This is a genomic window from Photobacterium profundum (genome assembly GCF_003026285.1).
GTDB classification, from domain to species: Bacteria; Pseudomonadota; Gammaproteobacteria; order Enterobacterales; family Vibrionaceae; genus Photobacterium; species Photobacterium profundum.
Map to the genome: position 1 here is coordinate 1 of NZ_PYOD01000013.1, position 57,671 is coordinate 57,671.

Annotated in this window: 48 protein-coding genes, 14 tRNA genes, 1 rRNA gene and 1 other annotated feature; of the genes, 11 read left to right on the forward strand and 52 right to left on the reverse strand. The window is 42.4% G+C overall.

Going from position 1 to position 57,671, the window contains the following annotated elements:
* Nucleotides 1-120 (reverse strand): 16S ribosomal RNA (locus tag C9J48_RS20970); the annotation flags it as partial.
* Between the two features lie 266 nt (nucleotides 121-386).
* Between C9J48_RS20970 and C9J48_RS20975 the strand changes: the two genes are divergently transcribed.
* On the forward strand, nucleotides 387-575 hold the full coding sequence (locus C9J48_RS20975) for a hypothetical protein (RefSeq protein ID WP_181320831.1): 189 nt from the start codon (nucleotides 387-389) through the stop codon (nucleotides 573-575).
* A 2-nt stretch (nucleotides 576-577) separates the two neighbouring features.
* Here C9J48_RS20975 and clpB read toward each other — a convergent pair whose 3' ends face one another.
* The gene (clpB, locus tag C9J48_RS20980) at nucleotides 578-3,151 is read right to left on the reverse strand and encodes an ATP-dependent chaperone ClpB (RefSeq protein ID WP_107281235.1); all 2,574 of its coding nucleotides are present in this window, start codon (nucleotides 3,149-3,151) and stop codon (nucleotides 578-580) included.
* A gap of 288 nt (nucleotides 3,152-3,439) precedes the next feature.
* Here clpB and C9J48_RS20985 point away from each other — a divergent pair, with 288 nt between their 5' ends.
* Complete coding sequence (locus C9J48_RS20985) at nucleotides 3,440-3,817, forward strand: hypothetical protein (protein WP_107281236.1); 378 nt, start codon at nucleotides 3,440-3,442, stop codon at nucleotides 3,815-3,817.
* Between the two features lie 104 nt (nucleotides 3,818-3,921).
* Here the strand turns inward: C9J48_RS20985 and pgeF are convergent, their stop codons facing one another.
* Both pgeF and rluD read right to left on the reverse strand, forming a co-directional pair.
* Nucleotides 3,922-4,674, reverse strand: coding sequence for a peptidoglycan editing factor PgeF (gene pgeF, locus C9J48_RS20990; RefSeq protein ID WP_107281237.1), 753 nt, complete (start codon nucleotides 4,672-4,674; stop codon nucleotides 3,922-3,924).
* A gap of 1 nt (nucleotide 4,675) precedes the next feature.
* A complete protein-coding gene (gene rluD / locus C9J48_RS20995; protein ID WP_006232597.1) occupies nucleotides 4,676-5,650 on the reverse strand; it encodes a 23S rRNA pseudouridine(1911/1915/1917) synthase RluD in 975 nt (324 codons plus the stop codon).
* 167 nt (nucleotides 5,651-5,817) lie between these two features.
* Here rluD and bamD point away from each other — a divergent pair, with 167 nt between their 5' ends.
* From bamD to pheA, 3 genes are all read left to right on the forward strand, one after another.
* Nucleotides 5,818-6,546: an outer membrane protein assembly factor BamD gene (bamD, locus tag C9J48_RS21000; RefSeq protein ID WP_006232598.1), complete on the forward strand. Its 729-nt coding sequence runs from the start codon at nucleotides 5,818-5,820 to the stop codon at nucleotides 6,544-6,546.
* 414 nt (nucleotides 6,547-6,960) lie between these two features.
* The gene (hpf, locus tag C9J48_RS21005) at nucleotides 6,961-7,311 is read left to right on the forward strand and encodes a ribosome hibernation-promoting factor, HPF/YfiA family (protein WP_006232599.1); all 351 of its coding nucleotides are present in this window, start codon (nucleotides 6,961-6,963) and stop codon (nucleotides 7,309-7,311) included.
* Between the two features lie 169 nt (nucleotides 7,312-7,480).
* Nucleotides 7,481-7,604, forward strand: a sequence feature (Phe leader region).
* Nucleotides 7,605-7,637: 33 nt separating this feature from the next.
* Nucleotides 7,638-8,813 (forward strand): prephenate dehydratase, encoded by a 1,176-nt coding sequence (gene pheA, locus C9J48_RS21010; RefSeq protein ID WP_006232600.1) that lies wholly within the window; start codon nucleotides 7,638-7,640, stop codon nucleotides 8,811-8,813.
* Between the two features lie 63 nt (nucleotides 8,814-8,876).
* On the opposite strand, the gene tyrA is transcribed toward pheA, so the two are convergent.
* Together tyrA and C9J48_RS21020 are read right to left on the reverse strand one after the other, a co-directional pair.
* Entirely contained in the window at nucleotides 8,877-10,004 is a 1,128-nt protein-coding gene (tyrA, locus tag C9J48_RS21015; protein ID WP_006232601.1) for a bifunctional chorismate mutase/prephenate dehydrogenase, read from the reverse strand.
* Between the two features lie 162 nt (nucleotides 10,005-10,166).
* Nucleotides 10,167-11,240, reverse strand: a complete 1,074-nt coding sequence (locus C9J48_RS21020; protein WP_006232602.1) for a 3-deoxy-7-phosphoheptulonate synthase — start codon at nucleotides 11,238-11,240, stop codon at nucleotides 10,167-10,169.
* 244 nt (nucleotides 11,241-11,484) lie between these two features.
* Here C9J48_RS21020 and C9J48_RS21025 point away from each other — a divergent pair, with 244 nt between their 5' ends.
* Nucleotides 11,485-13,233: a sensor histidine kinase gene (locus tag C9J48_RS21025; protein WP_006232603.1), complete on the forward strand. Its 1,749-nt coding sequence runs from the start codon at nucleotides 11,485-11,487 to the stop codon at nucleotides 13,231-13,233.
* Complete coding sequence (gene btsR / locus C9J48_RS21030) at nucleotides 13,230-13,943, forward strand: two-component system response regulator BtsR (protein WP_006232604.1); 714 nt, start codon at nucleotides 13,230-13,232, stop codon at nucleotides 13,941-13,943. Before C9J48_RS21025 ends, btsR begins: the two co-directional genes overlap by 4 nt.
* A 320-nt stretch (nucleotides 13,944-14,263) precedes the next feature.
* On the opposite strand, the gene C9J48_RS21035 is transcribed toward btsR, so the two are convergent.
* Nucleotides 14,264-14,650, reverse strand: a complete 387-nt coding sequence (locus C9J48_RS21035) for a DUF2799 domain-containing protein (RefSeq protein WP_107281241.1) — start codon at nucleotides 14,648-14,650, stop codon at nucleotides 14,264-14,266.
* A 279-nt stretch (nucleotides 14,651-14,929) separates the two neighbouring features.
* Between C9J48_RS21035 and C9J48_RS21040 the strand changes: the two genes are divergently transcribed.
* Complete coding sequence (locus C9J48_RS21040) at nucleotides 14,930-16,408, forward strand: carbon starvation CstA family protein (RefSeq protein WP_006232606.1); 1,479 nt, start codon at nucleotides 14,930-14,932, stop codon at nucleotides 16,406-16,408.
* A 302-nt stretch (nucleotides 16,409-16,710) separates the two neighbouring features.
* On the opposite strand, the gene rplS is transcribed toward C9J48_RS21040, so the two are convergent.
* The 5 genes from rplS to ffh all read right to left on the reverse strand — a co-directional run bounded on the left by rplS (nucleotide 16,711) and on the right by ffh (nucleotide 20,233).
* Nucleotides 16,711-17,064 (reverse strand): 50S ribosomal protein L19, encoded by a 354-nt coding sequence (rplS, locus tag C9J48_RS21045; protein ID WP_006232607.1) that lies wholly within the window; start codon nucleotides 17,062-17,064, stop codon nucleotides 16,711-16,713.
* A 30-nt stretch (nucleotides 17,065-17,094) separates the two neighbouring features.
* Nucleotides 17,095-17,844: a tRNA (guanosine(37)-N1)-methyltransferase TrmD gene (gene trmD / locus C9J48_RS21050; protein ID WP_006232608.1), complete on the reverse strand. Its 750-nt coding sequence runs from the start codon at nucleotides 17,842-17,844 to the stop codon at nucleotides 17,095-17,097.
* 26 nt (nucleotides 17,845-17,870) lie between these two features.
* Nucleotides 17,871-18,404, reverse strand: coding sequence for a ribosome maturation factor RimM (gene rimM, locus C9J48_RS21055; RefSeq protein WP_006232609.1), 534 nt, complete (start codon nucleotides 18,402-18,404; stop codon nucleotides 17,871-17,873).
* 30 nt (nucleotides 18,405-18,434) lie between these two features.
* Nucleotides 18,435-18,686, reverse strand: coding sequence for a 30S ribosomal protein S16 (rpsP, locus tag C9J48_RS21060; RefSeq protein ID WP_006232610.1), 252 nt, complete (start codon nucleotides 18,684-18,686; stop codon nucleotides 18,435-18,437).
* Nucleotides 18,687-18,865: 179 nt separating this feature from the next.
* Nucleotides 18,866-20,233, reverse strand: a complete 1,368-nt coding sequence (ffh, locus tag C9J48_RS21065; protein ID WP_006232611.1) for a signal recognition particle protein — start codon at nucleotides 20,231-20,233, stop codon at nucleotides 18,866-18,868.
* A 149-nt stretch (nucleotides 20,234-20,382) separates the two neighbouring features.
* On the opposite strand from ffh, the gene C9J48_RS21070 reads away from it, so the two are divergent.
* Nucleotides 20,383-21,180, forward strand: a complete 798-nt coding sequence (locus C9J48_RS21070) for a cytochrome C assembly family protein (protein WP_006232612.1) — start codon at nucleotides 20,383-20,385, stop codon at nucleotides 21,178-21,180.
* A gap of 86 nt (nucleotides 21,181-21,266) precedes the next feature.
* Complete coding sequence (locus C9J48_RS21075; RefSeq protein WP_036803988.1) at nucleotides 21,267-22,544, forward strand: HlyC/CorC family transporter; 1,278 nt, start codon at nucleotides 21,267-21,269, stop codon at nucleotides 22,542-22,544.
* A gap of 76 nt (nucleotides 22,545-22,620) precedes the next feature.
* On the opposite strand, the gene luxS is transcribed toward C9J48_RS21075, so the two are convergent.
* The 28 genes from luxS to pncC form a co-directional block, all read right to left on the reverse strand.
* Complete coding sequence (gene luxS, locus C9J48_RS21080) at nucleotides 22,621-23,139, reverse strand: S-ribosylhomocysteine lyase (RefSeq protein ID WP_006232614.1); 519 nt, start codon at nucleotides 23,137-23,139, stop codon at nucleotides 22,621-22,623.
* A 69-nt stretch (nucleotides 23,140-23,208) separates the two neighbouring features.
* Nucleotides 23,209-23,820, reverse strand: coding sequence for a transglycosylase SLT domain-containing protein (locus C9J48_RS21085; protein ID WP_006232615.1), 612 nt, complete (start codon nucleotides 23,818-23,820; stop codon nucleotides 23,209-23,211).
* A 206-nt stretch (nucleotides 23,821-24,026) separates the two neighbouring features.
* Nucleotides 24,027-25,592: a glutamate--cysteine ligase gene (gene gshA / locus C9J48_RS21090; protein ID WP_006232616.1), complete on the reverse strand. Its 1,566-nt coding sequence runs from the start codon at nucleotides 25,590-25,592 to the stop codon at nucleotides 24,027-24,029.
* Nucleotides 25,593-25,745: 153 nt separating this feature from the next.
* On the reverse strand, nucleotides 25,746-28,592 hold the full coding sequence (locus C9J48_RS21095; protein ID WP_006232617.1) for a M16 family metallopeptidase: 2,847 nt from the start codon (nucleotides 28,590-28,592) through the stop codon (nucleotides 25,746-25,748).
* A gap of 11 nt (nucleotides 28,593-28,603) precedes the next feature.
* On the reverse strand, nucleotides 28,604-29,035 hold the full coding sequence (locus C9J48_RS21100; protein WP_006232618.1) for a YqaA family protein: 432 nt from the start codon (nucleotides 29,033-29,035) through the stop codon (nucleotides 28,604-28,606).
* A gap of 434 nt (nucleotides 29,036-29,469) precedes the next feature.
* Complete coding sequence (locus C9J48_RS21105; protein ID WP_006232619.1) at nucleotides 29,470-30,600, reverse strand: sodium ion-translocating decarboxylase subunit beta; 1,131 nt, start codon at nucleotides 30,598-30,600, stop codon at nucleotides 29,470-29,472.
* Nucleotides 30,601-30,609: 9 nt separating this feature from the next.
* Nucleotides 30,610-32,391, reverse strand: a complete 1,782-nt coding sequence (gene oadA / locus C9J48_RS21110) for a sodium-extruding oxaloacetate decarboxylase subunit alpha (RefSeq protein WP_006232620.1) — start codon at nucleotides 32,389-32,391, stop codon at nucleotides 30,610-30,612.
* A gap of 43 nt (nucleotides 32,392-32,434) precedes the next feature.
* A complete protein-coding gene (locus C9J48_RS21115; protein ID WP_006232621.1) occupies nucleotides 32,435-32,680 on the reverse strand; it encodes an oxaloacetate decarboxylase subunit gamma in 246 nt (81 codons plus the stop codon).
* A gap of 718 nt (nucleotides 32,681-33,398) precedes the next feature.
* Nucleotides 33,399-33,475, reverse strand: a tRNA-Arg gene (locus tag C9J48_RS21120).
* A gap of 57 nt (nucleotides 33,476-33,532) precedes the next feature.
* Nucleotides 33,533-33,609 (reverse strand) — tRNA-Arg (locus C9J48_RS21125).
* A gap of 57 nt (nucleotides 33,610-33,666) precedes the next feature.
* Nucleotides 33,667-33,743: transfer RNA gene (locus C9J48_RS21130), tRNA-Arg, on the reverse strand.
* A 57-nt stretch (nucleotides 33,744-33,800) separates the two neighbouring features.
* A tRNA-Arg gene (locus C9J48_RS21135) sits at nucleotides 33,801-33,877 on the reverse strand.
* Nucleotides 33,878-33,934: 57 nt separating this feature from the next.
* Nucleotides 33,935-34,011: transfer RNA gene (locus C9J48_RS21140), tRNA-Arg, on the reverse strand.
* A gap of 57 nt (nucleotides 34,012-34,068) precedes the next feature.
* Nucleotides 34,069-34,145, reverse strand: a tRNA-Arg gene (locus C9J48_RS21145).
* A 57-nt stretch (nucleotides 34,146-34,202) separates the two neighbouring features.
* Nucleotides 34,203-34,279, reverse strand: a tRNA-Arg gene (locus C9J48_RS21150).
* A gap of 89 nt (nucleotides 34,280-34,368) precedes the next feature.
* A tRNA-Ser gene (locus tag C9J48_RS21155) sits at nucleotides 34,369-34,460 on the reverse strand.
* Nucleotides 34,461-34,472: 12 nt separating this feature from the next.
* Nucleotides 34,473-34,549 (reverse strand) — tRNA-Arg (locus tag C9J48_RS21160).
* 54 nt (nucleotides 34,550-34,603) lie between these two features.
* Nucleotides 34,604-34,680, reverse strand: a tRNA-Arg gene (locus tag C9J48_RS21165).
* 89 nt (nucleotides 34,681-34,769) lie between these two features.
* Nucleotides 34,770-34,861 (reverse strand) — tRNA-Ser (locus C9J48_RS21170).
* A 12-nt stretch (nucleotides 34,862-34,873) separates the two neighbouring features.
* Nucleotides 34,874-34,950 (reverse strand) — tRNA-Arg (locus C9J48_RS21175).
* 54 nt (nucleotides 34,951-35,004) lie between these two features.
* Nucleotides 35,005-35,081 (reverse strand) — tRNA-Arg (locus tag C9J48_RS21180).
* A gap of 37 nt (nucleotides 35,082-35,118) precedes the next feature.
* A tRNA-Ser gene (locus tag C9J48_RS21185) sits at nucleotides 35,119-35,210 on the reverse strand.
* Nucleotides 35,211-35,436: 226 nt separating this feature from the next.
* A complete protein-coding gene (csrA, locus tag C9J48_RS21190) occupies nucleotides 35,437-35,634 on the reverse strand; it encodes a carbon storage regulator CsrA (protein ID WP_006232594.1) in 198 nt (65 codons plus the stop codon).
* Between the two features lie 85 nt (nucleotides 35,635-35,719).
* Entirely contained in the window at nucleotides 35,720-36,898 is a 1,179-nt protein-coding gene (locus C9J48_RS21195) for an aspartate kinase (protein WP_006232593.1), read from the reverse strand.
* 16 nt (nucleotides 36,899-36,914) lie between these two features.
* Nucleotides 36,915-39,536: an alanine--tRNA ligase gene (alaS, locus tag C9J48_RS21200; protein WP_006232592.1), complete on the reverse strand. Its 2,622-nt coding sequence runs from the start codon at nucleotides 39,534-39,536 to the stop codon at nucleotides 36,915-36,917.
* Between the two features lie 233 nt (nucleotides 39,537-39,769).
* Entirely contained in the window at nucleotides 39,770-40,234 is a 465-nt protein-coding gene (gene recX / locus C9J48_RS21205; protein WP_006232591.1) for a recombination regulator RecX, read from the reverse strand.
* Nucleotides 40,235-40,354: 120 nt separating this feature from the next.
* Entirely contained in the window at nucleotides 40,355-41,416 is a 1,062-nt protein-coding gene (gene recA / locus C9J48_RS21210; RefSeq protein WP_006232590.1) for a recombinase RecA, read from the reverse strand.
* A 138-nt stretch (nucleotides 41,417-41,554) separates the two neighbouring features.
* On the reverse strand, nucleotides 41,555-42,046 hold the full coding sequence (pncC, locus tag C9J48_RS21215) for a nicotinamide-nucleotide amidase (protein WP_006232589.1): 492 nt from the start codon (nucleotides 42,044-42,046) through the stop codon (nucleotides 41,555-41,557).
* A 268-nt stretch (nucleotides 42,047-42,314) separates the two neighbouring features.
* Here pncC and mutS point away from each other — a divergent pair, with 268 nt between their 5' ends.
* Nucleotides 42,315-44,852: a DNA mismatch repair protein MutS gene (mutS, locus tag C9J48_RS21220; protein WP_006232588.1), complete on the forward strand. Its 2,538-nt coding sequence runs from the start codon at nucleotides 42,315-42,317 to the stop codon at nucleotides 44,850-44,852.
* 134 nt (nucleotides 44,853-44,986) lie between these two features.
* On the opposite strand, the gene rpoS is transcribed toward mutS, so the two are convergent.
* From rpoS to relA, 12 genes are all read right to left on the reverse strand, one after another.
* Nucleotides 44,987-45,991 (reverse strand): RNA polymerase sigma factor RpoS, encoded by a 1,005-nt coding sequence (gene rpoS, locus C9J48_RS21225; RefSeq protein ID WP_006232587.1) that lies wholly within the window; start codon nucleotides 45,989-45,991, stop codon nucleotides 44,987-44,989.
* A 52-nt stretch (nucleotides 45,992-46,043) separates the two neighbouring features.
* Nucleotides 46,044-46,964 (reverse strand): murein hydrolase activator NlpD, encoded by a 921-nt coding sequence (gene nlpD, locus C9J48_RS21230; RefSeq protein WP_006232586.1) that lies wholly within the window; start codon nucleotides 46,962-46,964, stop codon nucleotides 46,044-46,046.
* Nucleotides 46,965-46,968: 4 nt separating this feature from the next.
* Nucleotides 46,969-47,598 carry a protein-L-isoaspartate(D-aspartate) O-methyltransferase gene (locus C9J48_RS21235; protein ID WP_006232585.1) on the reverse strand — a complete coding sequence of 210 codons (630 nt, stop codon included), beginning with the start codon at nucleotides 47,596-47,598 and terminating at the stop codon, nucleotides 46,969-46,971.
* A gap of 2 nt (nucleotides 47,599-47,600) precedes the next feature.
* On the reverse strand, nucleotides 47,601-48,350 hold the full coding sequence (gene surE / locus C9J48_RS21240; protein ID WP_006232584.1) for a 5'/3'-nucleotidase SurE: 750 nt from the start codon (nucleotides 48,348-48,350) through the stop codon (nucleotides 47,601-47,603).
* A complete protein-coding gene (gene truD / locus C9J48_RS21245) occupies nucleotides 48,331-49,389 on the reverse strand; it encodes a tRNA pseudouridine(13) synthase TruD (RefSeq protein ID WP_036804070.1) in 1,059 nt (352 codons plus the stop codon). The genes surE and truD overlap by 20 nt, the downstream gene beginning before the upstream one ends.
* Nucleotides 49,390-49,414: 25 nt before the next feature.
* Entirely contained in the window at nucleotides 49,415-49,888 is a 474-nt protein-coding gene (ispF, locus tag C9J48_RS21250; protein WP_006232582.1) for a 2-C-methyl-D-erythritol 2,4-cyclodiphosphate synthase, read from the reverse strand.
* A gap of 5 nt (nucleotides 49,889-49,893) precedes the next feature.
* Entirely contained in the window at nucleotides 49,894-50,598 is a 705-nt protein-coding gene (gene ispD, locus C9J48_RS21255) for a 2-C-methyl-D-erythritol 4-phosphate cytidylyltransferase (protein WP_006232581.1), read from the reverse strand.
* Between the two features lie 32 nt (nucleotides 50,599-50,630).
* A complete protein-coding gene (gene ftsB / locus C9J48_RS21260; RefSeq protein ID WP_006232580.1) occupies nucleotides 50,631-50,906 on the reverse strand; it encodes a cell division protein FtsB in 276 nt (91 codons plus the stop codon).
* 268 nt (nucleotides 50,907-51,174) lie between these two features.
* The gene (gene eno, locus C9J48_RS21265; RefSeq protein ID WP_006232579.1) at nucleotides 51,175-52,476 is read right to left on the reverse strand and encodes a phosphopyruvate hydratase; all 1,302 of its coding nucleotides are present in this window, start codon (nucleotides 52,474-52,476) and stop codon (nucleotides 51,175-51,177) included.
* A gap of 83 nt (nucleotides 52,477-52,559) precedes the next feature.
* Nucleotides 52,560-54,197, reverse strand: coding sequence for a CTP synthase (gene pyrG / locus C9J48_RS21270; protein ID WP_006232578.1), 1,638 nt, complete (start codon nucleotides 54,195-54,197; stop codon nucleotides 52,560-52,562).
* A gap of 244 nt (nucleotides 54,198-54,441) precedes the next feature.
* Nucleotides 54,442-55,251, reverse strand: a complete 810-nt coding sequence (gene mazG / locus C9J48_RS21275) for a nucleoside triphosphate pyrophosphohydrolase (RefSeq protein WP_006232577.1) — start codon at nucleotides 55,249-55,251, stop codon at nucleotides 54,442-54,444.
* A 162-nt stretch (nucleotides 55,252-55,413) separates the two neighbouring features.
* Nucleotides 55,414-57,645, reverse strand: coding sequence for a GTP diphosphokinase (relA, locus tag C9J48_RS21280; protein ID WP_006232576.1), 2,232 nt, complete (start codon nucleotides 57,643-57,645; stop codon nucleotides 55,414-55,416).
* Between the last annotated feature and the right edge of the window lie 26 nt (nucleotides 57,646-57,671).

Sequence of the window (57,671 nt, forward strand, 5' to 3'; positions counted from 1 at the left end):
TTACTCACCCGTCCGCCGCTCGTCAGCAAATTAGCAAGCTAATTCCTGTTACCGCTCGACTTGCATGTGTTAGGCCTGCCGCCAGCGTTCAATCTGAGCCATGATCAAACTCTTCAATTAAAGTTTTCTTGGTCTTTCGACCGGCTCAATGATTTTTACTGATATTCTTGTTTCGTTTCTTCTTACGAAGAAATGAAACATAAATTGACTGTGTCATCTTGCGATGATTAAGGTCACTCAGTTCATTGATAAATCTTTCGACTTAAAATCTCACGAGTGCCCACACAGATTGCATGGTCAAATTGTTAAAGAACATACTGACTAGGTTGCTGGCTAAGCGCCGTGCTCCGTGTCAGTGAGGTCGCATTATAGGGAGTTTTATGAAGGTGACAACACTTAAATTCACTTTATTAACCGTTCGAACAATTGTTAAACAATCAGCTTTGAAATTGGAAATAAAACAAACAACACTAGCAATATTACTCCTGCAAATTAAAAAGCGCCTTGTTGCACAGGCAACAAAGCGCTACTTCAATCACATTTCTTTTGCTCTTTCTGCTCTTTTTAACTTATAGCTTCATTGCTTCGTTACCAGACGCTCATCTTCAATCAGTAACTCGATTGGCTTACCTGTCTCCAACTTACCAGAGAGGATCTCTTGAGCGAGAGGGTTCTCTATATACTGTTGAATAGCACGCTTTAATGGTCGTGCACCGTATACAGGGTCAAAACCAGCTTTCGCAACAAAGTCTAAAGCACTTTCTTGAACCATCAGTTCATAGTCTTTTTCTTTTAAACGATTAACTAAACGCTCAATTTGAATGCTAGCGATGTGTTTAATATTTTCTTGCCCTAACGGATGGAAAACAACAGTTTCATCGACTCGGTTAATGAACTCAGGTCGGAAATGATGGCTAACAACCTCAAGCACCATATTTTTGATACCTTCATAGTTTAAGTTACCAAAATTTTCCTGAATCCGATCTGAGCCAAGATTAGAGGTCATGATGATAACGGTATTTCGAAAATCAACCGTACGCCCCTGCCCATCAGTCAATCGACCATCATCTAGTACTTGCAGCAAAATATTGAAAACATCAGGGTGTGCTTTCTCGACTTCATCCAACAAAATGACTGAATAAGGACGACGACGAACTGCTTCAGTTAAATAGCCGCCTTCTTCATAACCGACATAACCAGGAGGTGCTCCGACTAACCGTGCAACAGAATGCTTTTCCATGAATTCTGACATGTCGATACGCACCATGTTGTCTTCACTATCAAACATGAAGTTTGCCAATGTTTTACACAGTTCAGTTTTACCCACACCGGTTGGACCTAGAAATAGGAACGATCCAATTGGACGATTCGGATCTGACAAACCAGCACGGCTTCGTCTAATGGCATTCGCCACAGCTTCAACCGCTTCATTTTGTCCGATTACACGTTGATGTAATTCATCTTCCATACGCAATAACTTATCACGTTCGCCCTCTAGCATTTTGGCGACAGGAATACCCGTTTGCTTAGAGAGTACTTCAGCTATTTCAGCATCTGTAACCTTGTTCTTCAACAAGCTCATTTCTTGCATCTCAGCTTGAGCTGCTAGATCCAGTTGCTTTTCAAGTTCCGGTATTTTCCCATACTGCAATTCTGACATACGGTTAAGATCACCAGCTCGTCGCGCAACCTCCATATCCATACGTGCTTGCTCAAGTTCAGATTTAATATGTTGAGTACCAGAAAGTGCTGCTTTCTCAGCATTCCATACTTCTTCTAGTTCTGCATATTCACGTTCTTTAACATCAAGCTCTTCACAAATATCATTCAGACGTTTTTGACTCGCACCATCACTCTCTTTACCGAGTGCTTGCTGTTCAATTTTTAATTGAATAATTCGGCGTTCTAAACGATCGAGTGATTCAGGCTTCGAATCAATTTGCATACGAATGCTCGACGCGGCTTCATCAATCAAGTCGATCGCTTTATCGGGTAACTGTCGATCTGATACATAGCGATGTGACAAACTCGCCGCTGCAACAATGGCAGGATCGGTAATTTCGACATGGTGATGCAGTTCATAGCGCTCTTTCAGCCCTCGCAGAATCGCTATTGTGTCTTCTACTGTCGGTTCATCCACCAGCACTTTTTGGAATCGACGCTCTAGTGCTGCATCTTTCTCTATATACTGTCGATATTCATCAAGGGTTGTGGCGCCTACACAGTGTAATTCACCCCGTGCTAATGCTGGTTTTAGCATATTACCAGCATCCATTGAGCCTTCGCCTTTACCCGCCCCGACCATAGTGTGTAATTCATCAATAAATAAAATCACACTGCCTTCTTCTTGAGAAAGTTCGTTTAAGACCGATTTTAAACGCTCTTCAAATTCCCCTCGAAATTTAGCGCCTGCAATCAAAGAACCCATATCAAGAGAAAGTACCCGCTTATGACGTAACCCTTCAGGGACTTCACCATTCACAATTCGCTGAGCTAACCCTTCAACGATGGCTGTTTTACCCACACCGGGCTGACCAATAATAACGGGATTATTTTTAGTTCTACGCTGAAGCACTTGGATGGTACGACGTATTTCATCATCACGCCCAATAACAGGATCGAGCTTGCCTTGCTCCGCTCTTTCCGTTAAATCAATGGTGAATTTTTCTAATGCTTGCCGGTTCTCTTCCGCATTTTGATCATCGACTTTTTGTCCACCACGTACCTGGTCAATAGCTTGTTCAATTTTAGCCGCTGTTAAGCCGAGCTCTTTAAGCAGTTTACCTAAAGGGCCTTTATCATCGACAGCCGCCAGAATAAATAATTCTGATGAAATAAATTTGTCTTTACGTTTCTGAGCCAACTTATCACACATGTTTAGCAATAAGCCCATACCGTTTGATAACTGCACTTCACCGCCAATACCCGTTACTTTAGGTAAATGATCGAGTAATTCAGCTAAGCGAGAACGTAACTGAGAGATATCGACATTCAACATCGTTAACAATGGACGAATCGTACTTCCATCCTGATTAAGTAATGCCACCATAAGGTGTGTTGGTTCGATGTACTGATGATCTCGCCCTAAAGCCAACGACTGTCCATCAGATATCGCCATTTGAAATTTGCTTGTAAATCGGTCAAGACGCATGAGTTCTCCCAATATTTGATTAACTACTTACCCATAAAGTATATGGATGCCCTGAAGATTTTTTTCAAGCATTCATCACAAGTGATTCGCGACTAACCATAAAATAACGCTCTATCATCGTTATGATTTCTTCATTGATAACAAACATTATCTCTACAGTGTCTCTTCTATGAGAAAGATAGATTATTTAACCTTAAAAAATAAACAGAATGACAGAGCCTATATTGACAACTCTTTATAGAACGGCATACCATAAATAGAACGTCATTCTGTATAGTGAGAAATCATATGTTTAAGAAAAGTCTAATAACAGTCACTGTGGCATTAGCAGTATTGGCTTCATCTACTAGCGCAATGGCACAACGAGATATTCAAGAGAAAAGACAAGATGTACGCCAAGAGGCGCGCATTGAGAATCGAACTGAAGATAGAATTGATAGTCGTCGTAACCCAACGACGGTGGCAACAGTGAATACCGTGGTTATGATTCAAGGGGCAATGGTTCGCACTGTAAGCTATAACGGCATCGTATTATTGCATGACACAATCAACCAACGTTTCTACCGCGCAAAAAATAGTGGCTATGAAATTTACACCGTTCCTTATGGTGCAAAAGTGATTGAGCTATCAACGGCAAACCCTACCAATATAACCTTGATCCACTAATATTCTAATTTGCTGAATCAGATCGACAAATTCAGGTTAATCTACCGCAAATAAAAAAGGCTCTGTTTATAAGCAGAGCCTTTTTCAAAACAACTTTATCAGCATTAATCTAACCAAATTAACGACGCTTGTCGGCCAGTGGTTAGTTCTCGACGGTATGAATAAAACAGTTCAGGTTCATTCACTGTACAGTGATCACCACCATATACCTGCGTGATACCGTACTTCTGTAAACGCTGCATGGCTAACAAGTAAATATTCGCCAACCATTTATCGTTACCGCTTTGACCATCAACCACTTTAGCCTGTGGTGTAAACGCCAATGCCGCTTGTGGATCAACAGCCATAAATTGCTGGCGAACTTCACCACCAACTTCAAATGCTGTTGGTCCAATAGCAGGTCCAAGCCATGCCATTATCTCATTGGCCGGCACTGAAAATTTATCCAATGCGGCTTCAATAATCCCACCAGCTAGGCCTCGCCACCCTGCATGTACAGCCGCCACTTGTGTTCCGTCTTTGTCACACAACAGCACAGGTAAGCAATCAGCAGTCATAATGACACATGCTAAACCAGGTTCACTGCTATAGCTGCCATCCGCATCGATTAACCCAGTAAGAGGCTGTTTCAGATCGATCACCTTGCTACTGTGAATTTGATTAAGCCAAGCAGGAGCCTGGACTAAACTCAATTCATGTTGCAACAAGCTTCGATTTTGTTGAACACGTTCTGTGTCATCCCCGACATGTAAACCAAGGTTTAAGCCATTATAAGGCGCAAGACTAACGCCACCCTTACGGGTAGTGCTGACTGCTTTAACACGCTTAGGTGCAGGCCAATCGGGGATTATCAACATCTTAGAAGTCGTCTTCGTCGTTTTCGATTTTATCTTTACGAAGAATATCGATCATCGCAAGAATATCGTTTGGCAATGGAGCACGCCATTCCATTAGCTCACCTGTAATTGGGTGAGATAAACGTAGCATACGTGCGTGCAACGCCTGACGGTCGAATGAACGCAATGCTAAGATCAGCTCATCAGATGCATGACGAGGTGGACGAGGACGACCACCATATATTGCATCACCCACTAGCGGATGGCTCATATACGACATATGAACACGGATCTGGTGTGTACGACCCGTTTCAAGACGAAGTACTAAACGTGTATGTTCACGGAAGTGTTCAGCTACACGATAGTGTGTGATCGCTGGCTTACCTAATTCGTGAACAGCCATACAAATACGCTTAGTCGCATGACGACCGATCGGCTTTTCAACTGTACCGCCTCCCGTCATTTTACCCATCGCGATAGCTTCGTATTCACGAGTGATCTTACGTTTTTGTAACGCACGCACTAAACGTGTTTGCGCTTGAATGGTTTTAGCAACCACCATCAAACCCGTTGTGTCTTTATCAAGACGGTGCACAATGCCGGCACGTGGTACTTCAGCCAATGCTGGGCAATGAAATAACAAGGCGTTAAGTACTGTGCGGTCAGGCGTACCTGCACCAGGGTGAACAACAAAATCACGCGGCTTATTGATTACAAGGATGTGTTCATCTTCATAAACAATATCAAGCGGGATGTCTTGTGCCACCCAACGGACTTCATCTTCGATCTCAGCTTTTATGAATAGTTCTTCGCCACCCATCATTTTTAGACGAGGTTTATTGACGATTTCACCATTCACTGAAACCATGTTCTTCAAAATCCATTCTTTAACACGTGAACGTGAGTAGTCTGGATATAATTCAGCGATAACCTGATCTAGGCGCATGCCCAGTTGGCTATCATTTACTGTATTTGTTAACTCTATTTGCTGGGCCATAGCGAACTTTTTTAAAAAGCGTGGGACTAATTGCCATACGCTGCGTAAAATATACCAAGCTAAAAACTAACCGTGGTATAACCTAATAGTCTCATTGTATCTGTTAACGGCTCTTACCGTAATGGATCCGCAGAAATAAAATTTTTTTCAAGGAAGCTGACGCCGTAATGAAACGCCTGACAATCACGACTCTTCTTGCCGTAGCCATTCTTTCAGGCTGCTCAAGTACTGAAGAAGTTGTACCCGATATTCCGCCAGCAGAGCTCTATGTTACTGCTCAACAAGCATTACAGAGTGGTAGTTGGACAACAGCTATAGAACGTTTAGAGACTTTGGACTCGCGTTATCCTTTTGGCGCGTACTCTGAACAAGTCCAATTAGACCTCATTTATGCTTACTACAAAAATGATGATTTGGCTTTAGGCGAAGCGACTATTGCGCGTTTTAACCGTCTAAACCCAGCTCATGAGAAGTCTGACTGGGTGCTTTATATGCGCGGATTAACGCAAATGGCACAAGATCGCAGCTTCATGCATGATATTTTTAGTATCGATCGCCATGACCGAGATCCTGAACCAGCACGTAAAGCCTTCCGTGACTTTAAACGTTTGTTAGATCGATACCCTAATAGTCAATATGCCGCAGATGCTAAAGCTCGGATGATTTTCATTAAGAATCGTCTTGCTGATTACGATCTAGCAACGGTTGATTTTTATATTCGCCGTGAAGCATGGATTGCCGCTATAAACCGCAGCCAGCAAATTCAGAGGTTATACCCTGATACACAGGCTGCACGTAAATCGCTCCCATTGATGCTAACAGCCTACGAAAAATTAGGTTTACAAGAGCCGATAGAAAACACGAAAAAGCTGATTGCGTTAAACCCAGTTAACTAAATACTCTCGTGGTATGTGTCAAATATGCAAACGGCAGCCACTCGGGCTGCCGTTTTTGTATTCGTGAGTGATGAATATTCTATTTAAATCATAAAATAGAGATATGCACATAAACCTGCGATTCATGCCTAGACAGGAACATGGTTAAACTTCATTCAAACCCATGTTTTAAATTGAAAAAACTCCCTAGTTAGCACAAGCCACCAGCGTCTCTAGTTCCTTCATACTGCCTTAACTATCTAGTCCTCGACAAGCACTTTATTGATAGTTTTTATTAAAAAATACAACTTGATCACAGAATTTTTTCTATTTATATCCCATAGACCAAAGTGTGATACAGGTCACATTATAAAGCCGGGATTTTAGTAATCTGAAGTTAACCCAACAAGGGGTAGCACAAGAGGAAAGATAATTATGACATTAGAAATTACTGGTAAAAACATTGACATCACTCCTGCTATCCGTGAACGTCTTGACTTTAAATTCAAGAAGTTAGAGAAGTTCCAGCTACCACTAGTCAATAAACATGTGATGATTAGTAAAGAGCCAAGTAAAACATTTAAGATTGAAGCATCCGCCGCTATTCCTGGAGGAAAAATTGTCGCCTCAGCGGAGCACAATGACTTATTCGGTGCGATCACCGAGCTTTACCAAAAACTAGAACGTCAAATTAATAAGCAAGCACACAAACCTGCAGCACGCCGTGCGAGTCACAGTGATAAGCCAGTCATTGAAGAAGATGAAATCGAAGCAGAAGATGCATAATAAATAAAAGAGGATTCCAAACAGCCCTGCTACTATAGCGGGGCTGTTTACTTTCAGTGACCCCACTTCAAATACCTAACAGACCAAGAAGAAAGCCTTATATTGACCTTGACAAGATAACGTAGGATTAATAATGTTGAGTCATATTCACAACAAAACATTTACTCATGATGACAATACGCCTGTTTTTCTTTAGCTTCTTTTTTATGTCACCCTAGTGGAGGCGATTCGTTACGCAAAAAATAAGCTAAAGACGAATAGACAGCCTCCTCTGACCAAGGAGGCTTTTTTGTATCAGAAAAGCCGATACGCAAGCAGGGAATACAATGACCGAACAATACTACTCACTTGATGATATTCGTAAAAATGTTAGCCGCATTGATAACGAGATACTTAAACTACTGTCTGAACGACGCTTACTGAGCTTAGAAGTCGCTAAAAGTAAAATTGGTACTGCGAAACCAGTACGTGATCAAGCGCGAGAACAAGAACTCTTGCTTCGTTTGATTGAAACAGGCAAGTCGCAGCAGCTCGATGCTTTATATGTTACGCAAATTTTTCATACCATTATTGAAGACTCTGTATTATTTCAACAAGCGTATCTACAAAAATTAGCGAACCCTGATAGCTTACAGCCTGTGGCACGTGTGTCTTTCCTTGGAGCGAAGGGTTCATACTCTCACCTTGCAAGTCGTAATTACTTTAGCCGTAAGCAAACCAAACTCGTTGAGATGAGCTGTTCTACATTCCGTGATGTGTTGAATGTTGTTGAAACAGGCAATGCTGATTATGGAGTGCTACCAATTGAAAATACCAGCTCTGGCTCAATCAATGAAGTGTATGACTTACTGCAACACACTAGCTTATCGATCGTCGGTGAAATAACCCAACCGATAGAACATTGCTTGCTCACTGTTGGGGATGCTGATGTCAAAGGTATTAACACCTTATATTCCCACCCTCAGCCACACCAGCAGTGTAGTGAATACTTACATTCGATGGGCGACATTACACAAGAGTACTGCTCTAGTACCGCCGAAGCGATGCAAAAAGTAGCAGAGTTAAACCTACCGAATGTAGCAGCCATTGGTAATGCATCAAGTGGTGAACTTTACGGTCTTACCCCAGTAAAAGGTAATATTGCCAATCAACAAGAAAACTTTACTCGCTTCATTGTTGTTGCCCGTAAACCAGTTGATGTCACGTCACTGATCCCAGCAAAAAGTACCTTGATTATGTCTACGGCTCAAAAAGCGGGGTCACTGGTCGAGTGCTTAGTGGTATTGCGTAACTTGAACATTAATATGACCAAGCTAGAGTCACGTCCTGTGATTGGTAACCCATGGGAAGAGATGTTCTACTTAGATGTTGAAGAAAATTTAAAGTCTGATGTGATGCAGCAAGCATTAGAAGAGTTAACACGTCTGACGCGCTTCATTAAGGTGCTAGGTTGTTACCCAAGTGAGAATGTAAAACCAACAGAAGTTGAATTCGAAGAATAGTACCTATATAAAAGCGAGTATCTTATCTAGATACTCGCTTTTTAAATTCTTTCTTGATTGATGTTACGAACGGTGGGTTGAATCGTTCGCTTGTCTTAACAAACCTTGGCTTTCAGCAAGGAAGTGTCCCGCATAATCACCAAACCAATTCTCGACCTGATTAAATGCTTGTTTAAAGGCATCTTTATCTTGCGTCTCGAGCATCTCGATAGCCTCACCAAAACGTTGATGGAAGCGCTTAATCATCGCTATATTTTGCGGTGCAGACATAATAATATCAGCATATAACTGTGCATCTTGAGCAAACAATCGACCAACCATCGCAAGTTCAAGGCGATAAATCGGTGAGCTTAATGACATGAGTTGTTCGATCTTTGGATCTTCCTCAGCCAAATGTACACCATAAACAAATGACGTAAAGTGGCGTAAAGCTTGGATCAGCGTCATACCTTGATCATGTTCAATCGCACTAATACGGTTTAGCGTCGCGCCCCAAATCTGAAATTGCTCGAGTAGCCATTGATAATTTTCAGGGTTTCGACCATCACAATACACAATCACTTGCTTTGCCAAGCTAGAAATATCTGGACCAAACATTGGATGTAGACCGATCACAGGACCATTGTGCACTTCAAGCATTGCCTGTAATGGACCACTCTTGATCGAGGTTAAGTCAGCAAGAATACAGTCATCTGGTAAATTGGAAAGTTTACCAATTATTTGTTCAGTGATGTTAATCGGTACTGAGACAACAACCATGCCTGCATCGGCAAGGATCTCATCCGCACGATCCCAATCTTGGCTACCTAATTGACGAACTTGGTAACCTGAAAGTTCAAATAAACGGCAGAACAACCCACCCAGCTGACCATGCCCACCCACAACAACAATAGGACGAAGTTCAGGCTTTAAACACTTAAACCCTGAATCATTTTCACTCGAATAAGATTCGCGCATGGTACGACGCAAAATGTCTTCAATCAGATCAGGCGGTACACCTTTTTGCTCAGCTTCATGACGGCGTGAGGCTAACATCGCAGCTTCACGGTCTGGCGCATAAATAGGTAAACCATGCAGGCTTTTTACATGACCTACTTCTTCTACTAATGATAAACGGCGAGCTAAAAGCTCTACCATTTGCTGATCAACATCATCGATTTGATCTCTTAATTTACTCAGTTCAGCAACCATGATCTCACTGTCCGTATTTATCTGCTAAGTATCTGACGAATTGAATATTACCGTTTAGCATCGTGCTGTTTATTCAGTGCAAAGAAAAAGCGCTTATTTATAAGTATAAATGGGCGCTTTTTTTGGCTAAACCAGTATTACGTTTAAATGATACGAAGTAATTTAACCTTCGCAACGATCCTTTAAGAACGGCGTTAATTCTTTACGAGTACGACGCAATAGCGCTTCTGTATCTTCCCAACTGATACATGCATCAGTAATCGAGACTCCATAAGCCATTTCTTCACGCGGTAAGTCGGCGCTTTGGCTACCTTCATTTAAATGGCTTTCAATCATCAAGCCAATAATCGATTTATTACCTTCACGGATTTGATGAAGTACATCTTCAGCAACTAACGGCTGACGACGGTAATCTTTACGTGAATTCGCATGGCTACAGTCTACCATCAAGGATGGTGAAAGGCCTGATTGCTGCATCTCATTTTCACACTCAGTGACCGAGACTGAATCATAATTCGTTTGCTTACCACCACGTAAAATCACATGACCATCAGGGTTTCCTTGAGTGTTCAACAGCGCCACCTGACCTTCTGGATTAATCCCCATAAAACGGTGCCCAGAAGCTGCTGCTTGCATGGCATTGATAGCCGTCGCTAAACTTCCATCGGTACCATTTTTAAACCCAACGGGCATTGAAAGGCCACTTGCCATTTCACGGTGTGTTTGTGATTCTGTAGTACGAGCACCAATAGCAGCCCAACTGAATAAATCACCTAAGTATTGAGGACTAATTGGATCAAGCGCTTCTGTTGCTAAAGGAATCCCCATTTCAACCAAGTCAATGAGTAGCTGACGACCAATATGTAGCCCTTCTTCCACTTCAAAAGAACCATCAAGATGCGGGTCATTAATAAGACCTTTCCAACCAACTGTTGTACGTGGCTTTTCAAAATAAACGCGCATTACAATGTACAGTTGATCACTTAGCTCTTCAGAAAGCTGCTTCAATTTTTGTGCGTACGCTTTCGCTGCGTCAATATCGTGAATAGAGCATGGTCCGCATACCACAAGCAAACGGTGGTCACGCTTGTGAGTAATATCTGCAATGGTTTGACGAGATTCACGAATGAAGTTTAATGCAGTTTCACTGAGCGGTAACTTGGTTTTAAGTTCTTGAGGGGTGATCAATACGCATTCATCTTGAATATGTACATTATTCAGTTGGTCTTTTTGCATGGTGGCTTTCCTCAATCTATTCTGGGTAGTAGAAGGCAAAGCCGTTCTCACTAACTATATTCAATATTTAACAGGTATCTCCTGCTCTCTGGTTAACACCATAACAAGTGATTTCCCTTCTTGGCAACACCCTGTAAAGAATAAATACCACTTGTAAATAAAAGTTTACACTAAATGGTTTTTTGGCTATCTGAACAAACACAGGTAACCTATCTAAAGAGCCCACTCGTTCAACACTATTATCATGGAACTGATTTTTTCATTACTCCAACAACTCAGTGTGTACTTAGTTATTGCTTATCTGCTAAGTAAAACTCCGTTGTTTATGCCTCTCACTACGGTATCTGGGCGTTTATCCCAACGTTTTTCATGCTATGTCTTGTTCTCTCTTTTCTGTATTTTAGGCACCTACTTTGGCCTCAATATTGAAGATGCTATCGCGAATACGCGCGCGATAGGTGCTGTAATGGGAGGGTTACTCGGTGGACCCATTGTGGGGTTTGCTGTGGGCTTAACTGGTGGCATGCATCGTTACAGCATGGGAGGCTTTACTGATGTCGCTTGCGCTATCTCAACCACAGCTGAAGGGTTGCTTGGTGGGCTCTTACACAGCTACTACGTACGCCGCGGGCAAGTCGACCAGCTCTATAGACCTTTCATCGTTTTCACTATTACATTAGTCGCTGAAATCATTCAAATGTTTATCATTTTAATCGTGGCTGAGCCCTACGATAAAGCCTTACACCTTGTCAGCGCCATAGCCTTACCAATGGTCATTGCTAACTCGCTAGGCGCAGCTTTATTCATGAGTATAATTCAAGATAGAAAAACGATTTATGAAAAATATTCAGCTGCATTTTCAAGTCGAGCATTAAAAATAGCCCAACGCTCTGTCGGTATTTTAAGCCAAGGATTTAATGAAGAAAGCACAAAAGAAATAGCCAAAATCGTTTATGAAGAAACGGGCGTTGGCGCAGTAGCGATTACTGATAGAGATAAAATATTAGCGTTTATTGGCATCGGTGATGATCACCATTTACCCGGTACACCAATATCATCGGGCTATACTCGTCGATCGATAGATAACTGCGAATTGGTTTACGCAGATGGCCATGATATGCCTTACTGTTGTTCGCTAAGTAATCGCTGTAAATTAGGTTCTGCACTTGTTATTCCTTTAGTGGGAGGAAACAACGATGTGCTAGGAACAATCAAACTGTACGAACCAAAGCGTAAACTTTTCTCTACAGTGAACCTTACATTAGGTGAAGGCATTGCTAAGTTACTTTCAAATCAAATTTTAACCGGACGCTATGAACAACAACAAATCTTACTGACTCAAGCAGAGTTGCGTTTATTACAAGCTCAAGTTAACCCTCACTTCCTATTCAATGCCCTCAATACGATTAGTGCAATAATTCGTCGAGACCCTGATAAAGCACGCCAGTTGATCCAACATCTATCACAATTCTTCCGTCGTAATTTAAAGCAAAACATCGAAACCGTTACCATTAGTGAAGAACTACAACATGTTCGTTCTTACTTGGAAATTGAGCTCGCTCGTTTTTCTGATCGCCTGAATGTTGAAGTCATTGTGCCTGATGAGCTAATGAGCGTTAATTTACCGACGTTTACCTTACAACCCTTAGTCGAAAATGCCATTAAGCACGGCACTTCATCATTACTCGAAAATGGTCAAATTATTATTCGAGGGTACGTTTTTGACAATCATTTGGTTCTGGAAGTAGAAGATAATGCAGGCACCTACCAACCAGTCAGCGAAGAAAGTGGGCTCGGCATGAAAATTGTCGATAAGCGGTTAAAAAATATGTTTGGACAACAATACGGTTTAAAAATGAGTAGTCAGCCTAATGTATGGACGCGGGCTACAATTACACTACCTGAAGACAAAACCTTGCTGCACAGTGATATAAACAAAATACACGTCGAAGAAAATAAGCAAAATAGCCGTAATGGAGAAAACACAGCATGATTAAGGCTATCGTTATTGATGACGAACTATATGCTCGTGAGGAACTGATCGATCTTTTGCTTGATAGCGGCGAGATCGATGTTATCGATAGTTGTAATAACGCGATTGAAGGGTTAAAAAAAATAAATGCCCTAAAGCCTGATGTGATTTTCTTAGATATTCAAATGCCACAAATAACCGGGATCGAGATGCTGAGTATGCTAGATCCCGACACAATGCCTAAAGTCGTGTTTGTTACCGCTTATGATGAATATGCCCTTAAAGCATTTGAAGACAATGCTTTCGATTATCTATTAAAACCCGTTGAAACATGCCGACTCAATAAAACAATTAAACGTCTTAAGCGTGAGTATGAAGCAAAAGACTATTCGCCACTCATGTCAGACATGTTGGAATTGATTCCCTGTACAGGTCACAACCGCATTTTACTATTACGTCCTGAAGACATTGAAGTGGCTTACTCCGATTTATCGGGGGTGCATATTTTAAGTACAGAAACAAAATCCAGTACTCAGTTAACCCTTAAAATACTGGAAGAAAAAACACCTCTTATTCGCTGCCATCGCCAATACTTAGTTCACCCACAAGCTATCCGAGAAATTAAGTTATTGGATAATGGTCTCGCCGAGATAACAACTCAGTATGGTTATCAAGTCCCCGTCAGTCGCCGCTATTTGAAAGAGCTCAAAGATCGGTTTGGCTTAAGCTAAATAACACAAAATTATTACAGAGTCCAACCACTAGCTCTTATACCAATTCCATTAATTATCTGCCCATTCAGAACACTACTGGGAGTCGAGTTCAAGGATAGTGTTTGATAGAAGAGTGGTTCTCTTTTAAAATCGCTAGACACAGAAGTTGGCTTCCAGTGGTGTTCCCTTCGGGCGAGTTTAAAATACTTTTATACTGCGTTAATACATTTCAATTTAGAGCAACTAGATCCTCAATTTATCTCCTTGCCTAAAAGCATTTTAACTCTCGCTGAACTGATCAGATAATTAATGGATTTGGTATTACCCATCAGGAAGAACTAGTGGCCGCCAACACCATCAAACGATACATATCGCTCAAAGCCTTGCTGCCAGAATATTTTATATAAACCATCTTCATCTCGGCGAAACTCACAGACACCCCATTCCATTTTTCCTTCCATACCAAATTGCTTCACCTGTTCTAGAGTACAGTACGACTCAACCCCTTTCTGATACCCTTGTAAGTATGTTTGATAGTCGACTGAAATGCCCTCACCGACGAGCTTTGCATCCTCAAGTAAACTCTCCTCAGCGGCGGCCTTCTCCCCCCATCTCCCCTTATTCACTCCTAGTTGGTACCAATCTCCATTCACAATTAATGACTGTCTAGCATTCGATATCGAACACCCTTGCAACAGCCCTCCAATAAAAAGTCCGATGACCACTTGTTTTATCATCATTAGCTCCCGACATAACAACTCATAACTGACAATAAGTTAAGTTGCTTAATTTACACTGAATTTTTACGGACCTTTCCTGTCATGGCTCGCAAAATAAAAAATTAATACCATTTCACGTTAATTATCACACATAACCACTCAATCAAATTACCGACCGCTTACCCCGCTATACAACCACTCACTGTTTTACTGCGTGCATCTATCGTCCATCACTTTACTATTGTAAGCGTTATCAAATTCCCAACATCACAGCGAGAAAACAAAATGACTTGGTTCTTACTCTGCGTTGCTGCACTAATCGGTGGTTACTTCATCTACGGTGCCTTTATTGAAAAGATATTTGGCATAAATGAAAATCGCCAAACACCGGCATATAGTAAACAAGATGGCGTAGATTATGTGCCAATGTCGAACAAGAAGGTTTACCTTGTTCAGTTATTAAACATCGCGGGTGTAGGTCCTATTTTTGGTCCGATTATGGGCGCGCTATATGGCCCAGCAGCCATGTTATGGATTGTATTAGGGTGTATCTTCGCCGGCGCAGTACATGATTACTTCTCGGGTATGCTGTCGATTCGTAATAATGGTGCATCAGTACCGACAATTACGGGACGCTACCTAGGCAACGGTGCAAAACATTTTATGAATATCTTTGCTATCGTACTGTTGCTATTAGTTGGTGTGGTATTCGTATCTGCGCCTGCAGGCATGATCACTAACCTTGTGAACGAACAAACTGGCATTGATATGTCAATGACGACAATGGTTGTGATTATTTTTGCTTATTACATCATCGCGACAATTGTTCCTGTTGATAAAATCATCGGTCGTTTCTACCCGTTATTTGGCGCGTTACTTATCTTTATGTCTGTGGGGCTTATTACCGCTATCGCATTCTCCAGTGAGCACACGCTACTGGGTGATTACGAGATGAGCCAAATGTTCACAAACATGAACCCGAATGACTTGCCTCTGTGGCCTGCACTGTTCATCACTATCGCTTGTGGTGCTATTTCTGGTTTCCACGCAACCCAGTCGCCACTGATGGCTCGCTGCCTCGAGAATGAAAAGAACGGCCGCTTCGTATTTTACGGCGCAATGATTGGTGAAGGTGTTATCGCATTAATCTGGTGTGCCCTAGCATTGTCTTTCTTCGGCTCTGTTGAAGCGCTATCAGAAGCAATATCTACAGGCGGCCCTGGTAGTGTGGTATACAACTCATCTATCGGTTTACTGGGTGTGTTTGGCGGTATTATTGCTTTCTTAGGTGTGGTTATCTTACCGATTACCTCTGGTGACACTGCATTCCGTTCAAGCCGTCTAATCCTTGCTGAATATTTCAATATGGATCAGAAAGCCCTGCGTAACCGCCTACTAATGGCATTACCATTATTTATTCTTGGTGGCATTCTAACGCAAGTCGACTTCGGTATTATCTGGCGCTACTTCGGCTTTGCAAACCAAACAACAGCCGTAATGATGCTGTGGACAGCCTCTGCTTACCTACTGCGTCACAATAAACTGCATTGGGTAGCGACTGTACCAGCAATGTTCATGACAACAGTTTGTATTACCTTCATCTTAAACAACAGCCAACTAGGCTTTGGTTTATCAATGATGACATCAACAATTACGGGTCTTGTAGCAATGCTAGCGATTACAGGCTACGTCATTAAGAAATCGAAAGGTAAAGGCGAAACTGACCTTGCCAATGAAGAAGACGGTAAGTTAGAAACTGTATAAGTTTTAGTTCCCCCTAAAACACAAAAACCAGCCACTAGGCTGGTTTTTTTATAGTAATGAGAAATACATAATTAACTCTTTGGTCGGTCATATTGAGTTCTTGCTTACCCATCAGTCTTTTCCATCGACTTGTTACTCTGCTTTATCATCGTTGAGTATTTGCTTATTCAAGATGGTATTAACGAGAAACATTATGAATTCAAGGGTATTGTTGAAAAGTGATTACGCTGGATTGCTCATTTTTAGACAAAAAAAAGCCCACCGTAAGGTGGGCTTTTTCGATAAACGTCATACGTTTAAGATTACTTGCGAACAAGCTTCTCTTTGATACGTGCTGCTTTACCAGAACGCTCACGTAGGTAGTACAGTTTGGCACGACGTACTAAACCACGACGCTTAACAGTAATGCTATCAACTACTGGAGAGTGAGTTTGGAACGCACGCTCAACGCCTTCACCGTTCGAGATTTTACGAACAGTAAATGCAGAATGTAGACCACGGTTACGCTTAGCGATAACCACGCCTTCGAACGCCTGTAGACGCTCACGATCGCCTTCTTTTACTTTAACCTGAACAACAACTGTGTCGCCCGGTGCAAAAGTAGGTAGATCTTGTTTTAGTTGCTCGTCTTCGATCTGCTTGATGATGTTACTCATTGCTATATCCTAGAATAAACTGATACTAAATTAAATAATGCTTGCTTTATATTCGCGAATAAATTCCGCGAGCAAGAATTCCTGATCGTCAGTCAGAGCTAGATTTCCCAGGAGCTCTGGTCTTCTTAGCCAAGTGCGGCCCAACGATTGTTTTAATCGCCAGCGACTAATATCCTTATGGTTTCCTGACATCAATACTTTTGGTACTGCATGCCCGTCTAACACATCAGGACGCGTGTAATGTGGACAATCTAACAGACCATTTGCAAAAGAATCTTCTTCTGCTGACGCAAAGTCACCCAGCACGCCCGGTACAAACCGAACCACAGCGTCAACTAAGGTCATGGCTGGAAGTTCACCCCCAGTCAGTACAAAATCCCCAATAGACCATTCTTCGTCTACTTCCTGTTGGATAATGCGCTCATCTACCCCTTCATATCGACCACAGATAAGAATCAGGCTCTCATTCTGTGCTAACTCCTCAACACCAGCTTGATCAAGCTTACGGCCCTGAGGGGAGAGGTAAATCACTTTAGCCTTGCCTTTAGCAGACTTTTTAGCGGTATGAATGGCATCGCGCAAAGGCTGCACCATCATTAACATACCTGGTCCACCGCCGTATGGTCGATCATCAACCGTACGGTGTTTATCTTCCGTAAAATCACGAGGATTCCACGTATCGATAGACAAAAGGCCTTTTTTTACCGCCTGGCCTGTTACCCCAAAATTGGTAATAGAAGTGAACATTTCAGGAAAAAGGCTTATAACACCAACCCACATGTGTTCGCTCGCTTAGTTACCAGAGGTTAAAATCCAGGATCCCAGTCAACTTCGATCCGCTGAGCAGTGCGATCAATCGACTTGATGACCTGCTCATCGAGGAACGGTATTAAGCGTTCCTTCTGTCCAAAAGCATCTTTCAGGTTAGCTTTCACAACTAATACATCGTTTGACCCTGTTTCCAGGATATCTGTCACTTTACCTAGATCGTAACCTTCGGTAGTAACAACAGACATGCCATACAATTCACGCCAGTAGAATTCTTCTCCTGACAGTGCGGGTAGTTGATCTGCATGTACAGCGACCTCAGCGTTAGTGAAAATCTGTGCATCCTCACGGATGTCCAGGCCCTCTAACTTAGCCACTATGCCCTGACCATGCTTCTTCCAGGATTCAATCTGGATTGGCTTCCATTCACCCTTTACTTTAATAAGCCAAGGTTGATAGGCGAAAATACTTTCAGACTGTTCAGTGTAGGAGAAAACCTTGAGCCAACCCTTGATACCGTAGGTGGCACCCAGTTTACCGACAACAACTAAGTCTTGGTTTTGTGAGCTCATAGTTCTATATCTCTACCTGATTTTGCTAAATTAAGCAGCTGCTTTAGCAGCGTCTTTGATTAGCTTAGCTGTGCGGTCAGACACAGTTGCGCCAAGACCAACCCAGTGATTAACACGGTCAAGATCTAGACGTAAACGCTCTTCCTGACCCTTAGCTAGCGGGTTGAAGAAACCGATTTTTTCGATGTTACGACCGTCGCGTGCGCAACGAGAATCAGCAACAACGATTTGGTAAAATGGACGCTTCTTAGCGCCGTGACGTGCCAAACGAATGGTAACCATATCGTCCTCTTTAGTTTTGCATTACTGTAAATAAATTGGCCCCGTCTAATAAAACGGGGCCAGTGCCAAATTTTGAAGCCTCGGAATTTTACTCTTTGAGCCGATGAATGCAACTTATTTAGCTACTTTTTCACCAATCAGATAAAACAAAAAATAAAAAACCGATAAATATGAACAAATTAACGCCCAGGGAACATGCCGCCACCAGGCATCATGCCCTTCATATTACGCATCATGTTCTTCATTCCACCTTTTTGCATTTTTTTCATCATCTTTTGCATCTGGGTGAATTGCTTCAGTAGGCGGTTAACATCTTGCACCTGTGTACCAGAACCCGTTGCGATACGCTTTTTACGCGATCCTTTGATAATCTCTGGACGTGAACGTTCACCTTTAGTCATGGAATTAATAATAGCTTCCATTTGTAAAAACATACGATCGTCAACTTGATCTTTTACATTATCGGGTAGTTGAGACATGCCTGGCAATTTATCCATCATGCCGCCCATGCCACCCATGTTCTTCATTTGTTGAAGCTGGCTACGGAAGTCTTCAAGGTCAAAACCTTTCTTTTCTTTAAACTTCTTTGCTAATTCTTCTGCTTGGCTTTTATCTACATTACGCTCTAGGTCTTCGATCAGTGACAGTACATCACCCATGCCCAGAATACGCGAAGCCACACGATTAGGATGGAACGGTTCTAGTGCGTCGGTCTTTTCCCCCACACCCAAGAATTTAATCGGCTTACCAGTAATATGACGCACAGATAAAGCTGCACCACCACGAGCATCGCCATCGACTTTCGTCAGAATGACACCGGTTAACGGTAGTGCATCGTTGAAGGCTTTCGCAGTATTTGCCGCATCCTGACCTGTCATGGCATCGACCACGAACAAGGTTTCAACCGGATTAGCTGCTTTATGAATATCTTTAATTTCATCCATCATCACATCATCAACATGCAGACGACCTGCTGTATCGACAATAACGACGTCATAAAACTTCAATTTACCATGAGCAACTGCAGCGCTTACGATATCAACCGGCTTTTGCTCTGCTGATGATGGGAAGAAATCAATCCCAATATCGTTCGCGAGCGTTTCTAGCTGTTTGATCGCCGCTGGGCGGTAAACATCGGCAGAAACAACAAGAACATTTTTCTTTTCGCGTTCTTTAAGTACTTTACCTAACTTACCAACACTGGTGGTTTTACCCGCACCTTGCAGACCCGCCATCAAAATGACCGCTGGAGGCTGACAAGCTAAGTCCAGTGCTTCATTTGATTCACCCATAACCGACTCAAGCTCAGCTTGAACAATTTTGATGAACTCTTGACCAGGAGTAAGGCTTTTAGATACTTCACTACCTACAGCACGCTCTTTTACGCGCTTGACGAATTCGCGAACAACTGGCAGCGCAACATCAGCTTCGAGTAACGCCATACGTACTTCACGTAGCGTATCTTTGATGTTGTCGTCCGTCAGGCGACCACGGCCACTGACATTTTTAAGCGTTCGCGATAAACGCTCCGTTAAATTTTCGAACATGTGCTACTCGCTCGTTACGCAATAAAATCTAAATAATTACAGTTAGTATACCGCAATCCTGCATCCGCTTTCATGTTATAGATAGCGACTATTGTTTGAGCAGGGTATAATTGCGATCTCTAACCATCTTAACTAGTTAACAGTTTACTATGGATACGTTAATAGCCTTAGTGGCCGCTTGCTTTTATTTTCTCGCTCTGGGACTTGTTGTTCCAGGCTTAACCAATAGTAATGGAATTAAAACTAAGCCGGTTTTTATTGCGGCTTTAGTGGCAATAACGTTACATACCTTGCTGTTGAAAGACTTAATTTTGGGTGGCGCAGGGCAAAACCTCAGTATATTGAATGTTGCCTCGTTGATCAGTTTGATCATTGCAACATTAACAACATTCGCGATGTTACGCATGCGAGTATGGTTTTTGCTTCCTGTTATATATAGCTTTGCTGCCATTAATTTATCGGCCGCAACATTATTGCCCGGTGCCTTTATTACCCATTTAGAAGGTCACCCTCAAGTCTTATTTCATATATCTCTTGCATTGTTTTCTTATTCAACACTTATGATTGCGACCTTGTATGCTATTCAATTAGCATGGTTGGATCACAAATTAAAAAATAAGAAGAGCTTGAAAATTAATCCTAACATTCCTCCTTTAATGATGGTGGAACGTCAGCTTTTCAAGATCATTTTGGTCGGTAATTCACTTTTAACCGTTACCCTGATTTCTGGCATCTTTTTTATTCAAGATATGTTGGCACAAGGCAAAACCCATAAAGCGGTGCTTTCTCTACTTGCGTGGGGGGTTTATAGCGTATTACTTTGGGGACACTACCAAAAAGGGTGGCGTGGTCGTAGGGTAATCTGGTTTAGTTTAGTCGGTGCATTTCTTCTAACACTTGCTTACTTTGGTAGCCGTTTTGTGAAAGAAATCATAATTGGGGGCTAAAACCGTCTAATAATGAAGTACTATTGACACTTGTAATCAAATAAGTACAACTGTACTTGTGAACAAAACGTTAAGGAACTAGATTTTTGGACGACATATCCACGGGAGTATTATTCTCCCTACTGATATTGCTACTCATTATTTCCGGATATTTTTCCGGCTCTGAAACCGGCATGATGTCCCTCAACCGTTACAAGTTGCGGCATTTAGCGAATCAAGGGCACCGTGGGGCAAAACGTGTTGAAAAACTGCTTTCCCGCCCAGATCGCCTTATCGGTCTGATTCTGATTGGCAACAATCTCGTCAATATTCTAGCTTCAGCCATTGCGACCATAATCGGAATGCGCCTATACGGTGATCTCGGTGTTGCGATAGCAACGGGTGCCCTCACCTTAGTGGTATTAGTATTTTCTGAAGTCACGCCAAAAACACTGGCAACGATTTACCCTGAACGCGTTTCTTACCTCAGTAGTCTTGTGCTTAACGTGCTCATGAAAGTGCTGTATCCGCTGGTCTGGTTTGTAAACGGCATTACCAATGGCTTTTTGCTTCTTCTCGGGCTAAAAGTCGATAACATGGATAGCTCAAAGCTTAATTCAGCTGAATTACGTACGATTGTTGATGAAGCTGGCGGCTTAATCCCTCGCCGTCACCAAGATATGCTTTTATCTATTCTAGATTTAGAAAATGTGACCGTCGAAGACTTAATGGTCCCGCGCAGTGACATTGCCGCTATCAACATTAATGACGATTGGAAATCCATCACGCGTCAACTCATCCACTCGGCACATGGCCGTATCGTGCTATATCGGGATACGATTGATGAAGTCGTTGGTATGTTACGTGTACGTGAAGCATACCGTTTGATGATGGAAAAAAATGACTTCAGTAAAGCAAACCTGTTGCGTGCCGCCGATGAAGTGTATTTCATTCCAGAAGCTACCCCACTCAATACTCAACTCTTAAAATTCCAACGTAATAAAGAACGCATTGGTTTAATTGTGGATGAATACGGTGATATTCAGGGCTTGATTACACTGGAAGACATTCTTGAAGAAATTGTGGGTGAGTTTACGACATCTATTGCACCGACCTTAGCGGAAGAGGTCACATCACAAGCCGATGGCAGCTTGCTGATCGAAGGCAGTGCCAATATTCGAGACCTTAATAAAAGTCTGAATTGGAGTTTACCGACCGATGGCCCGCGCACGCTGAACGGTTTGATTTTAGAGCAGTTAGAAGATATTCCAGATAGCCAATTAAGTATCGAAGTCGCAGGGCATCAAATGGTCATTATGGACGTATCTGACAACATGATTAAATTGGTTAAGATCTTACCAACGACGTTAAAGCAAGCAGGCTAATCTCCTGTAATGCAGCAAAGAAAAAAGCCAGCAATATATCTGCTGGCTTTTTTGATTCTAATTAGCAGTGGCGTATCTACTTTACATCGAGCTCTTTCAACATACTTTCAGGCAAGGCTAATTCGTCATTCTTATTAACATTAATCCCTTCAGCAAGAATTGTTTTAGCAATATCTTTTGCTTCTTCTAATGAATGCATACTGTATGTACCACACTGGTATTCATTCAATTCTGGGATTTTATCTTGCGATTCGACCTTTAGTACATCTTCCATGGCTGCAGTCCAACCAGCGGCAACATCTTGCTCGCTAGGTGTGCCAATTAAACTCATGTAAAAACCCGTACGACACCCCATTGGTGAGATATCAATAATTTCCACACGGCTTGAATTCAAGTGGTTACGCATAAAGCCTGCGTATAGGTGCTCAAGTGTATGAATTCCACGCTCACTTAAAATATCCATATTAGGACGACAGAAACGAAGATCAAATACTGTGATTGTGTCACCTTTGGGCGTTTGCATGGTTTTTGCCACACGTACCGCAGGGGCATTCATTCGCGTATGATCAACAGTAAAACTATCTAATAACGGCATAACATCCTTCTCCTTTGCCTAGCGTTTAGTTCTCTATACTGAGGGAAACATAACCGCGCGGTCGTTCAATTAGAACGGCCACCAGCTGCGGTTATCGTCTAACTCTTTGCGGCATTGCTTTAACTGCCAACCATAATCTTTTGATTGTTTCTCAACTTTACGGGCAATCTTAATCAAGGTTGGTTTACTTTTGTAAGAACCACGCTTAAAGCCACCTCGCCCCTCATGGTACGCCAAGTATTGACTATAAGCATCCCATTTAGAGATACCTAACTGACGCTGAGTTTCATGGGTGTACCAGCCAATAAAGTGTAGTGCATCATCAAAATTTGTTCGTGACCCACCATTTTTTGTCGCTTTTTGATAATCTTCCCAGGCTGGATCTTGCGCTTGTGCGTAACCATACGCACTACTCACTCTGCCCCAAGGAATAAAGCCTAAAATGTAATCTTTTGGTGGGCGAGCATCATGACGAAAACTACTTTCTTGTTTAATAAATGCCATCGCAACATTAATGGGAGTACCCCATTCTTTTTGCATATCAACAGCATCATCATACCAACTCGGATTTTCTCTAAAAATACTACAGATATTAGATTGGTTTTTCGGTGGAGGAGTCGCACAACCCGTCACTGTCAGTAAAACACCAAACAGTATCAGTAAGCGTACAGCAGACAGCATATTTTCATTCACCAAACAGTGTGTGAACAAACCTAACTTAAGTTAATGCAATCCAAAAATCGGTTTGAACCAAGTGCATTTATCATGGTCTGAATTAATGACAGGCAGTAAAGCTGTCGTCATCCCTGCGAAATTATTTATGGGCGGCTATATATATAGCCGCCCAACTTTTAATCTTATTATTCTAAAATTAAAATCACTTCAAATCACTTCAAATCAGCAAAGTAATCATCTAAAAATTGTTCAAATGATACCGTATCACCTTGTTCAATTTTACGTTGCTTATCTACTGACATTTTAGCTTCAACATCAAATTCTGATTGAGAGTAAAAGCCATAAGGCCGCTCAGCCATCGTTTGACTGTGCTCTGTTGCTAGCTGATATCCAACGGAGCCGATACCTTCATTTTGTTTCACACTTTCTAGCAATTGAGCAGATAGCGTTAGATCAGGGTTAAGAATCCAACCTTTCAATCGTTCACAAGTTTCCTGATATTTATTGTCACCTGCTGCTTTATCCATCACAACCGCAACATCTTGCAGCTCTTTGAATACGCGCACGCCCCAATCTTGTAGCGATAAGCGCTCACCATTACAGCCAATTTTCAACATCAAATCAGGGTTTCGACCATCAAGCACAACGCGATTCCAGTTATCACGCCAGCATGCTAATTCTGAGTCATCCATATCATCAGACGGTGTAAGCACGGCCCACGTAAGGAATAAATCAAGGAATCGAACCTGATCTTCCGTAATACCAATAGGACTGAAAGGATTCACATCTAATGATCGTACTTCAATATACTCAACACCAGCACGACCGAGTGCTTCTGAAGGCTTCTCGCCATCTTTGGCTACACGCTTAGGGCGGATAGGTGCATACAATTCATTCTCAATTTGCAGTACATTGCTATTTAACTGACGGTACTCACCATCCACTTTCACGCCAATGTCTGCAAAGTCATCAGACGGTGTACGGATAGCTTTATTCAAACCATCAAGATATTGATCTAGGCTATTAAAGCCAATTTTCAACGAGCTTTGTGCATTATTGGTATAACCCAAATCACTTAGGCGTAAAGCTGTCGCATTCGGTAGGTAATAAGTACCACAACCTAACTGCTTAAAATCGACTGAAGAATTATTTTTATTCAGGAATGAACCGCATAACGCTGGCGACGCACCAAATAAATACGGGATTAACCAACCAAAACGATAGTAGTTTCGAATCAGGCCGAAATACGCATCTGAAATAGAATCTTGACGATCTTGCTCGCTTTGATCACCGAACAATTCTTGCCAAAATGATTCAGGGAAAGAAAAATTGAAGTGCACACCAGAAATAACCTGCATAACGCTGCCATAACGATGCTTCAATCCTTCACGGTACAAAGTTTTCATACGTCCGGTATTTGAACTACCGTATTGCGCTAGCGTGATGTCATTCTCTTTACCGACAAAACATGGCATCGACATTGGCCATAAACGTTCGTCACCCATTTGGCGATACGTAAACTGGTGAATATCACTTAATTGCGTCAATAAATGGTCAACATTTTGCGATACTGGAGTTATAAACTCTAACAGTGATTCTGCAAAATCGGTGGTAACCCACTTATTGGTTAATGCTGATCCTAATCCAACCGGATGCGGTTGATCTGATAAGTTACCTTCCGATGTAATTCGCAGCGCTTCACGCTCAAGACCACGACCGAGTTGTGTTAAGGCATCAGAATTAGCGGAAATCTGCTGCAACCTTTGTGAAAAATCCATGAAGGCCATTCTCGTTTATTATCATAATTGAAAAAGTAGAGTAATCATTATTGGTACTGATTACCATTAGTTTTATGGAGAAACACTTTTACTATATGGAAAAAACCGACGCTCTAACACGCCGGTTTTTCATCAAATAATTAAGGTGGCCCCTTAAAGATTAGGCTGAATTGTTTTCAACGGAATACCCAGAGTTTCAAACTGTGGCGTCAACGCTTTCGCATCACCCACCACGATGATTTGATAATCTTCTGGCTTAAACCACTTTTGGGCTAATTCATTTAGACGTTCTTTACTGATATTCGCAACAATTTCATTACGCTCTTCAACAAAGTTATCAGGCAGTGAATACGTTAGGATCTGACCAAGCAGTTGTGCCTTTTTACTTGGTGTTTCATAACTGAGTGCATCTTTCTGCCCAACAGCTAAACGCATAAAGTCGACTTCTTTATCTGTTACACCTTCTGTGCTCATTTTTTCAAGTTCAGCCAAAAACTCTTTCGCCGACGCTAAGCTAGCATCAGCACGCACTTGGGCATAAAACACAGATAACCCCACCTCTTTCCCGCCGGTTTGATAACCACCAGCGCCATAGGTATAGCCTTTATCTTCACGCAAATTTAAGTTGATACGGCTATTGAAGTTACCCGCTAAATTGAAATTAGCCAATTGCGTTTCGTATAACTCACCAGTTGCATCATAAGGTAAACCTTGGCGAACAAGACGAATGATCGTTTGTGGCGCACCCGGTTTATCAACCATCCAAATCGCTTGTTTTTCTATGCTCGGTAATACAATCGCGCTAGGTACTGGTTTAGCCGCCCCTTGCCAATTTGATAAAAAATCAATTTTTTGGGTTAATTGCTGTTCTGTTACATCACCTACAACAACGATATCAGCGCCGTTCGGCGTGTAATAGGTGTTATAAAAGTCTTTTACATCTTTTAAGGTAATACTGTTTAAAGATAACTTAGTACCTTCTGGCGGTAGACTAAACGGGGTCCCTTTATACAAAATTTCACGCGTTGCTTGGCTTGCTAGCCAATCAGGACGTTGATGTTCGTATACCGCACCTTCAATCGCTTGTGCTTTTAAACGGTCAAAATCAACTTCATTGAAAGCAGGTTTAAATAAACGCTCTTCCAAGATAGCCAGCGTTTGTACTATGTTTTTATCCAGCGATGTTACCGAGACGGTTGTACCGTACAAGCCAGCATTAAAACTAACAGTACTGCCCAACGAATCTAATCGTGATGACAATTCTTCTGCGGTTGATTGAGTACTTGCTTCATTCATCATGGCAGCAACAAGCTTAGATAACCCTGTTTTCCCCATTGGCTCAAAACGACGCCCAGCAGGAATAACCATTTGTAACTCTACCGTTGGGGTTTCTTGGTATTTGGTACCAAGCACTTTAATACCATTGGCTAACTCAAATTGGTACAAGGTTGGCATTACAGCTTCCACCGGCTGTGAAGGCTGTGGCATTACATTGCGATCAAAGTTATCAACCGGTTCACGTAATGCTAATTGTTTATCTGTTAGCTTTTTATGCTCAGGAATAATACGAGGCATTGGCGTGTAATTTGACTTAGCGGCAACCAAATCAGTTTTACCTTTAGGCACAACACTTAAGGTAACGTTAGGGTTACCATTTACGTACTGCATATACGCAGACTCAATGCTCTCTGTCGAAACATCACGTAATTGTTGTAGCTCTACACTTAAATGATTAGGGTTACCGTAAAATGTCTGATAGGCAGCCAATTGAGATACTTTTCCGCTCACACTTTGTAAGCCAAAAATAGCATTCGCTTCGACCATGCCTTTTAGTTCGTTCAGCTCTTTCTCACTGACCCCTCGTTCTTCTAAATCATCAAGGGTGGATACCACTTTACTGCGCAGCTCTTTTAAGTTGCCTTTCTCACCACTTTGTCCAATCGCATACACATACATGGTACACGCAAGCTCTGCACAATCATGGTAGGCACCCGCATCAACAACATCACCGGTTTTCACTAAGTTTTGATAGAGCAGACTATTTTTACCACCGCCAATCACTTTGGCCAGCATATCAAGTGATGCTTCATCTTCTGAGCCGTTAAATGACGTCGGCCATGCCATCATCAACATAGGTTGCTGAACTTTATCTTCTAAGGTTATATAGCGGTCAGCATCCAGCGTAACGGGTTGCTTAGGCATATCTTTAACTTCAGGGCCACGAGGGATTGAGCCAAAGTATTTATTAACCCATGCTAATGTTTGTTCTTTGTCTAAATCACCACCGATCGTTAGCGTGGCATTATTCGGACCATACCAACGCAGGAAGAATGCTTTTAGATCATTAACATCAACACGTTCAAGATCTTCAACATAACCAATAGTTTGCCATGAGTAAGGGTGAGTACGTGGATAAAGGGCTTCGCCAAGGCGCTCATAAACTAAACCATAAGGGCGGTTTTCATAACGCTGAGCGCGTTCATTTTTAACCGTTGAGCGTTGAATTTCAAATTTACGTTGAGAGACAGCACCGAGTAAAAAGCCCATGCGATCTGACTCTAGCCATAACATTTTTTCTAATTGATTCGCAGGTACCGTTTCGAAATAATTTGTACGGTCTCGATTGGTCGTTCCGTTTAACGTACCACCAGCCTCGGTGATCAAACGAAAATGCTCTTGATCGCCAACGTGCTCAGATCCTTGAAACATCATATGTTCAAAGAAATGAGCAAAACCTGATTTACCTTCTTGTTCACGGGCAGAGCCAACATGGTAGGTCATATCGACATGCACTAATGGGTCTGATTTATCTTCGTGTAGAACAACGGTTAAACCGTTCTCAAGTGTATATTTACTGTAAGGAATTACAGGCTGCCCTTTCACTCCTGCAACTTGCTCGACGAATGTAACACCTTCAGGCAATGTTGATGTCTCTTGCCCTATTTGATTACTACACCCTGCAATTGATAGCAACGTGACACTTAAAACCCACTTTTGCACTATAGCATTCCTTATAAAAAACCTTGTACTACTAGAGCCAACACAATGTAACGCATAGCTTTGCCGATCATAATAATGATAAAGCTCAGCCAATGGTGCATTCGCAACCAGCCCGCAGCTAAACATAAAGGGTCACCAATAATGGGTAACCAACTAAAGAATAAGCTCCAGTAGCCATATTTTTTTAACCACTGTAATGCTTTATGACCATGTTTTTCTTTAGAAGTTTTATCTGGTAGTAAACGCCCTAACCAGTAATTCGTCATTCCACCAAGTGTATTACCTATCGTCGCCACTAATACCACAAGCCATAGGGCATTATCACCCAACTTAATCGTTGCAATAAGGTTGGCTTCAGAGCCGCCTGGTAACAACGTTGCACTTAGAAAACCAGTGGTGAACAATACCCATAATGCTGAATCGCCATTTAATAAATCTAACATCTTATTTACTTACATCAAGCTAATCGAAAAAAAACACTGCATATTAAATGCTTGTCGCTAAAAACAATTTTGCTACGAGTACGATCGGTTTCGAGCAGCTTATATACACAAATCCCCTCAGATTAGGCATTTTAAGCGTCAATATGTACTCTTAATAGCTTATTTGCCAACGGTTTCAGTTATCACTCACTGTTTGCCAGTCGTCATATTGCTTCCTTGTTTAGTGGGTTAATTTTACTGGCTAACGGAAAGTTACGTTATTAGCCTTAATAATGAATACCCCTTATACCAAGCTACAGATATAAAAAAAACGGATAGCGTTAAACTACCCGTTTCAAAATGTGTACTTATAGATATCACAAACAGAACTAACCCTATCAATTAACGCAACGAATTAACGCCTAACGTTAAATCATAGTTATGGTTGTTCTTCATTAACCGACAAGAGCTAATAAAATACCTGCAGCAACCGCTGAACCTAATACCCCTGCAACATTCGGCCCCATAGCATGCATTAATAAGAAATTTTGCGGATTAGCTTCTAAGCCGACCTTATTCACGACACGTGCTGCCATCGGTACAGCAGAAACTCCCGCAGCACCAATTAATGGGTTGATGTCTTCCTTGCTGAAACGGTTTAGTAATTTAGCCATCAACACACCACCACCAGTACCCACACTGAATGCCACTGCGCCTAATAGCAAAATACCCAAGGTTTCAAATTGTAAGAACGTGTTCGCTTCAAGCTTTGAGCCCACACCTAAACCCAACATGATCGTTACAATATTAATCAGTTCATTTTGAACCGTATTAGATAAACGATCGACCACGCCAGATTCACGCATCAAGTTACCTAAACAGAACATACCGATTAATGGTGTTGCTGATGGTAAAAACAGAATAGTCATCAATAATACTGCCAACGGAAAGAGTACTTTCTCTGCCTTACTGACATGACGCAATTGCTGCATTTTAATTTGTCGTTCTTCCGGCGAGGTTAACGCTTTCATAATCGGTGGCTGAATAATCGGCACAAGAGCCATATAGCTATAAGCAGCTACGGCTATCGCCCCTAAGAGATCAGGCGCTAAACGACTGGCAAGAAATATTGCCGTTGGTCCATCTGCACCACCAATAATCGCAATGGATGATGCATCGGCAAGTGTAAATTCCATTCCTGGAACAAGATTCAGTAAAATTGCACCAAATAAGGTAAAGAAAATACCAAATTGAGCAGCTGCACCTAATAACAATGTTTTAGGGTTAGCGATCAATGCACCGAAATCAGTCATTGCTCCCACGCCCATGAAGATCAATAACGGGAAAACACCCGTTTCAATACCCACATGGTAGATGTAATACAATAATCCGCCCGGCTCGGTAAATCCCGAGTTAGGAATATTCGCAAGAATAGCGCCAAAGCCCATTGGCAATAACAGTAATGGTTCAAAGCCTTTACGAATAGCAAGAAACAGTAACCCACTGCCAACCAAAATCATGATGATTTGACCGAACTCGAAATTCGCTATCCCTGTCTCTGCCCAGAGTTTTAATAAACCGTCCATGGTACCCTCTTACGCCAAACTTAGTATTGGCGAACCAACCGAAACAGAATCACCCTCTTTAACATGCAACTCTTGAATAACACCATTACGAGCTGCACGAATTTCTGTTTCCATCTTCATCGCTTCAAGCACAATCAATACATCACCTTCGGACACTTGATTGCCCGGTTTCACATTGATTTTAAAGATACTTCCCGCTAGAGGTGCTGAAATATCTTCCGCATTACTCGCTGCAGCGACGGGTGCCGGTACAGAGGCTGATGTTGCAGATACAACACTTGATAGCTCACCACTTGGACCGACTTCTACGTTATAAACCTGCCCGTTAACTTTCACACTGTACGCTTCAATATCACCGGTAGAGGTGGCTGGTTTGCTCACAGGTGCAGTAACAGCAGATTCCGCTTCAGGTGCTGGTTCAAATGCTTCAGGGTTATTACGATTTTTAAGGAACTTCAAACCAACTTGTGGAAATAACGCATACGTTAATACATCATCCACAGAGTCCTCAGCTAACTTGATATTGTCAGCTTCTGCTTTAGCCAATAAGTCGTCCGTTAGGATTGAGAGTTCATCAGCAATAAGATCAGCAGGGCGACATGTGATAGGTTCAGCGCCTTCAAGCACTCGAGCCTGAAGTTCTGCATTCACTGGCGCAGGCGCTTGACCATATTCGCCTTTCAGTATGCCAGCCGTTTCTTTTGCAATATTCTTGTAACGCTCACCCGTAAGCACATTCAATACAGCTTGAGTACCCACAATCTGCGATGTCGGTGTTACCAAAGGAATAAAGCCTAGATCCTTACGAACTCGAGGGATCTCTGCTAATACGTCATCAAAACGTTCAGCGGCACCTTGCTCTTTTAACTGGCCTTCCATGTTAGTCAACATGCCACCAGGTACTTGCGCAAGAAGAATTCGGGCATCAACCCCTTTTAAGCTACCTTCAAATTTCGCATATTTTTTACGAACTTCACGGAAGTAAGTCGCAATAGGTTCAATCTGCTGCAGATCTAAGTTGGTATCACGTTCTGTGCCTTCCAGCATCGCAATGACAGTTTCGGTAGGTGTATGACCATAAGTTTGGCTCATTGAAGAAATAGCCGTATCAAGAATATCTAAACCAGCTTCTACCGCTTTTACTGCCGTTGCTGCAGACAATCCCGTTGTTGCATGGCAATGAAGGGCAAGCGGTACATCACATGATGCTTTAATGCGTTTAACTAACTCTTCAGCTTCATAAGGCTTAAGCAGGCCAGACATGTCTTTAATACAAATAGAATGACAACCAAGATCTTCTAAGCGCTTAGCTAGATCAGTCCATGTATCTAAATTGTGCACAGGGCTTGTTGTGTATGAAATCGTACCTTGAGCATGAGCACCAACATCGATTGTTGATTTCACTGCTTTTTCAAAGTTACGTACATCATTCATTGCATCAAAAATACGGAATACATCCATACCATTTGCATGAGCACGTTCAACAAACTTCTCGACCACGTCATCGCCATAGTGGCGATACCCCAATAGGTTTTGCCCACGTAGCAACATTTGCATCGGTGTTTTAGGCATCGCTTGTTTTAAAGCTCGTAAGCGTTCCCATGGGTCTTCACCCAAAAAGCGAATGCATGAATCAAATGTTGCTCCACCCCATGTTTCAAGGGACCAATACCCCACGTTGTCTAATTGCTCTGCGATTGGCAGCATATCTTCAATACGCATGCGGGTGGCAAACAGTGACTGGTGAGCATCACGTAATACAACGTCAGTGATAGCTAAAGGCTTAGACATGATCGAAAACTCCTTGTAAGTGTAATTTGCCTATAAATCATTTTTAGGCATTACGTTGACGATACAGATGTACCGCGGCAGATATTGCTGCCACAACGTCAGGTTGAACCCCTGCATGATTTGACTCAACATTTGTCATAGGCTTTGGAATTGAAACTGCATCTGCAGGGGCCAGTTTTGACAAAAGTTGAACTAAATAGATTAAGACGCTCAGAAATCCAAAAACCACAAACATGCCAGTTAACATGATTGTTGCTGCTTCCTGTAGCAAACTTCCTAAATCAGCCATCATAGATTCCTTTCATTATTTTGTGACTGGTGCGTTAAGGATTATCACGACATGAAAAAATAAGTCAAATTTATTAACAAAATCACTTCATTTAGTTGAAGATTGTACTCATTTTTACCTATCCAATAAGAAAATAGTGATAAAACAGTCTATTTCTCATAAATCGTAGAAAAATAAGAAACTAACAGTGCCTACTCCCATTAAATAAATCAACAACAAGCTATATAAAACAACACATAAAGCTTCAAGAATCACGCTTACGTTAACGTAAGGTTAATGAAAATATTTTAATTTTTTAATCTAAAATAATGATAAATCAAACAATTACAAACAACAGGTAAAGAGTGCGATTATATTCACAAAACTTATCGTTATTTTATATAAAGAATCAATCTGATGGCATTTATAGGCTCTACTCCAGCGGATTATAGAATAAAGTACCCAGTAAAATTTCACGGTTGAACAAGGCTGAAAGTAATGCTTAATACCGATTCCGTTAATTATCTTACCATTCAGAATACCACTGGGAGTCGAGCTCAAGGATAGTGTTTGATAGAAGAGTGGTTCTCTTTTGAAATAGCTAGACACAGGAGTTGGCTTCCAGTGGTATTCCCTTTGGGTGAATTTAAAATGCAGTGTTATAAAGGTAGGTGGTATTGGAGATAGAATATCAAAATTTAGATACAAAAAAGCCCAGCCGAAGCTGAGCTTTAAATAATGGTGCACGCGGGAGGATTCGAACCTCCGACCGCCTGGTTCGTAGCCAAGTACTCTATCCAGCTGAGCTACGCGTGCACTAATTCTGCTTTACTACAAAGACAATCACGAAATATTGTCATTGCGTTTTAATGATGGTGCACGCGGGAGGATTCGAACCTCCGACCGCCTGGTTCGTAGCCAAGTACTCTATCCAGCTGAGCTACGCGTGCACTAATTCTGCTTTACTACAAAGACAATCACGAAATATTGCCATTGCGTTTTAATGATGGTGCACGCGGGAGGATTCGAACCTCCGACCGCCTGGTTCGTAGCCAAGTACTCTATCCAGCTGAGCTACGCGTGCACTAATTCTGTTTTACCACAAAGACAATCACGAAATACTGTCATTGCGTTTAAATGATGGTGCACGCGGGAGGATTCGAACCTCCGACCGCCTGGTTCGTAGCCAAGTACTCTATCCAGCTGAGCTACGCGTGCACTAATTCTGCTTTACTACAAAGACAATCACGAAATATTGTCATTGCGTTTTAATGATGGTGCACGCGGGAGGATTCGAACCTCCGACCGCCTGGTTCGTAGCCAAGTACTCTATCCAGCTGAGCTACGCGTGCACTAATTCTGCTTTACTACAAAGACAATCACGAAATATTGCCATTGCGTTTTAATGATGGTGCACGCGGGAGGATTCGAACCTCCGACCGCCTGGTTCGTAGCCAAGTACTCTATCCAGCTGAGCTACGCGTGCACTAATTCTGTTTTACCACAAAGACAATCACGAAATACTGTCATTGCGTTTAAATGATGGTGCACGCGGGAGGATTCGAACCTCCGACCGCCTGGTTCGTAGCCAAGTACTCTATCCAGCTGAGCTACGCGTGCACTGATGTTGCTTTACTTATCTTCCTGCTAAGAAAGATACTTATTAAAACAAGTCACTACTAAGTAGCAAACTAGCGTTAACGAAAGAATGGCGGTGAAGGAGGGATTCGAACCCTCGATACGGGATAAACCATATACTCCCTTAGCAGGGGAGCGCCTTCAGCCTCTCGGCCACCTCACCACACGAATTAGATGGTGCACGCGGGAGGATTCGAACCTCCGACCGCCTGGTTCGTAGCCAAGTACTCTATCCAGCTGAGCTACGCGTGCACTAATTCTGTTTTACGACAACGACAACTGAAGAATGTCATTGCTTATAAATAATGGTGCACGCGGGAGGATTCGAACCTCCGACCGCCTGGTTCGTAGCCAAGTACTCTATCCAGCTGAGCTACGCGTGCACTGATGTTGCTTTACTTATCTTCCTGCTAAGAAAGATACTTATTAAAACAAGTCACTACTAAGTAGCAAACTAGCGTTAACGAAAGAATGGCGGTGAAGGAGGGATTCGAACCCTCGATACGGGATAAACCATATACTCCCTTAGCAGGGGAGCGCCTTCAGCCTCTCGGCCACCTCACCACACGAATTAGATGGTGCACGCGGGAGGATTCGAACCTCCGACCGCCTGGTTCGTAGCCAAGTACTCTATCCAGCTGAGCTACGCGTGCACTAATTCTGTTTTACGACAACGACAACTGAAGAATGTCATTGCTTATAAATAATGGTGCACGCGGGAGGATTCGAACCTCCGACCGCCTGGTTCGTAGCCAAGTACTCTATCCAGCTGAGCTACGCGTGCACTGATGTTGCTTTTCCACAATGCCATTAAAAAATAATGGCGGTGAAGGAGGGATTCGAACCCTCGATACGGGATAAACCATATACTCCCTTAGCAGGGGAGCGCCTTCAGCCTCTCGGCCACCTCACCGTGTTTCGGGGGCTCATATTACTGCCAGCCAAAAATAAGTCAAACACTTTATTGCCAAAAAACGGCAATAGCAGCACGCATGCACATTTAATAGCCAACACGGCAACTAATCCAACGTAACTATCGAAATATTTGGCATATTTCGTTAAAGCTAACAAAATATAATTTGTATCTAGGTCAAGCTTGAGACAAAAAAGGCCAGCATACTATCGCCGACCTATTTGTATTAGAAGTTGCCAGAACCTTGAGTTCCGTTTTCTTTTTCAGCTTGAATTCGCATGTAGATTTCTTCACGGTGAACAGATACTTCTTTAGGCGCGTTAACACCAATGCGAACTTGGTTACCCTTAACACCAAGTACAGTAACTGTTACTTCATCACCAATCATTAGCGTTTCACCAACGCGACGAGTCAAAATTAGCATTCGTGTGCTCCTTGAGTTATCTCAGTTTTATAAGAATTAATAGTTATTATCCAGCAAAATTTACTACAGCGTAAATGGTCTCAGCTCAATAAATAGCGAGAAGAGGTAGATTATCCAGACTTTGCTGCTCTACCACAAACCTTTTGTGGATGATATCAACAGCTAACTTATGATTATCTTTATCTATCAAAAAAGAAAGGCAATCAGTTTGTTGCTGCTTATGGTGCACAATAATGCCTGCTTCTGATAAGAAAATACGAATTTCATCCGCATATTCCAATACATCATTCCCTATCATAGATAGAGTTGAAACATCACCAATATGGCGCATTTTTTCATCTAACACTAGTCTAAGTCGTGCTAAATCGTCATTTGAAGCAACAATTTGTGTGGAATCTGCTTTTGCAGTCACACTCCAAACCTCCACCCCAAATATACTTAATTGTCTTTGTAGCTCATCTTTAGATAGCTCAACCTCCAACAATGCTTGATTACCTAAAATGGCAATACCAACAATAGAAGGTGTTGACGCTATGTCAAAATTTACAAGAGTCCCCTCTCCCTCATCAAACGATGAAAGCACCCGTAAAGGAACACTGTGCTGAAGAGCATACTCAACTGACTGTAATTGTAGCACTTTAGCACCTTTACTCGCCATTGTTCTCATATGTTCAAAATGAATCACATTTAAACGTCTGGCATCAGGCACTAAACGGGGGTCTGTCGAATAGACCCCATCTACATCTGTAAATATTTGGCATTCAGTTGCATTCAAAGCGCTCGCAATCGCAACAGCAGTCGTATCTGAACCGCCTCGCCCTAAGGTCGTGATATTGTTATCACTATCACGCCCTTGAAAGCCTGCCACAACAACAACGTCACCTTGTTCAAGTAACGCCGTTAAACGCTTTGTCTCAACTTCAGTGATACTGGCATTATTAAATACATTATCCGTTCGAATAGTCACTTGATCAGCAGTTAAGGATTGCGCCTTAATGCCTCGCCTATTCAAAGCCATCGCAAGTAAAGCAATAGACACTTGCTCACCCGCTGATAATAAGACATCCAACTCTCTAGGTGTTGGAATCTCATCAATTTGTTTTGCCAACCCTAACAAGCGATTTGTTTCACCTGCCATCGCTGACAATACAACAACTATCTGATGACCTTGCTGATATGTTTTCATTACACGATCAGCTACAGCTTCAATTCGGTCAATACTACCTACCGACGTACCACCAAACTTCTGCACTAATAATGTCACTTCACCTCTCCAATATTTACAATTTTTCAGTTAACCAAGGAGTAACAGATTCAAGAGCTGCTGGTAATGCAGCTGCATCTGTGCCGCCAGCTTGAGCCATGTCAGGACGACCGCCACCTTTACCACCAACTTGCTGGGCAACCATATTCACAAGCTCACCCGCTTTCACTTTGCCAGTAAGATCTTTCGTTACACCAACGATTAAACCAACTTTATCGCCACTTACATTACCAAGAACAACGATACCGCTGCCTAACTTATTCTTTATTTCATCTAGCATGCCACGCAGTGCTTTATTGTCAGCACCATCAAGCTGAGTGATCAATACTTTCACTCCATTGATTTCTTTCGCTTGATCAAGCAAACCTGCACTTTCTTGTGCGGCAAGTTTATCTTGAAGCTGCTGAATATCTTTTTCTAATTGCTTACTGTGTGCCAGTAACGCGCTCACTTTTGTTGCAACAGAAGCAGCATCAGACTTAACAATACTTGCCGTTTCAGACAACAATGCTTCTTGTGCATGTAATGCATCAATAGCAGCAGCGCCCGTTACCGCTTCAATACGACGAATACCGGCCGCAATACCACCTTCAGAGGTGATCTTGAATAAACCAATATCACCGGTATTTTTCGCGTGAATACCACCACATAGCTCAGTTGAGAATTCACCCATGCTAAGTACGCGTACTTCATCATCGTATTTCTCGCCAAACAGTGCCATTGCACCTTTTTGCTTAGCAGATTCAATATCCATGATGTTGGTATCAATACTGTGGTTCAAACGAATTTGTTCATTAACAACACGCTCGATTTCACGCAATTGTTCAGGTTTAACAGCTTCAAGATTAGAGAAGTCAAAGCGCAGTGCATCAGCCTTCACTAATGAGCCTTTCTGAGCAACGTGTTCACCTAGCAAGTTACGCAATGCAGAGTGCAGCAAGTGTGTTGCTGAGTGGTTCAATGTAATCGCAGCGCGACGAGCTACATCAACTTGAGCTTCAAGTTTATCGCCAATGTTAAGCGCACCTTGTACCAGTGACCCTTGATGACCGATTGCAGCGCCGAACTTTTGCGTATCAGTTACATTAAACATTGTGCTTTCTGCTGTTAGAACACCAGCATCACCACATTGACCACCAGACTCTGCATAGAACGGTGTGTTATCAAGGATGATTAATGCATCTTCACCAGCAAGAATGCTATCAACTGCTTCACCATCGCGGTAAAGCGCAATGATACGACTTTGTGCTGCTGTGCCAGTGTAGCCACAGAACTCAGTGTTAACGTCTACTTTGATTGATTCATTGTAATCAACACCAAATTTACCCGCTTCGCGCGCACGTTGACGTTGTGCTTCCATCGCATTATTGAAGCCTTCTTCATCAATGGTGAAATCACGCTCACGTGCAACATCGTTGGTTAAATCTGCAGGAAAACCGTATGTGTCATACAGTTTAAATACCGTTTCACCATCAAGCTCTTTGCCGCTTAAGTTATCTAAAGCATCATTTAAGATTGTCAAACCACGGTCAAGTGTACGACCAAAGTTGTCTTCTTCAATCTTCAATACTTTTTCAACAAGCGCTTGTTGTTTCTTCAGCTCTTCACCAGCAGTGCCCATGATTTCAGCTAAAGGACCCGCTAGCTTGTAGAAGAATGCACCGGTTGCGCCTAATTTGTTACCGTGGCGTACTGCACGACGAATAATACGACGAAGCACATAACCACGACCTTCGTTTGAAGGCATAACACCATCAACGATTAAGAACGCACAAGAACGGATGTGGTCAGCCACAACGCGCAATGATTGATTAGACAGATCTTCGTAACCAATCACTTCTGCAGACTTTTTAATTAGAGTCTGGAAGATATCAATTTCATAGTTAGAGTGAACGCCCTGCATAATCGCAGCAATACGCTCAATACCCATACCAGTATCAACAGAAGGCTTAGGTAACGGCTCCATTGTGCCGTCAGCTTGACGGTTAAACTGCATGAATACGTTGTTCCAGATCTCGATGAAACGGTCACCATCTTCTTCTGGTGTACCAGGACGACCGCCCCAAATATGTTCACCGTGATCATAGAAAATTTCAGTACAAGGGCCACAAGGGCCGGTGTCACCCATCTGCCAGAAATTGTCTGAAGCGTAAGGTGCCCCCTTGTTGTCGCCGATACGTACGATACGATCTGCAGGGATACCCATTTCTTTATTCCAGATGTCGAATGCTTCGTCATCTGTTTCGTAAATCGTTACCAATAGACGATCTTGAGGCAAGCCCAATACATCAGTTAAAAACTCCCAAGCATACTTAATCGCGTCTTGCTTGAAATAATCACCGAAACTGAAATTACCCAGCATTTCAAAGAAAGTATGGTGACGGGCAGTAAAGCCAACATTTTCTAGATCATTGTGCTTACCACCGGCACGTACACAGCGTTGAGCAGTTGTCGCTCGAGTGTAGCTGCGCTTTTCAATACCTAGAAAAGTATCTTTAAATTGATTCATACCTGCATTGGTAAACAACAACGTTGGGTCGTTGGCAGGTACAAGAGAAGAGCTCTCCACTATTTGGTGGCCTTTGCTCTCAAAAAACGCTAGAAACGCACGGCGAATCTCATCAGTGCTCATGTACATTGGGAAATCCTGAATAGATGCTTTATAGAAACCAGAATTATCGCCTTTAAGCGATAGTATCGGACTAAGATAAATTTTTTGGCGGTCATTGTAAAACAACCACTGTGGGAACGGGAAATATTATGTTAAAAATTAACGTAAATAATGACACTTTAACCACTAAATATGCGGTTAATTGCTAGAAGGAGGCTATGTGGCAGTCGTTAGAGCAAATCGTTATAATTGATTTCAGGTTACTCATCATCTCGAATATTCAATGCATAGCTTATTTGGTCTGAGTCAAACCCTCGATATTCCATAAAACGATAACGCTTGGCTTTTTCTTTAAGTGTATCGGCATCACTAATACCAAACTTTCGCAGAGCAACATCTTTCGCATGTTCAAACCAATCAACATCGCACTCTTCAAAAACTAAATTAATGATAGCCTCAGATATACCTTTCTTTTTTAACTCTTCTCTAAGACGCAGCTCTCCCAGCCCTTTCGCAATACTATTTCGTACAATGAGTGATGTATAGCGGTGATCATTCAACCAACCATGCTCAAGGCAATCGGTAATTGCACTGTCGATTTCATCTTGCCCATAGTGTTTACCTTGAAGTTTTATTCGTAACTCCATTTCGGCATGATCACGGCGTGATAAATACCCAATAGCCACTTGTTTAGCTGTTACTTTGTGAGAGCTATTCTTTGTCATATTAAATTTCCATTAAACAAAAAGCGGGCTTTGTATACGCTACAAAGCCCGCTTTCTTATTCATTTATGAAAACTGTTCCAGAAGAGATATACCTTCATATTACAGCTGCTTCAGCTCTCTTATTTTAGAGCTTCAGCTTCATCTTTTTTTGAACCTGATTTTTTTGCATCAGTTTCTTCTACTTCTTCCACTGCTGGTGATAACAGCATGTCACGTAGTAGTTTTTCAATCTCTTCAGCTATTGCTGGATTTTCGACTAGGTGCTTACAAGAATTAGCCTTACCTTGGCCAATTTTATTACCTTTATAGCTGTACCAAGCACCCGCTTTTTCTACAAGCTTATGCTTAACACCTAGATCAATGAGTTCACCGTTACGATTAAAGCCTTGACCATAAAGAATTTGTGTTTCAGCCTGCTTAAACGGTGCAGCAATTTTATTTTTAACAACCTTGATGCGTGTTTCGTTACCAACAACTTCATCACCATCTTTAATTGCACCAGTACGGCGAATATCAAGACGAACAGATGCGTAGAACTTAAGGGCATTACCACCAGTAGTCGTTTCTGGGTTGCCAAACATCACACCAATTTTCATACGAATTTGGTTGATGAAGATACACATACAGTTTGATTGCTTCAGGTTACCAGTCAGCTTACGCATCGCTTGAGAAAGCATACGTGCTTGTAAACCCATATGTGAATCACCCATCTCGCCTTCAATTTCAGCTTTAGGTGTTAAAGCCGCAACAGAATCGATTACGATAAGATCAACAGCACCAGAGCGTGCTAGTGCATCACAAATTTCTAATGCTTGCTCACCCGTGTCTGGTTGAGAAACAAGTAACTGGTCAATATCAACACCCAGCTTCTGGGCATAGATTGGATCCAATGCGTGTTCAGCATCAATAAAAGCACACGTTTTATTTACGCGTTGCGCCGCGGCAATTGTTTCAAGCGTTAGCGTTGTTTTACCTGATGATTCCGGACCATAGATTTCAACGATACGCCCCATAGGTAAACCACCAGCACCTAATGCGATATCAAGTGAAAGTGAACCAGTTGAAATAGTTTCAATATCCATTGTGCGGTTGTCGCCCAACTTCATGATTGAACCTTTACCAAATTGCTTTTCAATCTGACCTAACGCTGCGGCAAGAGCCTTCTGCTTATTATCGTCCATTCGACTCTCCAACGGATGCTTAAATGAAATTACTGAACTTGCTTAATGATGATCAGTATACTGTCTATTCATACAGTGTCTAGCACTGTGTGATATTTTTTTTATCTTTGCACTTCGCCTGAAAATAACAAAGTACCATCAAGCTATTGTAACGAGCCGCTGAAGCATGCCAGATAACGATTTTTCAATCGCTTGCTCTCTTACAGCGTTGCGATCACCGTCAAATAAACAGGTTTCAGTATATAGCCACCCTGTTTTATCTGCCCAAGCAAGGCATACCGTACCAACAGGTTTTAATGCTGTACCACCACCAGGGCCAGCAATACCGCTGATGGCAACACTGATATCAGCATTAGAATTATCTAATGCACCTCTTGCCATTTCCATTACAACGGGTTCACTGACGGCACCATGTTCAGCTAATGTCTCTGCTTGCACATTGATCATTTGCTGCTTGGCTTCATTACTGTAAGTCACAAACGCGCGATCAAACCACGCAGAACTGCCTGCTATTTCAGTGATCGCCATCGATACACCACCACCAGTGCATGATTCAGCCGTTGTGGCTACCCAGTCTTGTTGTGATAACGCAGCACCCAGTTGTTCAGCTAGGTTCAATATCCTATTCATTTCTCAATCCTTATTCGGCCTGCAGTACAATAAAAGTTATTTCATATCAATATTATTAAACGTCAACCTTAAACATGTTTACCGCAAGCACCTCTGTCAGAATACCTAAATAACCGCTACGGTTATCAACTTACTCACTTGAAAATAAATTCCCTGTATTGAGACTTTGCCGACTAGTCTGATTCACGTATCCTTAGTACCAGAATTTAATCCAGCAGCAACAGTAGGCAATATCGTGACAGTAAAAGGTTTAGAAACACACACTCCCATGATGCAGCAATTTTTACGCATTAAAGCTGAAAACCCTGACACTTTACTGTTCTATCGCATGGGTGATTTCTACGAACTATTTTTTGATGATGCTAAAAGAGCATCTCAACTACTGGATATTACGCTGACTAAGCGTGGTTCATCAAATGGTCACCCCATTCCTATGGCAGGCTTACCCTACCATGCTGTAGAAGGGTATTTAGCAAAGCTAGTTCAACAAGGTGTATCTGTCGCTATTTGTGAACAAATTGGCGACCCTGCCACCAGCAAAGGCCCTGTGGATCGCCAAGTTGTACGTATTGTGACGCCAGGAACGGTCAGTGATGAGGCGCTACTAAGCGAACGTCGAGATAATTTAGTGGCCGCTATTTATCAAAATAGCAAAGGCTTTGGCTACGCCACACTGGATATTACGTCTGGTCGTTTCATGCTCTCAGAGCCTGAAACTGAAGAAGCAATGCAAGCAGAACTGCAACGCACCAGTCCAGCAGAGCTGCTTTACCCCGAAGACTTTACACTAATGCACATGATTGAAGCCATAAAGGGGACACGTCGCCGTCCTATTTGGGAATTTGATCTAGACACTGCACGCCAACAATTAACCATGCAATTTGGTACCCGTGACTTAATTGGCTTTGGTGTCGAAAAAGCGGAACGTGGATTATCGGCTGCTGGGTGTTTACTGCAATATGTGAAAGATACTCAACGTACAGCCCTACCTCATATTCGTGCCATTACTTTAGATAGCAAAGATCATTCAGTTATTTTAGATGCTGCGACACGCCGTAATTTAGAACTGACCCAAAACTTATCGGGTGGCTTTGATAATACCTTAGCATCGGTACTTGACCATACAGCAACTCCAATGGGCAGCCGCTTATTAAAACGCTGGTTGCATCAACCCATTCGAGATACAAAACAACTCAATCATCGCTTAGATGCTATCGCCGCATTTAAAGATACAGGCATGTTTATTGAGGTTGCTGAAGTACTACATCATATGGGCGATCTAGAGCGTATTTTAGCGCGACTAGCACTACGTTCTGCTCGTCCTCGTGATCTAGCACGTATGCGCAGCGCATTACAATCGTTGCCTCAACTAGCTGAGGTATTGGCTGACATTGAGCAACCACGTATCGGCGAATTGGCGAATTCGTCTGCACCAATGGACGATCTTTGTGAACTGCTTGAACGAGCAATAATAGAGAACCCACCTGTAATTATTCGTGATGGTGGTGTATTAGCACCTGGCTATAACGCTGAATTAGATGAATGGCGTGATCTTGCTGATGGGGCGAAAAAATTCCTCGATGATCTTGAAACGCGAGAACGAGAGCAGCATGGGATTGATAGTTTAAAAGTAGGCTTTAATCAGGTTCACGGTTTCTTTATCCAAATTAGCCGAGGACAAAGCCATTTAGCACCCGATCACTATGTTCGCCGCCAAACCCTCAAGAATGCTGAACGTTATATTATTCCGGAGCTAAAAGAACACGAAGACAAGGTACTTAACTCTAAATCTAAAGCCCTAGGTTTAGAAAAGAAATTGTGGGAAGAACTGTTTGATCAGTTACTGCCTCACTTAGAGCAGCTACAAAATGCAGCGAGTGCCTTAAGTGAATTAGACGTATTAGCCAATCTTGCGGAACGTGCTGACACCCTAAACTATTGCCGCCCAGAGTTAACCGACCAAACGGGGATTGAGATCGCAGCTGGTCGTCATCCGGTTGTCGAACAAGTACTGAGTGAACCGTTTATTGCTAATCCAATATCTCTTCATCATGATCGTCGCATGTTAATTATTACCGGCCCAAACATGGGTGGTAAGTCGACCTATATGCGTCAAACAGCCCTTATTGCTCTTATGGCCCACGTGGGTTCGTTTGTGCCAGCTGAAGCCGTTAAAATAGGTTCTCTGGATCGTATTTTCACTCGAATTGGAGCCTCTGATGATTTAGCTTCTGGTCGCTCTACCTTCATGGTCGAGATGACTGAAACCGCCAACATTCTCCATAATGCAACAAGCAAAAGTTTAGTCCTAATGGATGAGATAGGTCGTGGCACCAGTACCTATGATGGCCTATCATTGGCATGGGCAAGTGCTGAGTGGCTAGCTGAAAAAATCGCAGCGATGACTTTATTTGCGACCCATTATTTCGAACTAACAGAGTTACCCTCCATGATGGATGGTTTAGCCAATGTCCATTTAGATGCAGTTGAACACGGTGATGAAATTGCTTTCATGCACGCCGTACAAGAAGGGGCGGCAAGCAAATCATATGGATTGGCCGTAGCCAGTTTAGCGGGTGTACCTAAAGCGGTTATCAAACGTGCAAAGGCTAAGCTAACCCAACTAGAAACAACCGGTCACCAGCAAGCAATAAAAAATCCATCGAAAGCACCAAGAGAAGAACAGCAACTTACTTTGCTTCCTGAACCGAGTGACGTTGAAGAAGCATTAGCCAAAGTCAATCCTGATGAGATGACACCACGTCAAGCATTAGACGAGCTATATCGATTAAAGGCATTAATGTAATTAACCTAACCGCTCAAATTTGTAGAAAATAAAAAAGGACGCATCGGCGTCCTTTTTTGTTTCTTATATTTCTAGAATAAATGACAAAAGGTGTAACAAAATGGGCTCATTTATTTCAACAAAATATAATTAAATTATTGCGCACCTTGATTAAACAGCGACTCAATGTTCAGTCCTTGATGGGTCAACATATCACGTAAACGACGTAAGCCTTCCACTTGAATTTGACGAACACGTTCGCGGGTTAAACCGATTTCACGACCAACATCTTCTAAGGTTGATGCTTCATAGCCAAGTAAACCGAAACGACGAGCAAGTACTTCGCGTTGCTTAGGATTCAGCTCTTGTAGCCAATGAACGATGGAGTTTTTGATGTCGTCATCTTGCGTTGATGATTCAGGGCTTCCTCCTTTTTCATCCGGAATAATATCAAGTAACGCTTTTTCAGAATCACCACCAATTGGATTGTCGACCGAGCTAACACGTTCATTCAAACGCAGCATGCGATTAACATCATCAACAGGTTTCTCTAATTGCAGCGCGATATCTTCTGCAGTAGGTTCATGATCGAGCTTTTGAGCGAGTTCACGTGCAGTTCTTAGGTAAACATTCAGTTCTTTTACGACATGGATTGGTAAGCGGATGGTGCGGGTTTGGTTCATGATCGCACGTTCTATTGTTTGGCGGATCCACCACGTTGCATAAGTCGAAAATCGAAAGCCTCGTTCTGGATCAAACTTTTCAACTGCTCGAATAAGCCCGAGGTTTCCCTCTTCCACCAGATCAAGCAAAGCAAGACCACGATTGCTGTATCGACGAGAAATTTTAACAACTAAACGTAAGTTGCTTTCAATCATACGTTTACGTGCAATCTCATCACCACGTAATGCTCGGCGCGCATACAAGACTTCTTCTTCTGCCGTTAGCAGTGGTGAAAAACCAATTTCACCGAGGTAAAGTTGTGTTGCATCAAGCGCTTTTTGCGTGGTTCCATATTTAGAAACATCAACATCATCACTCGAGCTTTCCTCCGGCTCAGCTTTAGTACTCGCTGCTGCCGCATCGGCTATTGCCTCGATATTAATATCTTCATCAAGGTTTAATGTGTCAGTTTTTTTTGCTGTGCTGCTTCTACTCATAGCGCCTCCCAGATGGCGAGTTAGCAAGACATTACAACTTCTCTATGTCATTCTATTTTTTGGGCAAATACCGCATTGGATCAACGGATTTACCTTTATAACGAATTTCAAAATGTAAACGAACACTGCTTGTACCCGAGCTACCCATTGAAGCAATCTTCTGCCCGGCTTTTACTGTTTGCTGCTCTTTCACAAGCATTTTATCGTTATGGGCGTAAGCACTAAGGTAATCATCGCTATGCTTAATAATAATGAGATTACCGTAGCCACGAAGTGCGTTACCAGCATAAACCACTCGACCATTTGCTGATGCAGCAATCGTTGCACCACGTTGACCGGCAATGTCTATGCCTTTATTTCCATTTTCTGAATTGGAAAACTTTGCAATAACGCGCCCATTATTTGGCCAGTTCCAACTAGCGACCTTGTTACTGGTTGCTGGTTTTTTTGTTGCTGAATTGTTACTTTTTGTCGCTTTTTGAGAGTACTCCTTTGTGCGATCTTGATCAACTTTTTTATTGACTGTTTTTTGCTCAACTTTCTTTGGTTGCACTGGAGGTTTGGGCTTCGTTTTCTTTTGCTGCGCAGGTGATTTTGGCTTAGCAGTATTAGCTGTTGTTTTTACTGGGGGTTTAACAACAGCGACAGCAGCAGTGCCGTATTTGGGTGCAACGTATTTCGAATTCCAAAGATCAAGTTTTTGTCCGGGATAAATCGTATAAGGGTATGACAATTTATTCTGAGCAATTATTTCTTTAACTTCTTTACCTGTTACATAAGAAATAAAATAAAGCGTATCGCCTTTTTGAACTCGATAGTAACTGCCGCGAAAACTACCACGATCAACTTGAGAGTAATCTTTATTAAGGCTAGAAACAGGTGCAGGCGTGTGACTGCTACAGGCAGACAACAGCAGCAGACAAGCTGCAACTGAGGCTATACACCATATGTTTCCCTTCACACGCAGCCCCATCACTTTATGCTAAATCTCCAGCAACCAAAGGAACAAACCTAACGGCTTCAATATCTTGAGAAACAAACTGTTCGCCATTACGAGTGATCTTTTTTAATACTTGTAAGTCATCGCCAACAGGAATAACTAACCGTCCACCGTCAGTAAGCTGCGCCAATAATTCCATTGGCATTTCTTCTGCAGCTGCGGTAACAATAATGGCATCAAATGGGCCTTTATTATGCCAACCTTTCCATCCATCCCCATGTTTAGTCGATATATTATGGAGATTTAATTGTTTTAGGCGACGTTTAGCTTGCCATTGTAGTGCTTTAATACGCTCAACTGAATATACATGATCAACTAATTGAGCGAGTACCGCGGTTTGGTAGCCCGAGCCTGTGCCAACTTCCAACACGTGTGATTGTGCCGTTAATTCGAGTAACTCTGTCATCTTACCGACGATATAAGGTTGAGAAATGGTCTGTCCGCTGCCGATGGGTAATGCATTATTCTCATACGCTTGGTGAGAAAAAGCCTCATCAATAAACAGTTCTCTTGGAACACCGGTTATTGCATTGAGTACTTTCTCATTTCGAATACCATGACGTTGTAAAATAACCATCAAGTTATGTCGTTCTTTCGCGTAACGCATCCCTATTTTTTCCCCACTTCATTCATCCATAACTCAACACTCTCAAGAGCATCATGCGCCGTTAAATCAACCTGCAACGGAGTAATCGACACCAAGCTTTGCTCTACGGCATGAAAATCAGTGCCAGGCCCTGCATCTTGGCATGCCCCTGGAGGACCTAACCAATATAATACTTTCCCTCTAGGATCCACATCTTTAACCATCTGTTCTGCACGATGACGGGCACCTAAGCGCGTCACTTTCCAACCTTTTAACTCAGAAAAAGGAATGTCAGGTACATTGATATTCAAGATCTTATTTTTAGGTAACGGCTTCTCTAGCAAGTTCACAACAATACTTTTTACCACTTGTGCTGCGGTATCAAAATGCGTTGAACCCACCAACGAAATAGCAATAGCAGGTACACCTAAGAAGTGCCCTTCTGTCGCGGCTGCAACCGTACCTGAATACAGCACATCATCGCCCAAATTAGCGCCGTGGTTAATGCCTGCTACCACGATATCGGGTCGATAATCTAGCCATTCATTCAATGCAAAATGCACGCAATCTGTCGGAGTGCCATCGACAGAAATACGTCTATCTCCCTCTTCGCGAATACGAAGAGGGTAATCGAGCGTTAATGAATTCGATGCGCCAGAGCGGTTTCGATCAGGCGCAACAACAGTCACTTCTCCCAGTTCACTTAACACTGTCGCTAGCGTGTTAATGCCCTCGGCAAAAATGCCATCATCATTACTGATCAATATTCGCATGCGTACTACCTTCTTGTTCGACAAGTAATTCTCTGACTACTGACGTCGCAAAACAGCCGGCAGGTAACGCAAATGATAATACAACATCATTGCCATCAAATTGCCATTCCATCTCTTTTGGTTTCAGTAATAAAGTACGACGTTCATGGCGCATTCGATTATCACGGATCAACTTCAGTAATGAAGGTTCATTAGCAATAATAGCTAACTCAAAAGCCTCTGCATCTGCAGCTGTCGGCAATGCATTATCACCCACTAACGGTGCAGTAATATTAACAAGCCCCTTATCAATACTAGCTTGCAATTCTTCGGTAATAGATTCGGCAAGGAAGCAATTGTCTTCACCGGCATTTTGCAGGCAATCACCAACCATTAACGAATTCACGCTGCCTTGTTCAATACGGGTTGATAACACCATATTAAATAGCCATGAACGAGCGGCTGACAAGTAAAAACTACGCTTGCTTTTATCACGTAAGCGGAACTCGTCATTGCCCCAGCTGCGTGCTTTAATCACATTATTACCACCGTGACCAAAACGTTGCTGACCAAAGTAATTTGGCACACCATGCATTTTTACTTGTTCTAGTTTTAGGGCTAATTCTTCAGGGTTGGTTAGATCAAGCAGGCGTAGCTGGAACCAGTTACCAACAAGATCACCCGGTCGTAATTTTTTGTCATGACGTGTTGTTTCGAGTACTTCAATACCTGGATGCTCAGCAACAAAATCCGTTAAATCAGGATCTGCCTTACCCGGTAAGTGAACACTGATCCATTGCTCAGTCACAGCATGGCGATCTTTAAGACCGGCCCAGCTCACATCTCGAGATTTAACACCGCAAGCCTTCGCAAGTTCATTCACTACATATTTGGTATTTTCACCCACTTTGCGGATCTTGACCATGAAGTGCTCGCCTTTGCCTGCGAACTCAAAACCTAAATTTTCTTTTACTATGAAATGCTCTGGCAGTGCTTTAATTTGCCCCTGACATGTTGGTTTTTCATATAGCCAACTAAAATTATCCATTACATTCAGCATATTATCAGACATCACAACACCGTCATTATTGAGCATTAATTAGTACTACCGCTTCGCAAGCAATGCCTTCTTTTCGCCCAGTAAAACCGAGGCGTTCTGAAGTCGTCGCTTTAACATTAACATTGCCGATATCTGTTTCTAAATCTTCAGCAATCGCTTGGCACATCGCATCAATATACGGGGCCATTTTAGGGGCTTGGGCAATGATGGTTACATCAAGATTACCAAGACGATACCCTTTATCTTTTACTTTACTGTAGACATCTCGCAATAGAAAACGGCTATCAGCCCCTTTCCACTCCGCGTCTGTATCTGGAAAGTGACGCCCAATATCACCCGCGCCAATAGCGCCTAACAAGGCATCACAAACAGCATGAAGTGCAACGTCGCCATCTGAATGGGCAATAAGACCTTGCTCATAAGGGATGGCAACGCCACCAATAATAACGGGACCTTCACCACCAAACTTATGTACATCAAACCCGTGTCCAATTCGCATCAGATCTATTCCTTCATTAATTGTTCTAAGTAGAAACCAGCCAAGGCTAGATCTTCAGGTTGGGTCACCTTAAGGTTGTCTGAGCGCCCTTTTACTAGCTGTGGGATATACCCACAATACTCCAGAGCCGACGCCTCGTCGGTAATAACCGCACCTTCTTTGAGTGCGTACAGTAATGAATCTTTTAGTTGCTTCACTTTAAACATTTGCGGTGTAAGTGCATGCCAAAGATTATTGCGTTCAACCGTTGATACAATGCCCTGCAGCCCATTAATTTGCTGGCAACCTCGTTTCATGGTATCGCGAACCGGCGCCGCAAGAATCGCTCCACAGTCACTGCGTATCGCCGCTTCAACGAGTCGTTCTAAATCATTAAGCCGCACACAAGGACGCGCAGCATCGTGAACCAACACCCAGGTATTTTCATCATCAATCGCGGCTAAACCAGCAAACACAGAATCTGCACGCTCGACACCACCATCAACCACGGTAATTCGTGGGTCGTTAGCCAGTGGCAGTGAAGTAAAATAGGGATCTGTTTGGCTAATAGCAATAATCACTCGTGTAATAGCAGGGTGACTAAACAAACGATCAATCGTGTGTTCTAAAATTGTTTTACCCGCGATATGTAAATATTGCTTAGGACGATCAGCAGCCATACGGCTACCAATACCAGCCGCAGGTACAACCGCAGTAAATTGTTGATTCATGGCACAGTTCATTCTGAGTTAAATAAAGGTGATTAGTTATCGCCGATGATCCGGAAGAAAGTTTCATTTGGCTTAATCATGCCAAGTTCATTTCTTGCCCGCTCTTCTACCGATTCTTGACCACGATGCAGATCATCAATTTCGGCGTACATTTGCTGATTACGCTGAACGAGTTCCGCATTGGCTTTTTGCTGAATACCGACATTAGCTTCAACGGCTAAGTAATCCATCAAGCCATTTTTACCCAACCAAAAATCATATTGGAGCCAACACAAGGTAGCCAGTAGCAGCACAGATAACAGACGCATGCACTTCCCCACTTTTCTTGTTAATTACTTGATACTCATTATATGAGGATAAATAGCCATTACATTGGTTAACGATACATATCATGATTGCTAAACAGTGAAATGAATATTCGCTGTAATAATCCCATAAAGCGCACTTTGTGACTAGCACTAGGCTTTTAGTCTGGCTTATTCAGAGATAAAAAAGACACGAGATATAAAAAAACCGCCTCAAAAGAGGCGGTTTCAGAAGAATCGGGGTTAACAACCCAAAGTCATTGCTTAATAATTAAGCTTGACCTTTAACTTCTTTAAGACCGTTGAAAGGTGCTTTCGCGCCTAGAGCTTCTTCGATACGAATTAGCTGGTTGTACTTAGCAACACGGTCAGAACGGCTCATAGAACCAGTTTTGATTTGGCCTGCAGCTGTACCTACCGCTAGATCAGCGATAGTTGCATCTTCAGTTTCGCCAGAACGGTGAGAGATAACTGCAGTGTAACCAGCATCTTTAGCCATCTTAATTGCAGCTAGAGTCTCTGTAAGAGAACCGATTTGGTTGAACTTGATAAGGATAGAGTTAGCAACGCCTTTCTCGATACCTTCAGCAAGAATCTTTGTGTTTGTAACGAATAGATCGTCACCAACGATTTGAATCTTGTCGCCTAGAAGTTCAGTTTGGTGCTTGAAGCCAGCCCAATCTGATTCGTCAAGACCGTCTTCGATAGATACGATTGGGTATTGGTTAGCAAGGTCTTGTAGGTAGAAGTTAAATTCTTCAGAAGAGAAGATTTTGCCTTCGCCTTTCATGTTGTAGTTGCCAGCTTCTTTGTCGTAGAACTCAGATGCAGCACAGTCCATTGCTAGCGTAACGTCTTTACCTAACTCGTAACCAGCAGCTTCAACAGCTTCTTGGATTGCAGCTAGTGCAGCAGCGTTAGATTCTAGGTTAGGAGCGAAACCACCTTCATCACCAACTGCAGTGCTTAGGCCTTTAGCCTTAAGTACTTTAGCAAGGTTGTGGAATACTTCAGCGCCAATACGTAGTGCTTCTTTAAGAGTCTTTGCGCCAACTGGCTGAATCATGAACTCTTGGATATCAACGTTGTTATCAGCGTGCTCGCCACCGTTGATGATGTTCATCATAGGTAGAGGCATAGAGAATACGCCAGCAGTACCGTTTAGTTCTGCAATGTGCTCGTATAAAGGCATGCCTTTAGCTGCAGCGCCTGCTTTAGCGTTTGCTAGAGAAACAGCTAGGATTGCGTTAGCACCAAACTTAGACTTGTTTTCAGTACCGTCTAGGTCGATCATTACCTGATCGATAGCAGCTTGGTCTTTTGCATCTTTACCAAGTAGTGCTTCAGCGATAGGGCCGTTCACAGCTTCAAGAGCTTTAAGAACGCCTTTACCTAGGTAGCGAGATTTGTCGCCGTCACGTAGTTCAAGAGCTTCACGAGAACCAGTTGATGCGCCAGATGGAGCAGCAGCCATACCGACGAAACCGCCTTCTAGGTGAACTTCAGCTTCTACTGTTGGGTTACCACGTGAATCGATGATTTCACGACCTAGAACTTTAACGATCTTAGACATTGTGTTTCCTCTTGCTTATCTTCAATTTAAAAGCTAAAAAATAGCCGTAGTGGGTTATCTCTACAGCTATCCGTAATCCTTACTTATTTAAGTTCACCACGCAGTTGTTGACCTGCTGCCTTCACGAAACCTTCAAAGAGAGGGTGACCATCGCGAGGAGTTGATGTGAACTCAGGGTGGAATTGAGCAGCCACAAACCATGGGTGGTTAGGTAGTTCAATAATTTCCACTAATTTCTTGTCTGCTGACAGACCTGAAATTTTCAATCCAGCTTTTTCTAGTTGCGGAAGCAAATTATTATTCACTTCATAGCGGTGACGGTGACGCTCATGAATGCTTGCGTTACCGTATAGCTCACGCGCTTTAGAACCATTTTTCAGGTGACATAACTGAGAACCAAGGCGCATTGTACCGCCTAAGTTTGACTCTTCTGTACGCTTCTCTACTTGACCTTCACCATCTACCCATTCGGTAATTAGACCAACGACTGGGTTTTTAGTTTCAGCATTAAATTCAGTAGAGTGTGCATCCGCTAAACCTGCAACATTACGAGCAAATTCAATCAATGCTACCTGCATACCCAGACAAATGCCTAAGTACGGAATTTTGTTTTCACGAGCATATTGTGCTGTACGGATTTTACCTTCAATACCACGCCCGCCGAAACCACCAGGAACTAGAATTGCATCTAGACCTTCAAGTACTTCGGTACCTTTAGACTCTACATCTTGTGAATCAACATATTTGATCTTCACAGATAGACGGTTCTTCAGACCAGCGTGTTTCAATGCTTCGTTTACTGATTTGTATGCATCAGGCAGTTCAATGTACTTACCTACCATACCGATTGTTACTTCTTCGGTTGGGTTTGCTTCTTCGTAAATTACTTGTTCCCACTCAGCCAAGTTCGCTTCTGGTGCTGTAATACCAAAACGCTGACATACAAGATCATCAAGACCTTGAGCTTTAATAAGTTGTGGGATTTTGTAGATTGAATCTACATCTTTCATTGAGATTACAGCTTTTTCCTGCACATTACAGAACAACGCAATTTTCGCACGCTCGTTAGCAGGAATAACACGATCAGAACGACATACTAAGATGTCAGGCTGAATACCAATCGAAAGTAATTCTTTTACCGAGTGTTGTGTTGGCTTCGTTTTCACTTCCCCTGCCGCGGCAAGGTAAGGAACTAACGTTAGGTGCATGAACATAGTACGTTCACGACCTTTCTGTACTGCTAACTGACGAATAGCTTCCATGAAAGGTAACGATTCGATATCACCAACAGTACCACCGACTTCAACGATAGCAACATCATGGCCTTGAGCACCTGCAATCACACGTTCTTTAATTTCGTTAGTGATGTGAGGGATTACCTGAATTGTTGCACCAAGGTAGTCTCCGCGACGCTCTTTACGAAGTACTTCTTCGTAAACACGACCAGCAGTAAAGTTATTACGCTTAGTCATTTTGGTGCGGATAAAACGCTCATAGTGACCTAAATCAAGGTCGGTCTCTGCACCGTCTTCCGTAACGAATACTTCGCCGTGTTGAGTTGGGCTCATAGTGCCTGGGTCAACGTTGATGTAAGGGTCTAGTTTCATCATGGTCACTTTAAGACCACGTGCTTCTAAAATTGCCGCTAATGATGCTGCTGCAATGCCTTTACCTAGTGAGGATACGACCCCGCCCGTAACAAAAATATAATTCGTTGTCATGATTAACCTGGAAGATTGGTGTAGAGGATAAAGTGTATCTGGACGGGAAATTAGTATACCAGACCCACTTTATTGCCACAACGTGAAAACTATCACAGCATTCATCGTTTTTTTTTGTCTCAAATCAATTATACCGACTGCATAAGCCGATTGGTCAAAAATCAACCGACAAATGTTACTCTTTTTTGCCAAAAAGGCCAGTGAATATAAATCGAATAATCAATGAATTAAATTTATGATGCGGTTATTTATTGCGTTCAGCTTGTTTCACTTTTTCCCATTCTTTATCCAGCACCTCTAGCGAACAACTGTCTAAGCGCATCCCTTTTTCTAGCACACTTTTTTCAACTTGGCGAAATCGATTTTCGAATTTTTTATTCGCGCATTGTAATGCTCGCTCTGGCTTTACCTTTAAATGACGGCTTAAATTCACGACAGAAAAAAGCAAATCACCCATTTCTTCTTCGATATTGGCTTGATTAGGTGATATTTGTATGACTTCATCCATGACCTCATCTAATTCTTCTTTTACTTTATTAACCACAGGAGCAATAGTATCCCAATCAAAACCATGCTTTGAGCAACGTTTTTGAATTTTGTCGGCACGGCTCAAGGCGGGTAAGGCGAGGGGAATATCAGCTAATACACTTTCATCGTGCCCTTTTGCATCTCGCTCTTTCGCTTTTTCAGCTTCCCAGTTGGTATTAATTTCTTCGTCATCAGCAAACTCAGCATCACTAAAAACATGAGGGTGACGGCGCGTTAATTTTTCATTTAACCCTGCAACCACGTCATTAAAATCAAACAAACCTTGCTCTTTTCCTAGTTGGCTATAAAAGATTATTTGAAACAATAAATCGCCTAACTCTTCACGTACATCGCTCCAATTTTTTTGCTCGATAGCATCGGCAACCTCGTAAGCTTCTTCAATCGTATGCGGAATGATCGAAGAAAAATCTTGTTTAAGATCCCACGGGCATCCTTTTTGAGGATCACGCAGTGTCGCCATAATGTCGATTAACTGTTCGATTGGTGCTGATTTATGTTCGCTCATAATGGATCGCTATTGGTCTTTTGCGGTGATAAATATGGCTATGTCACGCATGCCGTTTGATTGCAGATTACCAGAAACAAAAACGGGAAGCACAATGCTTCCCGTTTTTACGTTATTGTACGATTGATTGACTAAACCAACCGTATTGAGGCTTCGACCTTATTAATACAAGCGCTTGGCTTCAGCGACATCTTTAACTTGCTCGATACGCTTAAGTACTTTACTCAGCACTTCTAAATCAGTGAGTTCTAAGTCAAAATCCATAATCGACATCTGTTTCTTGTAATCAATTCGACTTTTCATTCCCGCCACTTTTGCTTTTTCATTGGCTAAAGTATTGGTCAGCTCTTTAATCAAGCCATTCCGCTCAGAGGCTGTTACCCGAACTGTAATATTATAATTACCCACGAAACCACCCCCCCACACCGTATGAATGATACGTTCTGGTACATGATGACGAAGTTCTGCAAGTTGTTCACAGTCATTACGATGAACAGAAATACCACGACCTTGGGTGACAAACCCCACAATTTCATCACCAGGAATCGGCTGACAACAACGTGCTAAATGCGTCATTAAGTTATCGACGCCTTCAACAACAACAGCATCACGTTGAGGCTTTTTCGCACTGGTACTAATTTTGGTACTCGCTTCAGTCAGCTTATCCACTAACTGTTGGTCTTCCTCTTCTGCCGTTGGCTTATTAATAATCATGCTAATGTGATTAACCACTTGGTTAATACGCAAATCACCACTACCAATACCAACGAACAATTCATCTACGTTTTTAGCATTGAAACGCTTTAATGCATACACTTCTGCATCTTTAAGCTTGGCGCCGATTTTATTCAGTTCAAGCTCTAAGATTTCACGCCCCGCTATCATGTTTTTATCATGAGCTTGCCTACGGAACCACGCATGCACTTTGGCTCTTGCTCGACCAGAGGTTACAAAGCCTAAATTAGGGTTTAACCAATCCCGTGACGGATTCGCTTCTTTCTGGGTGATGATTTCAACCTGCTCACCCATCTGTAAATGATAAGTGAACGGTACAATACGCCCTTCTACTTTGGCGCCAATACAGCGGTGCCCAACTTCAGAGTGAATATGGTAAGCAAAATCGAGTGGGGTTGCATTTAACGGCAAATCAACGACATCACCTTTGGGCGTAAAAGCATAAACACGATCATCAAAGACTTGGCTACGTAACTCATCCAGCATTTCGCCAGAATCTGACATTTCTTCTTGCCACATAAGTAGCTTACGAAGCCAATTAATTTTCTCATCATAAGATGACTTCGCAGCGCCAGATGATGATCCTTCTTTGTATTTCCAGTGTGCTGCCACTCCTAATTCAGACTCTTCATGCATTTGCTTAGTACGAATCTGAATTTCAATCGTACGCCCTTCAGGTCCTAATACTACGGTGTGAATCGATTGGTAACCATTCGGTTTTGGATTCGCAACATAATCATCAAATTCTTTCGGAAGATGACGATACTTAGTATGCACTACGCCTAATGCGGCATAACAATCTTGTAACTGGTCGGCAATAATACGTACCGCTCGAACATCAAATAGCTCATCAAACTCTAAGCTTTTCTTTTGCATCTTTCGCCAGATACTATAGATATGCTTAGGACGACCGTGCACTTCAGCTTTGATGTGTGACGCTTTCATTGATTCATCTAAATCAGAGACAAAATGATCAATATAATATTCACGGTCGATACGGCGTTCTGATAGTTGCTTAGCAATTTGCTTATACACATCAGGATGCTGATAGCGGAAAGCATAATCTTCGATTTCCCACTTAAGCTGACCAATGCCTAAGCGGTTTGCTAATGGCGCATAAATATTGGCACATTCACGTGCAGCTGCTCGGCGTACCTCATCCGGCTCATCTTTTACTTCACGTAAATTACAAATACGCTCTGCGAGCTTAATGACAACACAACGGAAGTCATCAACCATAGATAACAACATGCGACGAATATTATCGACCTGTGCCGATTGCTCGGCACCTTCTGTAGTCGCATTCAACTGACCAATCGCGGCCATTTGCTCAACACCTTTTACCAATTGCATGATAGTGGTGGTGTTATCTTCTTTAACTTGCTCGTGTTGATAAATCCCAGCTTCAACCAGCGGGACTACTAACGCAGCTACCAGAGTGTCAGTATCCATACTCAGGGTAACTAGAATTTCTACCATTTCGCGGCCACGCCATAATAATAATGGCGTAGACTCTTCCTTAGTCGTTATTTCGATACATCGCTGATAGGTCTTTTTTAAGCGTTTAGACGCCTTGGCATCTTGCTGCAGGCTATCAACCCATGATGAAAGCTCAAATGTATCATTTTCCTTTAAATGCGCACCGCGAACTGCGACCATGTTTCTGTCCTGTATTCTCTGTATTG

Excerpts from the sequence above, each read along its gene's own strand:
- clpB (WP_107281235.1), bottom strand. The coding sequence starts at position 3,151 with ATGCGTCTTGACCGATTTACAAGCAAATTTCAAATGGCGATATCTGAT.
- C9J48_RS20985 (WP_107281236.1), top strand. The coding sequence starts at position 3,440 with ATGTTTAAGAAAAGTCTAATAACAGTCACTGTGGCATTAGCAGTATTG.
- pgeF (WP_107281237.1), bottom strand. The coding sequence starts at position 4,674 with ATGTTGATAATCCCCGATTGGCCTGCACCTAAGCGTGTTAAAGCAGTC.
- rluD (WP_006232597.1), bottom strand. The coding sequence starts at position 5,650 with ATGGCCCAGCAAATAGAGTTAACAAATACAGTAAATGATAGCCAACTG.
- bamD (WP_006232598.1), top strand. The coding sequence starts at position 5,818 with ATGAAACGCCTGACAATCACGACTCTTCTTGCCGTAGCCATTCTTTCA.
- hpf (WP_006232599.1), top strand. The coding sequence starts at position 6,961 with ATGACATTAGAAATTACTGGTAAAAACATTGACATCACTCCTGCTATC.
- pheA (WP_006232600.1), top strand. The coding sequence starts at position 7,638 with ATGACCGAACAATACTACTCACTTGATGATATTCGTAAAAATGTTAGC.
- tyrA (WP_006232601.1), bottom strand. The coding sequence starts at position 10,004 with ATGGTTGCTGAACTGAGTAAATTAAGAGATCAAATCGATGATGTTGAT.
- C9J48_RS21020 (WP_006232602.1), bottom strand. The coding sequence starts at position 11,240 with ATGCAAAAAGACCAACTGAATAATGTACATATTCAAGATGAATGCGTA.
- C9J48_RS21025 (WP_006232603.1), top strand. The coding sequence starts at position 11,485 with ATGGAACTGATTTTTTCATTACTCCAACAACTCAGTGTGTACTTAGTT.
- btsR (WP_006232604.1), top strand. The coding sequence starts at position 13,230 with ATGATTAAGGCTATCGTTATTGATGACGAACTATATGCTCGTGAGGAA.
- C9J48_RS21040 (WP_006232606.1), top strand. The coding sequence starts at position 14,930 with ATGACTTGGTTCTTACTCTGCGTTGCTGCACTAATCGGTGGTTACTTC.
- rplS (WP_006232607.1), bottom strand. The coding sequence starts at position 17,064 with ATGAGTAACATCATCAAGCAGATCGAAGACGAGCAACTAAAACAAGAT.
- trmD (WP_006232608.1), bottom strand. The coding sequence starts at position 17,844 with ATGTGGGTTGGTGTTATAAGCCTTTTTCCTGAAATGTTCACTTCTATT.
- rimM (WP_006232609.1), bottom strand. The coding sequence starts at position 18,404 with ATGAGCTCACAAAACCAAGACTTAGTTGTTGTCGGTAAACTGGGTGCC.
- rpsP (WP_006232610.1), bottom strand. The coding sequence starts at position 18,686 with ATGGTTACCATTCGTTTGGCACGTCACGGCGCTAAGAAGCGTCCATTT.
- ffh (WP_006232611.1), bottom strand. The coding sequence starts at position 20,233 with ATGTTCGAAAATTTAACGGAGCGTTTATCGCGAACGCTTAAAAATGTC.
- C9J48_RS21070 (WP_006232612.1), top strand. The coding sequence starts at position 20,383 with ATGGATACGTTAATAGCCTTAGTGGCCGCTTGCTTTTATTTTCTCGCT.
- luxS (WP_006232614.1), bottom strand. The coding sequence starts at position 23,139 with ATGCCGTTATTAGATAGTTTTACTGTTGATCATACGCGAATGAATGCC.
- C9J48_RS21085 (WP_006232615.1), bottom strand. The coding sequence starts at position 23,820 with ATGCTGTCTGCTGTACGCTTACTGATACTGTTTGGTGTTTTACTGACA.
- gshA (WP_006232616.1), bottom strand. The coding sequence starts at position 25,592 with ATGGATTTTTCACAAAGGTTGCAGCAGATTTCCGCTAATTCTGATGCC.
- C9J48_RS21100 (WP_006232618.1), bottom strand. The coding sequence starts at position 29,035 with ATGTTAGATTTATTAAATGGCGATTCAGCATTATGGGTATTGTTCACC.
- C9J48_RS21105 (WP_006232619.1), bottom strand. The coding sequence starts at position 30,600 with ATGGACGGTTTATTAAAACTCTGGGCAGAGACAGGGATAGCGAATTTC.
- oadA (WP_006232620.1), bottom strand. The coding sequence starts at position 32,391 with ATGTCTAAGCCTTTAGCTATCACTGACGTTGTATTACGTGATGCTCAC.
- C9J48_RS21115 (WP_006232621.1), bottom strand. The coding sequence starts at position 32,680 with ATGGCTGATTTAGGAAGTTTGCTACAGGAAGCAGCAACAATCATGTTA.
- csrA (WP_006232594.1), bottom strand. The coding sequence starts at position 35,634 with ATGCTAATTTTGACTCGTCGCGTTGGTGAAACGCTAATGATTGGTGAT.
- alaS (WP_006232592.1), bottom strand. The coding sequence starts at position 39,536 with ATGTACATGAGCACTGATGAGATTCGCCGTGCGTTTCTAGCGTTTTTT.
- recX (WP_006232591.1), bottom strand. The coding sequence starts at position 40,234 with ATGACAAAGAATAGCTCTCACAAAGTAACAGCTAAACAAGTGGCTATT.
- recA (WP_006232590.1), bottom strand. The coding sequence starts at position 41,416 with ATGGACGATAATAAGCAGAAGGCTCTTGCCGCAGCGTTAGGTCAGATT.
- pncC (WP_006232589.1), bottom strand. The coding sequence starts at position 42,046 with ATGAATAGGATATTGAACCTAGCTGAACAACTGGGTGCTGCGTTATCA.
- mutS (WP_006232588.1), top strand. The coding sequence starts at position 42,315 with ATGATGCAGCAATTTTTACGCATTAAAGCTGAAAACCCTGACACTTTA.
- rpoS (WP_006232587.1), bottom strand. The coding sequence starts at position 45,991 with ATGAGTAGAAGCAGCACAGCAAAAAAAACTGACACATTAAACCTTGAT.
- nlpD (WP_006232586.1), bottom strand. The coding sequence starts at position 46,964 with ATGGGGCTGCGTGTGAAGGGAAACATATGGTGTATAGCCTCAGTTGCA.
- C9J48_RS21235 (WP_006232585.1), bottom strand. The coding sequence starts at position 47,598 with ATGCGTTACGCGAAAGAACGACATAACTTGATGGTTATTTTACAACGT.
- surE (WP_006232584.1), bottom strand. The coding sequence starts at position 48,350 with ATGCGAATATTGATCAGTAATGATGATGGCATTTTTGCCGAGGGCATT.
- truD (WP_036804070.1), bottom strand. The coding sequence starts at position 49,389 with ATGCTGAATGTAATGGATAATTTTAGTTGGCTATATGAAAAACCAACA.
- ispF (WP_006232582.1), bottom strand. The coding sequence starts at position 49,888 with ATGCGAATTGGACACGGGTTTGATGTACATAAGTTTGGTGGTGAAGGT.
- ispD (WP_006232581.1), bottom strand. The coding sequence starts at position 50,598 with ATGAATCAACAATTTACTGCGGTTGTACCTGCGGCTGGTATTGGTAGC.
- ftsB (WP_006232580.1), bottom strand. The coding sequence starts at position 50,906 with ATGCGTCTGTTATCTGTGCTGCTACTGGCTACCTTGTGTTGGCTCCAA.
- eno (WP_006232579.1), bottom strand. The coding sequence starts at position 52,476 with ATGTCTAAGATCGTTAAAGTTCTAGGTCGTGAAATCATCGATTCACGT.
- pyrG (WP_006232578.1), bottom strand. The coding sequence starts at position 54,197 with ATGACAACGAATTATATTTTTGTTACGGGCGGGGTCGTATCCTCACTA.
- mazG (WP_006232577.1), bottom strand. The coding sequence starts at position 55,251 with ATGAGCGAACATAAATCAGCACCAATCGAACAGTTAATCGACATTATG.
- relA (WP_006232576.1), bottom strand. The coding sequence starts at position 57,645 with ATGGTCGCAGTTCGCGGTGCGCATTTAAAGGAAAATGATACATTTGAG.